The sequence below is a fragment of the Solibacillus sp. FSL K6-1523 genome (assembly GCF_038005225.1).
Lineage (GTDB): Bacteria > Bacillota > Bacilli > Bacillales_A > Planococcaceae > Solibacillus.
Genome location: NZ_JBBOSU010000001.1, coordinates 2762889 through 2820559, shown reverse-complemented (window position 1 = coordinate 2820559; position 57671 = coordinate 2762889). Strand labels below are relative to the sequence as shown.

59 protein-coding genes, 2 pseudogenes and 2 riboswitches (2 of these 63 cut by a window edge) are annotated in these 57671 nt (G+C 36.3%); of the genes and pseudogenes, 47 read left to right on the top strand and 14 right to left on the bottom strand.

Annotated features, from left to right (window positions below; translation table 11 throughout):
* The 9 genes from comGB to gcvPB form a co-directional block, all read left to right on the top strand.
* A protein-coding gene (gene comGB / locus MHI10_RS13590) for a competence type IV pilus assembly protein ComGB (RefSeq protein ID WP_340786210.1) crosses the window boundary here: on the top strand, window positions 1-7 show its end. 1070 nt of this gene lie to the left of the window's left edge; the window shows 7 of its 1077 coding nt (coding positions 1071-1077); the start codon falls outside the window, past its left edge; its stop codon occupies window positions 5-7.
* 13 nt (window positions 8-20) lie between these two features.
* A complete protein-coding gene (gene comGC, locus MHI10_RS13585) occupies window positions 21-341 on the top strand; it encodes a competence type IV pilus major pilin ComGC (RefSeq protein WP_340786208.1) in 321 nt (106 codons plus the stop codon).
* On the top strand, window positions 331-780 hold the full coding sequence (comGD, locus tag MHI10_RS13580) for a competence type IV pilus minor pilin ComGD (protein WP_340786206.1): 450 nt from the start codon (window positions 331-333) through the stop codon (window positions 778-780). Before comGC ends, comGD begins: the two co-directional genes overlap by 11 nt.
* Window positions 773-1066 (top strand): type II secretion system protein, encoded by a 294-nt coding sequence (locus tag MHI10_RS13575; protein ID WP_340786203.1) that lies wholly within the window; start codon window positions 773-775, stop codon window positions 1064-1066. Before comGD ends, MHI10_RS13575 begins: the two co-directional genes overlap by 8 nt.
* Window positions 1057-1518 carry a competence type IV pilus minor pilin ComGF gene (comGF, locus tag MHI10_RS13570; RefSeq protein WP_340786201.1) on the top strand — a complete coding sequence of 154 codons (462 nt, stop codon included), beginning with the start codon at window positions 1057-1059 and terminating at the stop codon, window positions 1516-1518. Before MHI10_RS13575 ends, comGF begins: the two co-directional genes overlap by 10 nt.
* A gap of 202 nt (window positions 1519-1720) precedes the next feature.
* Window positions 1721-2236: a shikimate kinase gene (locus MHI10_RS13565; RefSeq protein ID WP_340786199.1), complete on the top strand. Its 516-nt coding sequence runs from the start codon at window positions 1721-1723 to the stop codon at window positions 2234-2236.
* Window positions 2237-2549: 313 nt separating this feature from the next.
* Window positions 2550-2642, top strand: a riboswitch (glycine riboswitch).
* A 3-nt stretch (window positions 2643-2645) separates the two neighbouring features.
* Window positions 2646-2752: riboswitch (glycine riboswitch) on the top strand.
* Window positions 2753-2887: 135 nt separating this feature from the next.
* A complete protein-coding gene (gene gcvT, locus MHI10_RS13560) occupies window positions 2888-3991 on the top strand; it encodes a glycine cleavage system aminomethyltransferase GcvT (protein ID WP_340786197.1) in 1104 nt (367 codons plus the stop codon).
* Between the two features lie 21 nt (window positions 3992-4012).
* A complete protein-coding gene (gcvPA, locus tag MHI10_RS13555) occupies window positions 4013-5359 on the top strand; it encodes an aminomethyl-transferring glycine dehydrogenase subunit GcvPA (RefSeq protein WP_340786193.1) in 1347 nt (448 codons plus the stop codon).
* A complete protein-coding gene (gene gcvPB, locus MHI10_RS13550; RefSeq protein ID WP_340786190.1) occupies window positions 5352-6818 on the top strand; it encodes an aminomethyl-transferring glycine dehydrogenase subunit GcvPB in 1467 nt (488 codons plus the stop codon). Before gcvPA ends, gcvPB begins: the two co-directional genes overlap by 8 nt.
* Window positions 6819-7018: 200 nt before the next feature.
* On the opposite strand, the gene MHI10_RS13545 is transcribed toward gcvPB, so the two are convergent.
* From MHI10_RS13545 to MHI10_RS13535, 3 genes are all read right to left on the bottom strand, one after another.
* Window positions 7019-7780, bottom strand: a complete 762-nt coding sequence (locus MHI10_RS13545) for a MerR family transcriptional regulator (protein WP_340786187.1) — start codon at window positions 7778-7780, stop codon at window positions 7019-7021.
* 19 nt (window positions 7781-7799) lie between these two features.
* Complete coding sequence (locus tag MHI10_RS13540; protein ID WP_340786185.1) at window positions 7800-8132, bottom strand: DUF4870 domain-containing protein; 333 nt, start codon at window positions 8130-8132, stop codon at window positions 7800-7802.
* Window positions 8133-8260: 128 nt separating this feature from the next.
* On the bottom strand, window positions 8261-8464 hold the full coding sequence (locus MHI10_RS13535) for a hypothetical protein (RefSeq protein ID WP_340786183.1): 204 nt from the start codon (window positions 8462-8464) through the stop codon (window positions 8261-8263).
* A 141-nt stretch (window positions 8465-8605) separates the two neighbouring features.
* On the opposite strand from MHI10_RS13535, the gene MHI10_RS13530 reads away from it, so the two are divergent.
* From MHI10_RS13530 to MHI10_RS13505, 6 genes are all read left to right on the top strand, one after another.
* Window positions 8606-9022, top strand: a complete 417-nt coding sequence (locus MHI10_RS13530) for a hypothetical protein (protein ID WP_340786181.1) — start codon at window positions 8606-8608, stop codon at window positions 9020-9022.
* A 374-nt stretch (window positions 9023-9396) separates the two neighbouring features.
* Window positions 9397-9936 (top strand): RNA polymerase sigma factor, encoded by a 540-nt coding sequence (locus tag MHI10_RS13525; RefSeq protein WP_340786178.1) that lies wholly within the window; start codon window positions 9397-9399, stop codon window positions 9934-9936.
* The gene (spoIIP, locus tag MHI10_RS13520; RefSeq protein ID WP_340786175.1) at window positions 9926-10822 is read left to right on the top strand and encodes a stage II sporulation protein P; all 897 of its coding nucleotides are present in this window, start codon (window positions 9926-9928) and stop codon (window positions 10820-10822) included. The genes MHI10_RS13525 and spoIIP overlap by 11 nt, the downstream gene beginning before the upstream one ends.
* A 326-nt stretch (window positions 10823-11148) precedes the next feature.
* Window positions 11149-11670, top strand: a complete 522-nt coding sequence (locus tag MHI10_RS13515) for a GNAT family N-acetyltransferase (protein WP_340786172.1) — start codon at window positions 11149-11151, stop codon at window positions 11668-11670.
* Between the two features lie 404 nt (window positions 11671-12074).
* Window positions 12075-12617 (top strand): RNA polymerase sigma factor, encoded by a 543-nt coding sequence (locus tag MHI10_RS13510; protein WP_340786170.1) that lies wholly within the window; start codon window positions 12075-12077, stop codon window positions 12615-12617.
* Window positions 12607-13773 carry a zf-HC2 domain-containing protein gene (locus MHI10_RS13505; protein ID WP_340786168.1) on the top strand — a complete coding sequence of 389 codons (1167 nt, stop codon included), beginning with the start codon at window positions 12607-12609 and terminating at the stop codon, window positions 13771-13773. The genes MHI10_RS13510 and MHI10_RS13505 overlap by 11 nt, the downstream gene beginning before the upstream one ends.
* A 55-nt stretch (window positions 13774-13828) precedes the next feature.
* Here the strand turns inward: MHI10_RS13505 and MHI10_RS13500 are convergent, their stop codons facing one another.
* Both MHI10_RS13500 and MHI10_RS13495 read right to left on the bottom strand, forming a co-directional pair.
* Complete coding sequence (locus tag MHI10_RS13500) at window positions 13829-14146, bottom strand: hypothetical protein (protein ID WP_340786167.1); 318 nt, start codon at window positions 14144-14146, stop codon at window positions 13829-13831.
* A gap of 108 nt (window positions 14147-14254) precedes the next feature.
* Window positions 14255-14962: a DNA alkylation repair protein gene (locus MHI10_RS13495; RefSeq protein ID WP_340786166.1), complete on the bottom strand. Its 708-nt coding sequence runs from the start codon at window positions 14960-14962 to the stop codon at window positions 14255-14257.
* 141 nt (window positions 14963-15103) lie between these two features.
* Between MHI10_RS13495 and MHI10_RS13490 the strand changes: the two genes are divergently transcribed.
* From MHI10_RS13490 to MHI10_RS13480, 3 genes are all read left to right on the top strand, one after another.
* Window positions 15104-15568, top strand: coding sequence for a CotD family spore coat protein (locus tag MHI10_RS13490; protein WP_340786164.1), 465 nt, complete (start codon window positions 15104-15106; stop codon window positions 15566-15568).
* Window positions 15569-16035: 467 nt separating this feature from the next.
* Entirely contained in the window at window positions 16036-17118 is a 1083-nt protein-coding gene (locus tag MHI10_RS13485) for a type III polyketide synthase (protein WP_340786159.1), read from the top strand.
* Between the two features lies 1 nt (window position 17119).
* The gene (locus MHI10_RS13480) at window positions 17120-17632 is read left to right on the top strand and encodes an isoprenylcysteine carboxyl methyltransferase family protein (protein WP_340786157.1); all 513 of its coding nucleotides are present in this window, start codon (window positions 17120-17122) and stop codon (window positions 17630-17632) included.
* A 42-nt stretch (window positions 17633-17674) separates the two neighbouring features.
* On the opposite strand, the gene MHI10_RS13475 is transcribed toward MHI10_RS13480, so the two are convergent.
* Together MHI10_RS13475 and MHI10_RS13470 are read right to left on the bottom strand one after the other, a co-directional pair.
* The gene (locus MHI10_RS13475; RefSeq protein WP_340786155.1) at window positions 17675-18310 is read right to left on the bottom strand and encodes a pentapeptide repeat-containing protein; all 636 of its coding nucleotides are present in this window, start codon (window positions 18308-18310) and stop codon (window positions 17675-17677) included.
* A 176-nt stretch (window positions 18311-18486) separates the two neighbouring features.
* Window positions 18487-18867, bottom strand: a complete 381-nt coding sequence (locus MHI10_RS13470; RefSeq protein ID WP_340786153.1) for a rhodanese-like domain-containing protein — start codon at window positions 18865-18867, stop codon at window positions 18487-18489.
* A gap of 152 nt (window positions 18868-19019) precedes the next feature.
* Here MHI10_RS13470 and MHI10_RS13465 point away from each other — a divergent pair, with 152 nt between their 5' ends.
* From MHI10_RS13465 to MHI10_RS13440, 6 genes and pseudogenes are all read left to right on the top strand, one after another.
* A complete protein-coding gene (locus tag MHI10_RS13465) occupies window positions 19020-19799 on the top strand; it encodes a lipoate--protein ligase family protein (protein ID WP_340789240.1) in 780 nt (259 codons plus the stop codon).
* A 253-nt stretch (window positions 19800-20052) separates the two neighbouring features.
* A pseudogene (locus MHI10_RS13460) lies at window positions 20053-21483 on the top strand (vitamin B12-dependent ribonucleotide reductase); the annotation flags it as partial.
* A gap of 207 nt (window positions 21484-21690) precedes the next feature.
* The gene (locus tag MHI10_RS13455) at window positions 21691-22626 is read left to right on the top strand and encodes a restriction endonuclease (protein ID WP_340786150.1); all 936 of its coding nucleotides are present in this window, start codon (window positions 21691-21693) and stop codon (window positions 22624-22626) included.
* A gap of 63 nt (window positions 22627-22689) precedes the next feature.
* A pseudogene (locus tag MHI10_RS13450) lies at window positions 22690-23826 on the top strand (hypothetical protein); the annotation flags it as partial.
* 350 nt (window positions 23827-24176) lie between these two features.
* Window positions 24177-24926, top strand: a complete 750-nt coding sequence (locus MHI10_RS13445; protein WP_340786148.1) for a phosphotransferase family protein — start codon at window positions 24177-24179, stop codon at window positions 24924-24926.
* A 635-nt stretch (window positions 24927-25561) separates the two neighbouring features.
* Window positions 25562-25969: a GNAT family N-acetyltransferase gene (locus MHI10_RS13440; protein WP_340786145.1), complete on the top strand. Its 408-nt coding sequence runs from the start codon at window positions 25562-25564 to the stop codon at window positions 25967-25969.
* Between the two features lie 1253 nt (window positions 25970-27222).
* Here the strand turns inward: MHI10_RS13440 and MHI10_RS13435 are convergent.
* A complete protein-coding gene (locus MHI10_RS13435; protein WP_340786142.1) occupies window positions 27223-27768 on the bottom strand; it encodes a multicopper oxidase domain-containing protein in 546 nt (181 codons plus the stop codon).
* On the bottom strand, window positions 27717-28118 hold the full coding sequence (locus MHI10_RS13430) for a multicopper oxidase domain-containing protein (protein WP_340786139.1): 402 nt from the start codon (window positions 28116-28118) through the stop codon (window positions 27717-27719). The genes MHI10_RS13435 and MHI10_RS13430 overlap by 52 nt, the downstream gene beginning before the upstream one ends.
* Before the next feature lie 319 nt (window positions 28119-28437).
* Between MHI10_RS13430 and MHI10_RS13425 the strand changes: the two genes are divergently transcribed.
* The gene (locus tag MHI10_RS13425; protein ID WP_340786137.1) at window positions 28438-29187 is read left to right on the top strand and encodes a hypothetical protein; all 750 of its coding nucleotides are present in this window, start codon (window positions 28438-28440) and stop codon (window positions 29185-29187) included.
* 161 nt (window positions 29188-29348) lie between these two features.
* Here MHI10_RS13425 and MHI10_RS13420 read toward each other — a convergent pair whose 3' ends face one another.
* Complete coding sequence (locus tag MHI10_RS13420) at window positions 29349-29987, bottom strand: hypothetical protein (protein ID WP_340786135.1); 639 nt, start codon at window positions 29985-29987, stop codon at window positions 29349-29351.
* A 195-nt stretch (window positions 29988-30182) separates the two neighbouring features.
* On the opposite strand from MHI10_RS13420, the gene trhO reads away from it, so the two are divergent.
* The 4 genes from trhO (at window position 30183) to MHI10_RS13400 (ending at window position 33155) form a co-directional block, all read left to right on the top strand.
* On the top strand, window positions 30183-31124 hold the full coding sequence (trhO, locus tag MHI10_RS13415) for an oxygen-dependent tRNA uridine(34) hydroxylase TrhO (protein WP_340786133.1): 942 nt from the start codon (window positions 30183-30185) through the stop codon (window positions 31122-31124).
* Window positions 31125-31474: 350 nt separating this feature from the next.
* Window positions 31475-31669, top strand: coding sequence for a hypothetical protein (locus MHI10_RS13410; RefSeq protein ID WP_340786130.1), 195 nt, complete (start codon window positions 31475-31477; stop codon window positions 31667-31669).
* A 135-nt stretch (window positions 31670-31804) separates the two neighbouring features.
* Entirely contained in the window at window positions 31805-32281 is a 477-nt protein-coding gene (locus MHI10_RS13405; protein WP_340786128.1) for an RNA polymerase sigma factor, read from the top strand.
* On the top strand, window positions 32274-33155 hold the full coding sequence (locus MHI10_RS13400) for a hypothetical protein (protein WP_340786126.1): 882 nt from the start codon (window positions 32274-32276) through the stop codon (window positions 33153-33155). The genes MHI10_RS13405 and MHI10_RS13400 overlap by 8 nt, the downstream gene beginning before the upstream one ends.
* Before the next feature lie 67 nt (window positions 33156-33222).
* Here the strand turns inward: MHI10_RS13400 and MHI10_RS13395 are convergent, their stop codons facing one another.
* A complete protein-coding gene (locus MHI10_RS13395) occupies window positions 33223-33477 on the bottom strand; it encodes a hypothetical protein (protein WP_340786122.1) in 255 nt (84 codons plus the stop codon).
* Between the two features lie 203 nt (window positions 33478-33680).
* Here MHI10_RS13395 and MHI10_RS13390 point away from each other — a divergent pair, with 203 nt between their 5' ends.
* The 5 genes from MHI10_RS13390 (at window position 33681) to MHI10_RS13370 (ending at window position 38321) form a co-directional block, all read left to right on the top strand.
* Entirely contained in the window at window positions 33681-33893 is a 213-nt protein-coding gene (locus MHI10_RS13390) for a DUF6366 family protein (protein WP_340786119.1), read from the top strand.
* 474 nt (window positions 33894-34367) lie between these two features.
* Window positions 34368-35075, top strand: a complete 708-nt coding sequence (locus MHI10_RS13385; RefSeq protein ID WP_340786115.1) for a hypothetical protein — start codon at window positions 34368-34370, stop codon at window positions 35073-35075.
* Between the two features lie 290 nt (window positions 35076-35365).
* A complete protein-coding gene (locus tag MHI10_RS13380) occupies window positions 35366-36394 on the top strand; it encodes an ABC transporter substrate-binding protein (protein ID WP_340786112.1) in 1029 nt (342 codons plus the stop codon).
* Window positions 36394-37476 carry a FecCD family ABC transporter permease gene (locus MHI10_RS13375; RefSeq protein WP_340786110.1) on the top strand — a complete coding sequence of 361 codons (1083 nt, stop codon included), beginning with the start codon at window positions 36394-36396 and terminating at the stop codon, window positions 37474-37476. The genes MHI10_RS13380 and MHI10_RS13375 overlap by 1 nt, the downstream gene beginning before the upstream one ends.
* Window positions 37476-38321 (top strand): ABC transporter ATP-binding protein, encoded by an 846-nt coding sequence (locus MHI10_RS13370; RefSeq protein WP_340786108.1) that lies wholly within the window; start codon window positions 37476-37478, stop codon window positions 38319-38321. The genes MHI10_RS13375 and MHI10_RS13370 overlap by 1 nt, the downstream gene beginning before the upstream one ends.
* 73 nt (window positions 38322-38394) lie before the next feature.
* On the opposite strand, the gene MHI10_RS13365 is transcribed toward MHI10_RS13370, so the two are convergent.
* The 3 genes from MHI10_RS13365 to MHI10_RS13355 are packed head-to-tail and all read right to left on the bottom strand — an operon-like array spanning window position 38395 to window position 41866.
* Window positions 38395-39423 carry a sensor histidine kinase gene (locus MHI10_RS13365; RefSeq protein WP_340786105.1) on the bottom strand — a complete coding sequence of 343 codons (1029 nt, stop codon included), beginning with the start codon at window positions 39421-39423 and terminating at the stop codon, window positions 38395-38397.
* Window positions 39420-40097, bottom strand: coding sequence for a response regulator transcription factor (locus MHI10_RS13360; RefSeq protein ID WP_340786102.1), 678 nt, complete (start codon window positions 40095-40097; stop codon window positions 39420-39422). The genes MHI10_RS13365 and MHI10_RS13360 overlap by 4 nt, the downstream gene beginning before the upstream one ends.
* Before the next feature lie 23 nt (window positions 40098-40120).
* On the bottom strand, window positions 40121-41866 hold the full coding sequence (locus MHI10_RS13355; protein ID WP_340786099.1) for an ABC transporter ATP-binding protein: 1746 nt from the start codon (window positions 41864-41866) through the stop codon (window positions 40121-40123).
* Between the two features lie 586 nt (window positions 41867-42452).
* Here MHI10_RS13355 and MHI10_RS13350 point away from each other — a divergent pair.
* From MHI10_RS13350 to helD, 13 genes are all read left to right on the top strand, one after another.
* Window positions 42453-43223, top strand: a complete 771-nt coding sequence (locus MHI10_RS13350) for an IclR family transcriptional regulator (protein WP_340786097.1) — start codon at window positions 42453-42455, stop codon at window positions 43221-43223.
* Window positions 43224-43292: 69 nt separating this feature from the next.
* The gene (locus tag MHI10_RS13345) at window positions 43293-43763 is read left to right on the top strand and encodes a MaoC/PaaZ C-terminal domain-containing protein (RefSeq protein WP_340786095.1); all 471 of its coding nucleotides are present in this window, start codon (window positions 43293-43295) and stop codon (window positions 43761-43763) included.
* Window positions 43764-43791: 28 nt separating this feature from the next.
* On the top strand, window positions 43792-44991 hold the full coding sequence (locus MHI10_RS13340) for a CaiB/BaiF CoA transferase family protein (protein ID WP_340786094.1): 1200 nt from the start codon (window positions 43792-43794) through the stop codon (window positions 44989-44991).
* Window positions 44992-45042: 51 nt separating this feature from the next.
* Complete coding sequence (locus MHI10_RS13335; protein WP_340786092.1) at window positions 45043-45825, top strand: enoyl-CoA hydratase/isomerase family protein; 783 nt, start codon at window positions 45043-45045, stop codon at window positions 45823-45825.
* A 77-nt stretch (window positions 45826-45902) separates the two neighbouring features.
* Window positions 45903-47078 carry an acyl-CoA dehydrogenase family protein gene (locus tag MHI10_RS13330; protein ID WP_340786090.1) on the top strand — a complete coding sequence of 392 codons (1176 nt, stop codon included), beginning with the start codon at window positions 45903-45905 and terminating at the stop codon, window positions 47076-47078.
* A 14-nt stretch (window positions 47079-47092) separates the two neighbouring features.
* Window positions 47093-47953 carry a hydroxymethylglutaryl-CoA lyase gene (locus tag MHI10_RS13325; protein ID WP_340786088.1) on the top strand — a complete coding sequence of 287 codons (861 nt, stop codon included), beginning with the start codon at window positions 47093-47095 and terminating at the stop codon, window positions 47951-47953.
* 23 nt (window positions 47954-47976) lie between these two features.
* Window positions 47977-49170: a thiolase family protein gene (locus MHI10_RS13320; protein ID WP_340786085.1), complete on the top strand. Its 1194-nt coding sequence runs from the start codon at window positions 47977-47979 to the stop codon at window positions 49168-49170.
* Between the two features lie 27 nt (window positions 49171-49197).
* Window positions 49198-50466, top strand: coding sequence for an acetyl-CoA hydrolase/transferase family protein (locus tag MHI10_RS13315; RefSeq protein ID WP_340786083.1), 1269 nt, complete (start codon window positions 49198-49200; stop codon window positions 50464-50466).
* Window positions 50467-50487: 21 nt separating this feature from the next.
* Window positions 50488-51672: a CaiB/BaiF CoA transferase family protein gene (locus MHI10_RS13310; RefSeq protein WP_340786080.1), complete on the top strand. Its 1185-nt coding sequence runs from the start codon at window positions 50488-50490 to the stop codon at window positions 51670-51672.
* A 200-nt stretch (window positions 51673-51872) separates the two neighbouring features.
* On the top strand, window positions 51873-53165 hold the full coding sequence (locus tag MHI10_RS13305; RefSeq protein ID WP_340786079.1) for an MFS transporter: 1293 nt from the start codon (window positions 51873-51875) through the stop codon (window positions 53163-53165).
* 54 nt (window positions 53166-53219) lie between these two features.
* Complete coding sequence (locus MHI10_RS13300) at window positions 53220-54131, top strand: SDR family NAD(P)-dependent oxidoreductase (protein WP_340786076.1); 912 nt, start codon at window positions 53220-53222, stop codon at window positions 54129-54131.
* 28 nt (window positions 54132-54159) lie between these two features.
* Window positions 54160-55332 carry an acyl-CoA dehydrogenase family protein gene (locus MHI10_RS13295; protein WP_340786073.1) on the top strand — a complete coding sequence of 391 codons (1173 nt, stop codon included), beginning with the start codon at window positions 54160-54162 and terminating at the stop codon, window positions 55330-55332.
* 253 nt (window positions 55333-55585) lie between these two features.
* On the top strand, window positions 55586-57671 hold the 5' portion of the coding sequence (gene helD / locus MHI10_RS13290; RefSeq protein ID WP_340786070.1) for an RNA polymerase recycling motor HelD. Its footprint extends 251 nt past the window's final position; 2086 of the gene's 2337 nt are visible here — the first part of the coding sequence; the start codon lies at window positions 55586-55588; the stop codon falls past the right edge of the window.

The window sequence follows — 57671 nt, the reverse complement described above, 5'->3', positions numbered from 1 at the left end:
TATTTGAGAGGGGAAAAAACATGAAAAATGAACGTGGTTTTACTTTGGTGGAAATGCTAGTTGTTCTTTTAATTATCTCGATTTTAATTCTAATTACGATACCCAATGTATCCAAACATTTCGCATCTATTGATGAAAAGGGGTGTGATGCCTACGTTGTGATGATACAAGGACAAGTCGAGGCCTATAAGTTGGAAAATAAAAGCTTTCCAACGTCGATGGATGATTTAGTGACGGCAGGCTATGTGCCAGAAACGAATAAAGAATGTCCAAATGGGGAGCAAGTAACGATTGACGCAGAGGGGAAGGTTGAATCAGCCGCACAAGTGAGTGGAGATTAAACGATACCTTCGCAACGAACGTGGTTTTACTTTATTGGAAATGTTAATCGTACTAGCCATTATGGTAATTTTATGTTCATCCATATTTTATTTTTCAAATAGTAAACTTAATCGGCTCACCGTATTAAAAACGATGGACGAAGTGGAATTATTAATTCGCATGGCACAAATGACAGCGATTGAAGAACAAAAGGCTATCGTAATGGATGTGTATGATAATACAAAATTAGTTATTAGGTATTATGTAGGCGCGGAAGTGATTGATACGATGCAACTTCCAGAAGGGATGGAATTCCATGTATCCACACCGAATCCGAGGTTACATTTTCGAGTCAATGGCAATTTGCAATCGTTCGGAAGCATGGCTTTTTATTATGAGGAGGAAATGTATGGCTACAAAATTAACATAGGGAAAGGAAGGTTAACAAGGGATGACTGAACAAGGCTTTTCGTTTGTCGAGGCATTGTTAGCTGTTGTGATTTTATTTTTTCTAAGTGCGAGCCTCGTTCCGCTAACTTTCCATATGAAACAGCAGTTGGAGGGACAAAAACGGCAAACACATGCGGCTGAAGTGGCTTTCAATGGCGCATTACTGCAGCAAAGATATGGCGAATGGAGTGGCGTGCAAGAGATTGAAGGTATTTCATACTTTTGGAATTTTGATTTAGGTTCAGTTTGTGTCAAGTATGATGCCGATTTAGAGGAATATGAACTATGCGTGTAAAGAATGGGTATTTGCGAAATGAACAGGGCTTTACATTTTTGGAAAGTATTTTTCAACTCATGATTTTTATTTTATTTGCCAATATAAGCTTACTCTTAATTTTTTGGTTTCGAGATATTATTAACCTGGACAAAATGAAGGATGAAGTCAATTGGGAGTTATTTATTTATGATTTAAATCAGTACAATGCACGTTCGGTAACCGGGATGCTGAATTCTAGCTCTAGTTTACAAATGGAGTTACTTGATGCGGAAGATGGGAAGTATTTTGTTTTTGATCGTTCTGAATTGCATATTCGTAAACGCTCCAATTTAGGTGGGAATGAAATCCTCTTACCTTATGTGGGATCGTGGAATTTACTAGTCGATAATAATGAAATATTAGTGAAAGTTGTGATGCGTGATGGGACGAGGAGGGAAAGGCGTATGGTTTTGCCAGTTGCTAAAGAATGAACGGGGAATTATTTTTCCATGTGCAATTATTTTATTATTTATTGTGACAGGGGCTGTATTACTATATACAAATGCCTATTTTGCACAATTAAAAACATATAATTCATTGGAATCTATTTACGTTCGTGCTACGATAAATATACTAAGTACTTTGAATGAATAATGAATTGAAGTAGCACGTTTATAGAAGAAGGTGATTTGCATGCGAAAAATATATTTAGTTGGCTTTATGGGATGTGGAAAAAGTGCGATCGGAAGGCGCTTAAGTTATTATCTTAAAATGCCTTACTATGATATGGACCATGAAATTGTAAGGCAACAAGGGATGACAATACCCGAGATATTTGAAAAATATGGAGAATCGCGCTTTCGAGAGATTGAAACTGAGTTTTTACGCTCTTTCCGAGATGAAGCTTGCATTATTGCGACAGGCGGTGGCGTTGCGATTCGTGAAGAAAATCGTAGAATTATGCGACGGACAGGCTTGGTATTTTTCTTAGATGCACTTTTTGATGATATTTATATGCGTATTCGAAATGATAAAAATCGTCCAATCGTTCAAACATCCACAGAGCAAGAATTGAAAGAACTGTATTTGTACAGAAGGAAAATTTACCGGGAAGCAGGTCATATTCAAGTATTGACAGCCAATCGTTCGTTAAGGCAAATAGTTGAGTATATAGGCTTTCAAGTGAATCGCCTAAAGTCGAACAATTGATGTGGAATTGTTGTTTAGGTTCGTGTTTTATCTATTATTAAAAAAAGATTGCGTTCTCATTACATTCAATGTTAGGATATGGCTAAGAGTTATCTTAATTGACTTGATTCAACCGGGGTTCAAACCTCGGTTGAATCAAGTCAAGCCCCGGCGGATGTCACAGATTTTTAAGAGAAGAAGGAAGTCAGCCTAAAAACGTCACATCGTGTGACAACTGCTGACTGACCCACGTCCTGTGGGCCCTCGAAAAATCTGGACGCAATTACGCCGAGGCATAATTGATATAGATTAACTTAGCTATATAGTAATGCGGATGAAGATACGGGGAGAGAACGTGAAGTCACGTCGCCGAAGGAGCAAATAGAGGGTCTATGAATCTCTCAGGCAAAAAGACTCGTATTGGACGCAACTCTGGAGAGAGCTGTGATGTTGTACTATTACAGCCACCAAAGGGGAAAGCCTAAAATGTGAAGGGAATTTCAATTTTAGGTGTAACTTTCAGGTGCAAGGACAGAGAATCTCATTAAAAGGGATTCGTCTGTCTATTTTTTTGCCCTTTTATGGTTTTAAGCTTCTTTATTCCTATAAAAGGACAAAATCAAAGCGAACCATGCAACTAAAAGTGATTACATAATTTAAGGAGGACTATACATGATAAATGAATTAAAACGAACACCGCTTTTTGATGAATATGCAAAATACGGTGGGAAAACAATTGATTTTGGTGGTTGGGATTTACCGGTACAATTCTCTTCAATTAAGGAAGAACACGATGCAGTTCGTAACCGTGCAGGCCTATTTGATGTTTCACATATGGGTGAAATTTTCGTGGAAGGTCCGGATGCTTTACCATACTTACAAAAATTACTATCAAATGACATTTCTAAAATTGCGATTGGCGGCGCACAATATAGCGCATTATGCTATGAAAACGGCGGTGTAGTCGACGATTTATTAACATATCGTTTAGAAGAAAACCGTTATTTACTATGTGTGAATGCATCTAATACAGATAAAGACTTCGCTTGGATGAACGAACATTTAGAAGGCGATGTGACAATTACAAATGCCTCGGATGAATTTGCTCAAATTGCCCTACAAGGACCGCTTTCCGAAGAAGTATTACAAACGTTAACAGATACAGACTTAACGACTATTAAGTACTTCAAATTCCAAGATAATGTGAATGTCGCGGGTCATTCTGTAATAGTTTCACGCAGTGGGTACACAGGTGAGGACGGTTTCGAAATTTACGGAGCTCCAGCTGCGATTGTTGATTTATGGAATAAAATTTTAGATGCTGGTAAAGAGCAAGGTGTTATTGCGGCTGGTTTAGGTGCACGTGATACGTTACGTTTTGAAGCTTGCTTACCATTATATGGTCAAGAACTTTCACAAGACATTACGCCATTAGAAGCTGGAATTGGCTTTGCCGTAAAACTTCAAAAAGAAACGAAATTCATCGGACAAGAAGCGTTAATCGCTCAAAAAGAAGCGGGTTTAACACGTAAATCTGTTGGCATTGAGATGATTGATAAAGGCATTCCACGTCACGGCTATAAAGTATTTAAAGATGGTCAAGAAATCGGTGAAGTAACAACGGGTACACAATCACCAATGACTAAACGCAATATTGGAATGGCTTTAATTGACGCAACATTTGCAGAAGTTGGAATAGAATTGGAAATCGAAATTCGCAATAAATTCGCAAAAGCGGTTATTGTTGAAAAACCATTTTATAAACGCATTAAATAAAATTCGAAAAGAGGGTTACGTATGAAACATCGTTATTTACCAATGACGGAACAAGACAAGCAAGAAATGTTAGAGCGTATTGGAGTTTCTAGTGTGGATGAGCTATTTGAGGACATACCTGAACAAGTACGCTTTAAAGGTTTATATAATATTAAAGCAGCGAAATCAGAAGCGGCCTTATCGAAAGAATTGGCACAACTAGCAGCGAAAAATAAAGATACAGCAACGAACGTATCGTTTTTAGGCGCGGGTGTTTACAATCACTATAAACCAGTTATCGTAGACCACGTTATTTCACGTTCAGAGTTTTATACAGCATACACACCATACCAACCTGAAATTTCTCAAGGGGAATTACAAGCAATCTTTGAATACCAAACGATGATTGCTGAACTTACGGGCATGGATTTAGCGAACTCTTCTATGTATGATGGCGGTACATCACTAGCTGAAGCAGGTATGTTAGCAGCAGGTCATACACGTCGTAAAAAATTATTCGTATCGGGTGCAGTACATCCAGAATATCAAGATGTTGTTGCTACTTATGCATATGGTCAATCAATCGAAGTTGTTACGATTCCAACGAAAGATGGCGTAACAGACGTTGAAGCATTAAAAGAATTAATAGATGATCAAACAGCAGGTGTCATCGTTCAATATCCAAATTTCTTCGGTCAAGTAGAAAATTTACAAGCAATGGCGGATATTGCGCATGATGCAAAAGGATTATTCATCGTTTCAGCAAACCCATTAGCACTTGGCGTATTAACACCTCCAGGTAAATTAGGTGCGGACATTACAGTTGGTGATGCACAAGTATTTGGTATTGCAGAAGGTTACGGTGGTCCTCACTGTGGTTATTTCGCAGTAACAACGAAATTAATGCGTAAAGTACCAGGTCGTTTAGTTGGTGAAACAGTTGACCAAGATGGCCGTCGTGGTTACGTATTAACATTACAAGCACGTGAACAGCATATCCGTCGTGATAAAGCGACTTCTAACATCTGTTCAAACCAAGCATTACTTGCACTTGCAGCATCAGTTGCAATGACAGCACTTGGCAAACAAGGTATGCAAGAAATGGCGAAGCAAAACATCGTGAAGACGCGCTATGCGAAAAATGCTTTCGAAGCAGCTGGATTTACAGTGCTTTATCAAGGTGCGCACTTCAATGAAATCGTAGTAAAAACGAATAAATCAGTAACTGAAATTAATAAAGCTTTAATTGAAAAAGGCATTATCGGTGGATTTGACTTAGGTCGTGTTTACCCAGAATTAGAAAATCACGCATTAATCGCAGTAACAGAAATTCGCACAAAAGAAGAAATTGATGCGCTTGTTGCGGAAATGGGGGCTCACAATGCATAACGAAAACCAATCACTCATTTTTGAAATTACGAAAGAAGGTCGCGTAGGCTATAACTTAGAGCCATTAGACGTACCAGATTTCGACCTGACAGATTTATTACCAGCTGAGCTTGTTCGTGAGGAAGCAGCAGATCTTCCAGAAGTATCTGAGCTTGATATTATGCGTCACTATACAGCATTATCTCGTCGTAACCACGGCGTAGATTCAGGATTCTACCCACTTGGTTCTTGTACAATGAAGTACAATCCAAAAATTAATGAATCAGTTGCACGTTTTTCTGGTTTTGCTAACGTTCACCCATTACAAGATGAGTCAACGGTGCAAGGTGCAATGGAATTATTATATGATTTACAAACTTCATTAGAAGAAATTACAGGTATGGATGAAGTAACATTACAACCAGCTGCAGGTGCACATGGTGAGTGGACAGCATTAATGATGATCCGCGCTTTCCATGAAGCAAACGGAGAAGGGCACCGTAATAAAGTCATCGTTCCTGACTCAGCACACGGTACAAACCCAGCTTCTGCAACAGTAGCAGGATTTGAAACAATTACAATCAAATCAGGTGAAGACGGCTTGGTTGACCTTGAAGATTTACGTCGTGTTGTTGGTCCAGATACAGCGGCACTAATGTTAACAAACCCGAATACACTTGGTCTATTTGAAGAAAATATTTTAGATATGGCGGCGATTATTCATGAAGTAGGCGGTAAAGTGTACTATGATGGTGCAAACTTAAACGCGGTTATGAGTAAAGCACGTCCTGGCGATATGGGCTTTGACTGCGTACACTTAAACTTACACAAAACATTTACAGGTCCACACGGTGGCGGTGGTCCAGGTTCAGGTCCAGTAGGGGTAAAGGCAGACTTAATTCCATACTTACCAAAGCCAGTATTAGTGAAAAAAGAAGATGGTACGTTCCACTTCGATTACAACCGTCCACAATCAATCGGACGTGTAAAACCATACTACGGTAACTTCGGTATTAACGTTCGTGCCTATACGTATATCCGTACAATGGGTCCAGACGGCTTAAAAGCAGTAACAGAATATGCCGTATTAAATGCAAACTACATGATGCGTCGCTTACAAGAGCATTTCGATTTACCTTTTGATCGTCATTGTAAACATGAGTTTGTATTATCAGGTCGTCGTCAAAAGAAATTAGGTGTACGTACACTTGATATCGCAAAACGCCTGTTAGACTTTGGCTACCATCCACCAACAACGTACTTCCCATTAAATGTGGAAGAGGCGTTAATGATCGAGCCAACTGAAACAGAATCAAAAGAAACATTAGATGCATTCTGTGACACAATGATTCAAATCGCTAAAGAAACGATGGAAAACCCTTCAATCGTTCAAGAAGCACCACATACAACAGTTATTAATCGTTTAGACGAAACGCGTGCAGCACGTACGCCGATTTTACGTTATACGAAAGAAGTTTAACTGCTAAATATTACAATAGCCTATCAAATCCTCGTGATTTTGATAGGCTGTTGTTTTTTTGTGGATAGCTAGGAGGGGCTTGGTTCGGAATTTGGATAATAGCCAATTCATGTCCTTTAATAGCCAAATTTACTTTGATTATAGCCAAAATTCGGGTGTTAATAGACAAAAAACATCGGATAATAGCCAAAAAAGGGCAGTCAAATAGGTTTTTTATCTCGGCGATACGCAATAGCTTGTTTTATGAACTTTTGCTCATCTTCGGTAAAAGGACTAGGGAATGCCAATGATTGTGCTGATGGTAAATTTTCTTTAATCGAATTTAATTTTCCCTTTGCCGTTTCATCCATTAATTTTAGTAATAATTCGATTGTTTCTTGAGCTTCTTTTGAGGAAGGATTGGCGTTAGTAGAAACTAACCGTTTAATTTTAGTCAGTATGTTATTCCACTTTTTATCTAAATCGATTTCCTCTTGTTTAGTAATTTCCAATAATGAATCAGTAATATCCTTAGAAAAATGCTCTTGAAGCCATCTTTCATTATCTTCTTTAAATATTAACTTTTGTAGCATTGAGCAAAACACATTTACATTAATGATTTCCTCATTTTCTGTTATATTAATGAGGTGATTTAAATTAGTTACAATTTGGTTAATCTCAAGTTTTTTCGCTTCAAATAAATCCTTTTGAAAAGTTAAAGATTTAATAAAAACTTCACTTTCAACATTAGGTTCTTCTAATATATCTTTAATCTCTTTGAGTGGGAAACCTATAAACTTTAAAGCTTTAATTTTTTGTAATAAAGTTAAATCTTCCTTTGAATATAATCTATGTCCACCCTCTGTATAATCACTTGGTTTCAGCAACTCTAAACTGTCATAATATCGAAGAGTTCTGATATTTACACCAGATTTTTGAACTAATTCTCCAATAGTAAATAGATTTTTATCCAATATTATCACCTCGTAGAACATCTTCATTTTATACTTTAAAATATTTAATCACCGGGTAAGAGAACTTTTTCCCCTTTAATGTATAAATCGTAGCAACTAATATTAATATAGTTTCCAAAATAATAAGTGAAAAAGATAGAACAGAAACCACACTTATTTTTTTAGATACAAAAGATAATATTAGGAAAACCGGAAAGAAAGTGAAATGAAGATTCATCCCTTCTTTTGCGTGATTAGTAAAATAATCATTTCTACCCTTTGATAAGAAATATACTAATATCGGTAAAATGAAAGTTAATAAAAGTGAAAACAAATGCATTAAACATGCTAATACCCTGTTTAATAAACTTTCCTTTTTCATAAAATTCCCCTCCAGTTGAATAAATTATTTGGTAACTAAATTCATTATAAAAGGTGACGTGACTGGAGGTTCAAGTATAAAAGTAAAAGTTTATATGTGGAATTTTTAATCTTAGCTTTTGTATTCACCTACTCCTTCGATTGAAAATCACTTTCTAACTCTTTCTCAATTTCATCATCACTTACCGGAATGATTACCTTTTGCGTTTCCTCACGCATTATTAAAGATTGTCCAATCACTGATTTATCAATTGCGTGTTTAACAGCGAAATAAATAACGAAATATAGGATGATGAAAATTACAGCCATACTTCTTATTTGTTCAGAATCCATGAATAGTACCCCTCTCCCTTCTGATGACTTGTTGGATTTTACATTACATACCAATTTTAACAAAGTCCAGTTATAATGAAAGTATTAAAAATTCAATATGGTTTTATGTAGGGTACTAACTACTAAAGAGGTGACTTGAAAATGAAGTTGAGAGTGTTATTTGATATTTTTCTTATACTTACTTTGACAGCTTGTTCATCAATGAAACAAACCTATATTGCGGATGAGGTGATCTTCTACGGCGAGGGAACATATTGGAATGTCAAATATATATACAATCCTGAACTGTATGAGGATAAAAGAGTAAATTGGGTTGAAATGGAATTGAAAGATTTAGAACTATCACAAGATGAACTGTCTACTATTGACATTGAATTTGAAGGTAGAGACGGGGTAATAACAGGGAATGTTGGGGATATGATAACAAAAATTAATGAGAATGTTATCACATTTTTAGTTGGTACTGTTAATACTGAAACATATAAAGAGGATGAATATAAAATCACGATAAAATTTAAAAATCAACAAGATGTTATAAGAATGCGGTTATTGCACTAACGTATAGAGGGAAATCCCGTCGCAAAAGATTATAGAAATTATGGGGACCTGAAAAATGGACTGAACAAATAATTACGACAAAAAGGAACTTTATTACGGATGTTTTTTATAAAACAGGAGAAGAGTAAAGTTGTTCAACTGTGTGAAAGCGTGCTGAAACCATATGGTGGACGACTATTTGAAGGGTTTTCTTTAGGGGAAAGTAATACTTAATCCTATGGAGTTATGATGGAACGAGAAATATTAGTGTGGATATTTGAATTCGCTTAAAAAGTAGAGTAATAGTTACTCTGCTTTTTTAAATGTAAAGTTTTGTAACCTTTGAAGCGCTTCAAACGAATAATAAGTGAATGCAAAAAGGAGAGGAGAGAAATATGGTTGATTTAGATAACTTAGAAGACAGTATCAGTCAAATTTACAATCGATACTATTTGGATGTGTATAGGTTTCTTATTTGTTTTTCGGGAAATCCAAATGATGCTGAGGATTATACGCAAGAAGTGTTTATTCGTGTTCTGAATAATTTATCTAAATTTAATGGAAGTAAGAATTTGAAAACTTGGATTTTTTCCATCGCAAAACACGTTGCTGTTGACCATTATCGAAAAAAGAAATTTATAACCTTTTTTAAAGATAGCTTTTTTCAACAAATGGCATCAATTGATCAAGAGCCACATGAACTAATCGAACATATTGAGATGAAAAGAGATATTCATGAGGCAATTTCAAAATTGAAGCCACATTATAGAGCCGTTGTAATATTAAGAGGGATCAATGAGTTTTCAATAAAAGAAACGTCCGAAGTGCTTCAATGTAGTGAATCAAAAGTTAAAGTAGATTATCATCGCGCTTTAAAAGAACTTAGAAAAAGATTAAATAGAGACTTAGGGGAGGTTGAAAGAAGTGCATTCTGATGAGGAAATTATTGAACTTATTAAAGAAAACTATCCTTTAAAACCTCGTGAAGAATTTGTTATTCGTGCAGAAGAAAAATTAAAGCAGAAAGCAAGGGGGAAAAATAGAAGAATGAAGGTTAAACAATCATCATTTGCTTTCATCGGATTGCTATTATGCGCTTTTGCTATATCATCGATTTTCTTTATAAGCAGTAAAGAGGTAGACGTTATGAATGTTACTTCTTTTGGAGAAGGAAATAAACCCGCTTTAATTAATGAAGAAGCAACCTTGGTTTATATATACCATACACATAATGAGGAAACATTCGTTCCAAACAATAATCTAAATGAACCTTTTGAAGCATTTCACAATACTGAAAACATTAGTCTTATAGGTGAGAGGCTGGCTCAAGAATTAATGGATAGAAATATTAACACGATTCATGATAAAAGCGATATTAGTGGAATAGTGAGGAAACGTGGTCTTTCTTTTAATCAATCATATACGGTCTCAAGAGAATTTCTAAATGATGCTTTGGAAAAAAAACCAAACATTAAAATGGCATTGGATATACACAGAGATTCAGCTAAAAAAGATGTTACAACCTTGAATCTAAAAGGGGAAAATTATGCGAAGGTTGCATTTATCGTATCAGATTCAAGTTCTAACTTTATAGAAAATCAGAAATTTGCACAACTTCTTCACAAAAAAATGGAAGAGAAATATCCAGGTTTATCAAGAGGAGTAGTAGTTAAAACGACGGGTAATTCCTACAATCAAGATATTCTAGAAGAGTCCGTATTATTGAATATTGGTGGAGTTGATAATAAGTGGGAAGAAGCATATAAGTCAGTAGAAGCGCTTGCTGAAGTAATTCAAGAGATCATTGAAATGGAAAATTAACTGAGTAATGTAGGGGAGATTCTTTCAAATGAATTTAATATTTAAAAACGCTAATAATAGGTATTACACGTTCGTGTTGTAATGCCTTTTTCTAATTAAACTAACGTAACAGGTTAGCAGAAAATTATCGTTCTAATATTGGGATAATTTACATTATGTTAATGGGATGATAAACTTTAGTAACCATTTAATATTGGATTGCAAATTATGATGCTTCCTTTATTTTGGATTAAATGTAATAGGAGTAGCTGCCAATAACATATACCTATTTTTAAATTTGTTTTTGTCTATAAAATGACGTACAAAATTATGATAGGAGTGTACGAATGATCGAATTAAACACAGAAAGACTTAGATTAATTCCACTGAGTGCAGAAAATCTAAGATTATTAATTGATAATCCAAAGCAAATGGAACTAAGGTTATCTATACTTGAATCAGGTAGATTTCTTAGTACCGAACTTAAACAAGCTATGGAAGTAAGACTTTCAAAGTTGTTAGATGATGAAGGAAATTATATATGGTATACCAATTGGTTAATCGTCTCAAAAGATAAAAACTGTAGTGTTGGGGGAATAATGTTAAAAGGTCTTCCAAATGAAAATGGAGAAGTAGTAATAGGTTACTATACTCACCCTGAATATCAAGGAAACGGCTACATGACGGAAACTATTAATAGTATGAAAAACTGGTTGTTAAATCAGCCCGGTGTTATGTATGTTATTGCTGATACGGATAAAGATAATATTCCATCGCACAGGGTTTTAGAAAAAACAGGTGCGGAGATGTATAAAAAAACAAATGAATTATACTTTTGGAAATTTGTCAGAAATGAACTCCGTGAATAAATAAAAAATAGGGGCTGCCACCAAAAGTCATTTCAATAATTCTTGGTGGCAGCCCCTTCATAAAATATCACCTTTAACTAACCAGAGCTTGAATAGAATAGTTGTATTCAAGAATAATCAAATTTTACTTTATAGGTAAATAACGATAGACATGTAAAACCTCGTATTTTGAACAGCCATTGTTCATAATAATACGAGGTTTGTTTTTATATTGAAAAGGAGGATTGCTGGAGAATTTCAACATCTGCTGAATTAAGTTAGATCGTCTACGTGTTATAGGATGTTGGCAGTTTAGCTATTAATTGAGGGAAATGGGCTATTAAAACGGAAGATTTAAAATAAATTTAATAATGTTTGAGAGGAAATTAAATTTTATTCGTTATAGTAGTAGGGAGGTGAATCCGATGGAGATGGATGAAGTGATTACACGAGTAAAGAACGGTGAAAATCATTACTTTGCTCATATTATTAATTATTATGAGCAGAAGGTTTTTACAACTGTTATCAGAATTATACGTAATCATGCTGCTGCAGAAGATATTGTACAAGATATTTTTATAAAAGTATTTTATAGCCTACATAAATATGAAAAAACAGGTTCATTTAATGCTTGGCTTTATCGAATTGTGGTCAATTATTGTTTCGATTATTTACGAAAACATAAGCATCAAACGATAGAGATTGAGAGTGAGATAACAGATAGTCGTTATCCTGAAAAAATATTGTTGTTACGTGAAAGAAATGAGGAACTAGAACAACTTCTTCAACAGCTAGATAAAGCGGATTACATGGTATTGCTACTGAAATATGTTAATGGACTAAGTTACGATGAGATAAGTGAGGTACTTCAAATTACTTTAAATGATGTTCGTAACAAGTTACATCGTAGTAAAAGAAAATTAAGGTCAATCGCAATGACAAAAGGGGGTTACTTTAATGAAATGTGATTTGAACGTGTTGGAAGATTATGTAGAAGGTTTTTTAGAAGCAAAGGAGCAACAAAAAATAGAGAATCATTTACGTTACTGTAAAAATTGTCAAAATGAATATAAGCAACTAGTAAATGAACAAAAGAATTTATTTGCGCAGCTCAATACACCAATGCTGACACATAGTCAATCGGATGCTATTATGCAACGTATTCAAATGGATACAAAGCGTAAAAAGACTTGGCATACTTTAAAAATTTCTGTAATTAGTGCAGCTGTTATTATGTTAAGTTTCACTCTTTATTATTGGAATCAAACACCGAATGAAATGACACAGCCGATTGAGGAACCAATAGCATTAGGAGAAACGAATAGTAGTACACAAGTAAAGCAAGCAGTAGAAGAACCAATTTTAAATTATAGCGAACCATTCTTAGATGTTGCTATTGATGAGGTTGTCGAAAATGGGGAAAATATCGATATTCATTATCGAGTTAAATTTAAAGAACCATACCAGCAAGATCAAGATAACTTATATAAGCATCTTTTAAATAAATACCAATATATAGAAGTGGCGAATATACCTAGAGTTGTTGAAGCGCAAGATGATTTTTTCGGTAAAGTAAGGTCAAAAGTTCAATTTGCAATTCGAGATGAAACAGGAAATCTAATTTTAGCTACTTTCAAAACTAAAGAAGGTGAACAACCAATGATTCCAGAGTACTCCTCTAGTGGTGGGGGTACAGATATATTGGGCGAAATGATTTACACGACATCCGTCCCAAAGTATACGAAACCTGCAACGTTTGAAGTACTTCAAATGGAAGCTTCTATATTCGATTTATTTGAGGTGGAAGTCAATCCAACACAGTTACAGCCATTTCAATTTCATAACGTAACTTATACAATTGATTCATTAGAAATCAAACAAGATATATTCCATATAACAATTTCTACAGAGGGTAAGCCAGAAGTACTGGTTTCTAATTGGAATATGGAGTGGGATAATCGTTTGATTGGTTTTAATAATGCGACGAAAAATTATATTAATAATCGCACAGTTTATAAATTGGAATTTGAAAATTTCACAGAAGTTCCAGATAGTTTTAAATTAATTCCAACAACTATAAAGGTAAAAAATCGAGTTAATCCAATTGTATTGAAGTTAGATTGATTAGACGACTCTCACCGCAATGTTCACAAGGTGAGAGTTTTTTTGCACCAGTTATTTAAACTGAGGATTCATGTTGCCTCCACCTTTTATAATTATAGAAAAATTGAATGCTAAATCCGATAACCGTCATGAGCAGTAAGAATAGCAAATAACGAAAACTTAAAAGTGAAGCGGCATATAAACTGACGAATGCCACGATTAAAATGGGGAAAGTGTAAAGCGTTCGAATCATTTTCCTACGATAGGAGAGTCCGAAATAATTAAAAGTAAAACCACGATCAACCTTTTCCTTATTTTTATAAATGTTCGTAAAAATAAATGTTACGATGAGCGCAACGACAATTGGCATAATGGTCAATTGGATGATATCCATTTAATCCCTCCCTTATTTTTATTCTATCATAATTTATTCTCCAACTATCCCTAAAAAACTCCAGTAAAAAGCATGTTGAATTTCACCTATTCAACATGCTCTTTGACGTTAACATCTTACATATTTCCGCTTAAAACCAATCCGCCCTCTATCTATCTCTTTCTGAATATTTTCATAGGCATGTACAAAATTACTTTTTTTATTGTCCTTTTTAATTTCAACGGGACCAACAGCCTGTGCGATTTCCATTGCCTTTTCATGAAGAGGTAAGAACGAAACACTTGTTGTATAGAGGAAATTATTCATCGCAGATTTCGTACGCTCTGGCGCATTATGAATCGAATTTTGAACGGTTTCAAGCATACCTAACAGTTTTTGCTCTGAAAATTCATGGTCTTTGCGGTTCCCTAACAGCCAGCAGTAGCAACTCCAACCAGCAGACATTTTTAATTCATCACCGCTTGCAATCCATTCATCCGCGATTTCTTGTGCAAGATCTGATTCAGCTAATGTTACAGCAACGACATAATCCGATAGCATATAAAAATAGGCACCGTTAATCCAACGCTCAAAATCATCCTTTGTCATAGCTTTGGCGTCCGCAATAACTCCTGCAAAGTACATCGCATCATAATTGCCCGTAGCATAAAGTTCTTCCGCTAGGGCTTGATTTTTTTTGAGCGGTTTAGCGAGCGGTTTCATCGCACCCGTCGCAACGCCAAAAAGTGGTTCAGATGCGCCGTTCGATTGGTACATTTTTTTCGAGCGCTCCTTACCTAAAGCCTCTAATTCTTGCATAACTGTTTGTAAATTCATCTGTTGCCACATCCTATTCTTCTCAAAAATTCATCCTTCAACAAATCGTACCATCAAACGTATAGGCATACAAATAGTTCACTTGTTTTCAATTTCATATATTAATAATGTAACAAAACTCATGAAGAAGGAGGGCGTTAAATGAATAATGGTAATTGGTTCAATCAATTTGATATGATGAATGAACAATTCTCTCAAAATTTCCCGCAACAACAAATGCAGATGGGGATGCCGATGCAAATGGGAATGCCGATGCCGATGCAAATGGGGATGCCAATGGAAATGGGAATGCAGATGCCAATGCCATCACAACAACCAATGATGCTTCCAACACAATCGGGTCCTACTCAGTTCGCGGATCCGCGCATAGCACCAACTCAACAATATGAACAAATTAATATGACAACTGAGGTAGTTCCGCATGTTTTACCATCACATTTGACTACTATTAACAGACATATGATCAATCATCAATATCATTTCCCACATACTGAATCTTGCGTGAATGAATGCTGTGAAACGCATACAATGTGCGGGACACCATTTAGACCGCAAATGCAAATGCATACATGTAATTGCAAATGCGGAAAATCAAGAGGTTGCTAATAATCAAATAAAGCATTCATCAATGGGCATTTCTTGTCTGTTGATGCGAGATAAATAAAGCAAACAAACCCTCTAGCTATTCCATATCGGAATGGTTAGGGGGATTTTGATTGCAAATGGATTGAATTCACTTCATCAAGAACATTTAGGGAAGCGTTATATTTTTCACGTGCATTTAATATATTGGTAGAAATGCAGTATATCAATTACGCCTCGGCTAAATTAAATCCAGATTTTTTTCGAGGGCCCACAGGACGTGGGTCAGTCAGCCGTTGTCACACGATGTGACGTCTTTAGGCTGACTTCCTTTTTAAAACTCCTCTAAAAAATCTGTGACATCCGCCTGGGCATTAACTTGATTCAGCTGGGGGTAAAACTCCACTAAATTAAGGTGATACTTGGAATTCATCCTGCACTCATATAGAAGTAGGGATTACTGCTGAATAAAGTTAAAAGGGGACATGACCTTGCCAAAAATAGCTTCTGTCGGTACATATACACCGCCTTTTTCATTGGCACAATCGAATATTCAACAATTAACGAAAGAGCTCTTTCAACAGCAAATGCCTAAAATTGATCGGTTGCTTAATGTTTTTGTGAACGGTGAAATTGAAACGCGTCAATTTTGTGTGCCACCTGAATGGTATCGGGAAGAGCATACATTTGAGGACCGCAATGAACGATATATCGAACTAGCCGTTGCATATAGCGTGGAAGTCATTCAAAAATGTTTGACGAATCCAGCATTTTTACAAACTGCGATTGCTACGGAGGATATTGATGCCGTCATTTTTGTTAGTAGTACAGGTATTTCAACGCCAAGTATTGATGCGCGTGTCATGAACATCCTACCGTTTTCAGATGAAGTCGTGCGCTTGCCGATTTGGGGACTTGGCTGTGCTGGGGGAGCCGCGGGGGTGAGTCGTGCCTTTGATTATTGCAAAGCGTATCCAAAAGCGAAAGTACTTGTCGTTTGTATTGAGTTATGTAGTTTAACTTTCCAAAAAGATGATTATTCAAAAAGTAATATCGTCGGGGCATCCTTGTTTGCAGACGGCGCGGCTTGTGTTCTCATTTGTGGAGATAGGGTCGAACTAGAACAGGACAAGTCAGTACCGCATATTATTGGTCGAAAATCAAAATGGATGCCAAATTCAGAGGATGTCATGGGCTGGGAAGTGAAAGAAGGGGGCTTGCATGTCGTATTTGCAAAAAGCATTCCGGATATTATTTCTACATGGCTTGGTCCGTTTATTCATCGATTTTTAAGTGATTATGACATTCAACCAGAACAAATTGATCATTTTGTTGCACATCCTGGCGGTAAAAAAGTGCTGCATGCATATGAGGAGGCATTGCAGTTAGACAGCATACACACTGCCATTTCCCGAAATATTTTAAAACATCACGGCAATATGTCGTCGCCAACCGTCTTATATGTGCTCGAACAATTTATGTTAAATGAAAAAGCAGCAAACACACTCGGATTATTAGTTGCACTAGGTCCGGGCTTTAGCGGTGAGGCGGTTTTACTGGAATGGAGGGATTGATGTGGTATTTGCAATCATTGTTACATTCGTCATCTTGCAAAGGTTAGTGGAACTTGTTGTGGCGAAACGCAATGAAAAAACGATGCTGGCAAAAGGAGCGTATGAAGTAGGGGCTTCCCATTATCCTTACATGATTTTATTGCATAGTAGTTTTTTTGTCTGTCTCATTATCGAAGTGATGTATAGTAACGCGTTATGGACGCCAAATTACTTGTTGCTAGGTGTTTTCCTATTTTTACAGCTTATGAGAATTTGGTGCCTTACATCATTAAAGTCGTTCTGGAATACGAAAATCATCATTTTACCTGGGGCAATGCTTGTCAAAAAAGGTCCATATGCATTTATACCGCATCCTAATTACGCTGTCGTCTGTCTTGAAATTTTAGTGCTGCCACTCATGTTCCAAGCGTATTTTACCGTCGTTTGTTTCACATTATTAAATTTTGTTATGCTTGCTGTGCGGATTCCGGTAGAGGAAAAAGCTTTAAAGGAAGCGACGAAAATAAAAATATAAAAGAAGCCGATTGGAGTGGTAAGTACTCCAATCGGCTTCCTTTTAGTGTTTAACAATCAACCCCATAAGTGAGGCGAGTAGTGCTGCTTGCTGTGCAGAAACGGTGCAACCTTTTAATGAATTGAGGCCAACCGTTAACGTTTCAAATGTGCATGAACTTAAATCAACTTTCGCAAGTTTCGTTTCTTCGAGATTTGCTTCGTTAATATTGCATTGTTCAAATTCAATGCTTTTAAAGGTACAATCATAAAAATCAGTTTGTTTAAGCTCGCATTCGACAAATCGGACTTTATCGAATTTGGACTGTGAAAAAACAGATAAGTTGCCGATACACTGTTCAAATGTTACATTGCCAAAGCGGACATCTGTAAAGTTGACGCCAAGTAATTTACAATTTTTGAAGTGGACACGATGTATATTAGAGCCGTCCAAGTGAACGTTTGATAAGTCGCAGTTTTCAAACGTAACATCCAGAAAATCTGCTTTTGAAAAGCTCGATCCGATTAAATTTGAATTTTTAATATGGGCAGTGGAAATACGTATGTGATCCAGTTGTTCACTTTCGAATTCATCGTCAATTATTTGGCAATCATATAGCTCCAACTCTTCTTCCAATTGCACATCATGGAAGGAATGCTTTGGTAAGTTATTTGCGGTTTTTGGCGCGGCGATTTTCATGTAATTAACCATCCTTTATCTTTAATTTTGTCCAACTTTACTAGAAGTTAGTTGTTCGACCTTTAACGGCGGCCTTTATATAGAAGAAACTCCAATTTAGGGGGTGTTCATGGAATTGTCATAAAACAAGTTAAGAAGAAAGCCCCCTATAAAAATAGGGAGCTGGATTTTCGAATTTATTTTGCTTTTACTTTACCTGTCCAAGTTTTGAAGCCGCCTTGTAATTGATAAATTTGAGTGTAGCCCTTTTTCTTTAAAGACAACGCTGCACGCGCGCTACGGCCTGAATTTTGGCAGTATAGGTAGACCGGTAAATCTGGACGAATTTCTTTATGGCGTGTCCCAAACTGTGTTGTCGGAATGTTACGGGCACCTAAAATATGTCCTGCCTCGAATTCTTTCGGCTCACGTAAGTCGATTAATTGTGCTTTTCGATAGCCTTTAATAAATTCTTCTTGTGTTAAATTTGTTACAGCTTTTTTTAAGCGATATGAATTGATTACTACATAAATAATAATTATCGCTAAAACGGCTAAAATGGAATAAAGTATTGTCACTGCTATATTGCCCCTTTCGTTCTCTATGTCTATTATAAGAGATGTATTTCAGTTAGTCGAGTCAGTTTGCAAAATATATGAATTGAAGGTGAAAGATTTTGAAAAAACAATGGAGTTTTATCAATTCAGGTCCGTGCAGTCCGAGTTTTAATATGGCATTAGATGAAGCGTTATTAGATTGGCATAGTGAGGGAAGTATGCCACCAATCATCCGTTTTTATGAATGGAACCCTGCGACTTTATCGATCGGTTATTTTCAACAAGCAGAACGTGATATTAATTTGCAGGCAGTGAAGGAACAAAATTTAGGTTTTGTTCGTCGGCCAACAGGTGGACGAGCTGTTTTACATGATCAAGAACTTACATATTCCATTATTGTTTCTGAAAATTATCCGAATATGCCTGAAACGGTTACAGAAGCGTATCGCGTATTAAGTGAGGGGTTACTACTTGGATTTAGAAAATTAGGTTTAGACGCTTATTTTAGTATTCCAGAGACGCAAGAAGGCTTAGCAGATTTAAAAAAACCAAAAAGTGCGGTTTGTTTTGATGCGCCAAGTTGGTATGAATTGGTTGTCGAAGGGAAAAAAGTTGCTGGGAGTGCGCAAACTCGCCAAAAGGATGTTATACTTCAACATGGTGCAATTTTAATAGAGCTTGATGAAGAATTATTGTTATCACTATTTAATTTTACATCGCCTGAAGCAAAAGAAAAAATGCGTTTGAAATTGCCCGAGAAGGCGGTTGCGATGAATCGATTAGCAACAACACCTTTTACAATTGAACAGTGTGTGAACGCGTTCTCAGAAGGGTTTGAAGAGGCGCTGGACATTGAATTAGTTCCATATGAATTAACGACGGAGCAACTTCAATATGTCAAACAATTAGAGCAATCTAAATACTTGACAGATGAATGGAACTTTAAAAAATAGGTTGCGAACACTTGTTTTATTTTTTGTAAAATTATTTTTAACGCGGGAAACGTTGATATTATTGAGGTTTAAGAAATTTTAAAAAATCAACCCCTTGATTGAAATAAATTTATATTGTAATCTTTTTTAAGGAAATAAAAGAAAATCAACATATAGATTCCGAACGAAGAATCAAACACAATATATTGTGTTTGATTTTGATTTTTGTTGGGAATAAATAATTTAGAGTAATTTTCAAAAGGAGGCTTCATTGATGGCAAGTGTACTAGAGCAAACCATCCAAATTAATCAGCTAAATCAAGATATCGAACAATTCCCCCAGGTGCATCCAATTACATCTGATATGCATATTACGCATAAAGGGGTATCACGTCTTGTCATGATTGACCGTTATTCTTTTAAAGATACGGAAAAGAAAACGTTAAAAGCAGGAGATTTTGTCGTATTAACGGTAAAACAAGATCCGAAATTCCCTGCACGTGGCCTTGGGATTATACAATCGATTGACCATGAAAACAAGACAGCCTCGATTATGATTGAAGCCGATTATCGCCATGTATTGGATGAGAGCGAGCAAGCAACGGGTATCATTGTACGTTCATTAGATATTATCGAAAAGCCTTTAGAAATCTACTACGAGCAAATTGCAAAACGTAATGCAACAGGTTTAGCATCTGTAGAAAAGACAGAAGAGAAACGTCAAGAATGGTTTGAAAAATTTTATGAGCAGCTTGTAAGCCTAAAATTTATTCCAGCTGGACGTGTTATTTATGGAGCAGGTTCTGAAACAGAAGTAACATTCTTTAACTGTTATGTAATGCCATTTGTAGCGGATTCCCGTGAAGGCATTAGTGATCACCGTAAGCAAGTAATGGAAATTATGAGTCGCGGTGGCGGTGTTGGTACGAACGGTTCAACGCTTCGTCCACGCAACACATTAGCGCGCGGTGTAAATGGTAAATCATCTGGTTCAGTTAGCTGGTTAGATGATATTGCTAAGTTGACTCATCTTGTAGAACAAGGTGGAAGTCGCCGTGGAGCTCAAATGATTATGTTAGCCGATTGGCACCCAGATATCGTGGAATTTATTATTTCAAAAATGCAAAACCCACGTATTTTACGTTATTTAATTGAAAATACAGCGGATGAATCCATTATCCGTTTAGCAAAAGAAAAGCTGAAATTCAAGCCATTAACGCAGCAAGAAGATGCAATGTACCAAGGAATTGTCAACTTTAAAAATATCGAAGGATTCGGTGGCTTTAACGCGGCAATTATCCGTGATGCAGAATCAAAATTACGCGATGGTGGTACGTATACTGTACACAATCCAGAGTTTTTAACAGGTGCGAATATTTCGGTGACATTAACGAAAGAATTTATGGCCGCAGTTGAAAATGATGAAGATTTCCCATTACGCTTCCCGGATGTGGCAAATTACACACCAGAGCAAATGAAAGATTACAATGAGAAATGGCATGAAGTAGGCGATGTTCGTGAATGGGAGAAGCTCGGCTATCCTGTTCGTACGGACCGCACAATTAAAGCAAAAGAACTTTGGAACTTAGTAAATGTATGTGCGACATATGCTGCTGAGCCAGGTATTTTCTTCATCGACAATGCGAATGATATGACCAATGCACGAAGCTACGGTCAACAAGTAGTTGCAACGAATCCGTGTGGTGGAGTTCGCCTCACGTTAAAGATCGCGGGATAAAGCGGGGAAGCTGAGATGCCAATCCGAACCGAAGACAAATTGTAAAGTTTTTGTCAGGGGCAACGCATAGATAGTGAACCTCACCATTTGAGACTATAACCTATCCACGAGACCGCGACATTACACAACCATATTTAAAGCTTATAACAAATTCATTCTAAAGAGGTGAATAGTTTGGGTAATAGAGGCTATGCAGGTTACTATAGGGATATTTATTTAAGAAGCTCATATGAGTACGCATATGCAATATACCTTGATTATTTCGAAATAGAATGGCGATATGAAGTTATGGTTTTAGATATTGGATATAAATTGTATAAACCTGATTTTTTTCTAATTAATCCAGACCGCACAATTAAAAAGATAATAGAAGTTAAATCCAGAAATCTTCAAGCAATTAAAAATGCAGAAAAAGACTTACAAGTAGTCGAAGATAAATTTGGCTATGAATGGGAAATTGTTTCTTATAAAGAATTAATGTACCTTTACAAAGAATTACCATTTTCACTTAATTCAGTGATTACAAAATGGATAAATTCTGATAAAACTACGATTAATAAAGCTGCCTTTGGAAATAAAAATGGACATTTTAATATGAAACACAGTGATGAAACTAAAATAAGAATTGGTAAGCATACAAAAAAACTGTGGCAAACAGATAGTCCATCTAGGCGAAGCATGATCGAAGGTTTAAAGAAAAGTGGAATAAAGAAAGGTTATATACGGGTTCACCGAGAAACTAGAACTTGTATTCTTTGTAAAAGCTCATTCATTACATTAGCTACATCGACGAAACAATATTGTAGTCGAAAATGCTCTGGGAAAGTAGCCATAAAAAGTGCTACCGAATCGTATGTTAGCAAACGGTCTGCATTGCATGAAGAAGTAAAAAAGTTAGTGATTGCATGGTCAGTAAATAATAAAGAAATATTATTGAATGCTCCATACAATCGAGTTAAAACTACTATTGCTCCATTGATACATGAAATTGAAATGAACTATGGTATTAAAGATTTTAGGGTCATTTCGAAGGCGGTTTTCGGAAAAGATTGTGGTAGAAAAGAATTATTAAGGTTTATGAAAAAAGTGTGTAATGAAAATGTATGCTGAACTTGCACGAATTGAAGTGTAAGAACTAGGGGATAAAAAGCCTCTAGGATAACAAAAATTTTGGAACAACCATTAGCACCATATTCAGTTTGTAACTTAGCTGCGGTAAATTTAGCGCAGTTTGCAAATAAAGAAACAAAAACAGTTGATTATGAAGCGTTACGTCAAACGGTTAAAGTCGGCGTGCGCATGCAAGATAACGTAATTGACGCAACACCGTACTTCTTAGAAGATAATAAAAAGCAAGCACTTGGTGAACGCCGTGTAGGTCTTGGTGTTATGGGACTTGCCGATTTACTTATTTACTGTGAAAAAGAATACGGTTCAGATGAGGGCAATGCACTTGTCGACGAAATCTTTAAAACAATTGCAATTGCTGCATATGAACAATCGATTGAGCTTGGAAAAGAGCGCGGTAGCTTCCCATTCTTGCAAGGCGCAACGGATGCAGAAACAGCTCGTTTACGCGAAGCCTTTACAAACACAGGCTTCATGAAAAAAATGCCGGAGCACATTCGTGAAGGCGTGATCGCAAATGGTATCCGTAACTCACACTTATTAACAGTTGCTCCTACGGGGTCTACTGGGACAATGGTCGGAGTTGCAACAGGATTAGAGCCTTACTTCAGTTTCACTTACTACCGTTCAGGTCGCTTAGGTAAGTTTATCGAAGTAAAAGCGGAAATCGTGAAAGAATATTTAGAAGCAAACCCAGGTGTAGATGAAAATAATTTACCAAACTGGTTTAAAGCTTCAATGGAATTATCAGCAGAAGCACATGCCGATGTTCAATGTATTATCCAAAACTGGATTGACTCATCAATTTCGAAAACGGTGAATGCGCCAAAAGGTTATACAGTAGAGCAAGTGCAAAATGTGTACGAGCGCTTATATAAAGGTGGAGCAAAAGGTGGTACAGTTTACGTGGACGGTTCACGTGATTCACAAGTACTAACGTTAAAAGCCGAAGAAGCGAACTCGGATGAGCAAATGGAATTTGAAGAGTTAAAGCAAGAAGAAGTAGTAGTAAAGCGTCAAGTTGTATTAGTAGATACAATTAAACCACTGGCAGATACAGATGTAACAATCGGTTCTGAAGTAGGAAACACATGTCCAGTATGCCGTCAAGGTACGGTAGAGGAAATGGGCGGCTGTAACACATGTACAAACTGTGGTGCGCAGCTGAAATGTGGATTATAAAATAAATTCGCAACGTTTATAAAAAATGTGATGAGACACCCTTTTAGATGAACTTTATCTAAAAGGGTGTTTTTTTGACCAAAAGAGCAAGAAGATGGCTAAATTTAGAAAGATGAATCAATAACATTAAAGCTTTTATTCCCAATGTAGCTTGTAATAAAGATTGATTATTTATAATAAAGAACGATAATTTGTAATAAAGTTTGATTAAAATCATCAAGCCCCTGTAAATTTCTTAGATAATTGTCGATTCTTTATTGGATATTTATGTTAATGTAACTATAACGATTGTGAAGAAATGCACTTAAACTAACAGGGTAGTTTATTTAAAAATGTAGGGAGAGAAGCCAATGATTTTAGGTAATCCAATAGCAAGAGGAAATACTGCGAAAATTTATCTTTCCGATAACAAAATAGTAAAAGTTTATAACGATTTTTTGCCAGATACAGAATCTATAAATGAAGCAAAAAAACAAAAATATGCCTACTCATGTGGACTTTCTGTACCCAAGATTTTAGAGGTTACTAAGATAAACGGAGAACAAGCAATCATAATGGAATATGTTAAGGGAGAAACATTAGGAGATTTAATGTTGAAAGATAAAGAAAAGGCAGAATACTACATGGATATTTCAGTCGAAATGCAACTTGAAATTCATAGCATTATTCCAGATTCAATCGAACTAATGTATGAAAAATTACACCGTCAAATTGAAACTGCGAATAAATTAAATAAAAGACAAAAATCTTATTTATTAAAGAAATTGGATTCATTTACATACGAGAATAGGCTCTGTCATGGTGACTTTCATTTATTTAATTTGATTATGACAGATAACAAAGTGGTAGTTATAGATTGGGTTGATTCGAGTGCAGGTGATATTCGTGCTGATATATATCGGACCTATCTTTTATATTCTCAATTTTCGTCCGAATTAGCTGATATGTATTTGCGACTTTATTGTGAAAAGAGTGGACTTGTAAGGTCTGAGGTTTTTCATTGGGCTCCTATCATTGCAGGTGCAAGATTATCTGAGAGTGTCTCATCGGAGAATTCAGAACGACTTATGGAGATTATAAATCGCTACTTCCCATTATAGTATGACAACACTATGTGCGTAATATCACTTAAACGAACGGGAGTTTTAGTGAAAGATCGTTGAGTTGCTTACGCAGTTGACCTAAAGGGGGTAGTGTATTTTGACAAGGCTATAATGAATAGTGAAGTTAACGCCCTGTAATTTATGGTGTAGTTTTCACTATTAACCGTATTAGATAAAAGAAGTATGGAGGGGAAAAAATGCTGTTGTATTGGTATGTCGTGTTATGGTTATGGGTTTTATTAGCTTTATCAATTGTATTTACGGGGTATGCTTTAAAAAAGGTCTCGTGGAAATTAATGATTGCTGCTGTTATTTGCTCTATTCCCAATACATTTTTCGTCTTATTTGTTGAATTAGAAAAAATAATGTACCTATTGTTGGTCTGGTTTATTGTTCAATTGGTATTATTGTATTCTCTCTATAAAAAGCGTTTTTAATTAAAGAATAGGGCGCTATTGTTTAATAAGCACCTCTTTGTTCTTGTTGAACTAGCGGAGTGCTTTAGCAAAATATGGCCATCATTTTGATGGTCAATTTATTATGTTCAAAACATTAAGTTGATCTCAGATATGCATTGTGAAATGTTACACTTAAACTAAGTGGGCAGTTTAATACAAGAGGGGACGTATTTTATGAAAGAAATTAAATCGATATCTATTCAACCTAATATAAGGGAACTTTTATCCTTCGCAACCTCTGAAAAGAATGTCGAGAAAGAATATGAATTATATATGCAATCTCCAGTAAGAGAGTTATATGGATATGACCTTGAAACTGAGTTTGCTGGTTGTATTGGTATAGAATTTTTTAGTCCAAAGAGTTGTGAAATAAAACATATCGCAGTATCTCCAAATCATAGAGGAATGGGTATTGGGAGTAAAATGATTAGCTATATTTTGGGGAAATATTCTTTGTCTTTTATGTTTGCTGAAACCGATAAAGATGCTGTGAATTTTTATGAAAATTATGGATTTGAGATAACGAGTTTAGGTGAAAAATATCCAGGTGTGGAACGATTTCGATGTATTTTAAATATTTAATAGGATTAAGTCATCTTTCCCCCCATGAAAGAACGTAATAATCTTTCATTTTCTGTGGTGAAGCGGTGAATTATGCGTTTCATGGATGGCTAACGCGGGTTTTAATTGAATATTCGCATCCCGAAATAATCAAACATCTTTATAAAAACCAAACTATATATGTTGAACATATGAAACCAGCATCCTATTAAAATGAAAATCTGACTAAGAATACGTCGCCTCCCACGGCAGCGACGCACTCGATTGAGGAAGATTTTTTAGAACGGAAAACTTTATACCGGGCTGGCCTTGCACAAAGCACACAGATGAGTCGTACAGATTTGTGTAACAAAGCTGTGCGCCTCATGTGCTTAGCCAGCCTAATCTAGCAAATACTTTATTAGAAGTTTTATTGAAATATTTACATTATAAGGATAGAATCTTTTGTTTAACTTATATAAATAAAGAAACCAACTGTTTTGATCAAACTTTGTTTCAAAATAGTGGGTTTCTTTCTGCATAAAATCAGAGCGTTTGCAACTTACTTTTAATCGAACTGTATTAAAAAGCTACACTTAAATGAGTAATTTTATAGAAAGGTTAATGAATTTTGTACAACTACAAATTTGGTAGTTGTTGTATAATTATGGGTGTTATTCTCTTTAGCGGTCACTACCGTTTCATATTTTACTAGGGGATTTTGTAAGTGAAATGAAGAGTAACAGAAGGGGTGTTTCATGAAAATATTCGAGGCAAGTCAACGAACCCCCACTGAGGTAAAGCATTTCAGTAGGGGCTTGAAAACGCCAGTTCAGGTCTTTCCGTCTGAGAGACGAGTGACGCTCTGAGTGACGATTTTCAAATCACTGTTTTTGGTCGGCACTTAACGTACCACTTGCACCACCCTAAGAAGAGCTGTACAAGCCCCGACAAGTCGAGTACACAAGGGATGGTTGACGCACCCACTAGACCGTGCCTAAGCAACGGTTTTACATGTTTTTCACAGGTGCTTGGATATTTTACGTGACAAAGCTTTTTCTTGTCACAACCCCCTCTATCCAGTTATCAAGGAACAACGTATCGTATTATTTTAACACAGAACAAACGTTTCGGCTAACGCCAACCGACATTCATCTCCACCTGAATCGTTGGGCTTTATCCGCAACACGAATCAGGTGGAGTCTTCTGTCGGAGAAAGATAAATTTGATTTTAGAAATCAATAATAAGTTTGTAAACTGGCGTCATGATTCCTTCAAAAGCAACGACATATCATTTAACAATAATCAACCGTCATAAACATTCCCCCTACGCCAGGTGCACCATTATTTGTGACATGGTGTGGCATATGACAATGGAATGGCCAAATCCCGGGATTATTCGCGAGGAAGCTTATATCCCATGTTTCCCCCGAAGCAACAAGAATTGTATTTTTACAAATTTGATTATGCTCAGCAATCGGAAAGCCATCTGCACCAACAACCCGAAACTGATGACCATGTAAATGCATCGGATGGTGGTGCATTTGAATATTGCCAAAACGTACGCGAACGGTATCACCGTATGCTACAAGTAAAGGTTTCGTAAAAGGATAGCATTTTCCGTTGATTGTAAAAAAGTTTGATTCGGGTTTTATAAAAGTAAGGTTATATATTCCTTTTGTTAAATCGCCCCAAGGAAGCGCATCAACAGCCCATTCTTGCAATAAACAAAGATAATCTCGAGTTTTCGGGATGTTTTGCATGTTTGGATCTTCAACAATAAAGCCCCCTAATAGCCCCGCATTATCTTGGACAGCAACGTTGACATGAGAATGATACATATACGTACCGGGGGATTGATAATAGTGTAATGATAATCAAAATAATGCCCTGGTTCAATAAATGGGGAAGGTTCGATTGGAGGGACACCATCCATATTATTAGGTACGATTAAACCGTGCCAATGAACGCTCGTTTTTTCAGGTAAACGATTAATAACGCGAATGCATACATGATCTCCAGGAAAAACCCGAATCGTAGGACCAGGTGTAGAACCGTTATAACCCCATGCTTTAACAAAAATACCATCCACAAGCTCCCACGTTATTTCTTCAGCAATCAAAGTGAAAAATTTTGTTCCATTGTCTTGCGTAATATAAGGTAAATCCTCAATCCCCGGTGTTACTACCATATAAATCCTCCCTCTGTAAAATGATTATTCATGTAACAAATAGAAGAGCTTATTTTCATATTTGACTTGTAACGACACGCAACTGCATTTTACCTACCCCATAATAAACGGAAAACAGACTTATAAATTGTATGTACAGTGAGGGGGTTTATGCTTTGAAGAACTATTGGGGTTTGTTTTGAAAATCAAAGAATTGCTTTTTAGAATCATCCACTAATCAAACACTATTCCATCTGCAAGGTTTGTTTTATTAAAGGTGTAATGGCATTATTAAAATAATTAAGTTCGCTCGACTACTAATATATGAGGGGGATGAATGATGAAATTTGATCATCTAGTATTAAATGTTGATAAAAACTATCAAATGGAAGGGCAATTTGCGCAAAGTATTAGGGAGGCTGGTTTACCTTACAAACCTAAAAAGGGGAAAGGAACAAAAGGTTTTAAAGCGTCTAATATTTGGATTGGTCAAGAGTATTTTGAGATGATTTCTATAAAAAATCAAGACGGTGGGGGATGGAAGAAAGAATGGGTTGAAGCTTACAATAATGGCGAGAGAGGCTTAATTTGTTTAATGCTTGATGTAAAAGATTTGAATCAATTGGTGCAAAAAATTCAATCTAAAAAAATCCCGATATCTCAGCCTGAAAGTATAAAAATTGAATTCTTCTTCAAATTAATTTCAAAAACGATGCCTTGGAGCAATAGTTATTTAGATTTTTTTCAAAATGTACCGATGCAAATCGGCTTTCAACAAATGAATAATGAAAAAACGAGATTAAAATTAGAAAAATATATGGTTCCAAATTCAACAGAAAATAATATAACAGGTATAAGAAGGATTCAAATCTCGGGTCAGTTCACAAAAGTAGATTTTGAAATGTTAATGCTGGTTTTTGATGATATTTTAGTGGAAGAAGGACGATTAACTATTCATTTAGAACATAGCCAAGTGCTAGTCTTTGAACAAGCAACAGAGTTTAATATTCAGGTTGTGTTAAAGAGTGAACAATCGAATTTGCAAAACAAAGATTGCTGGATTGAAAACACACACATTATTAATGGATAAATCAAAATTAAAAATAGCTTGAATAATAACCGTAGTAGGAAAGAAGTTAACTTGGAAAACAACCATGCACAAACAAATAAAAGGGCGATTTTTTTAAGAGTTATTCGCTAAATAATGAAGAAATATTCCGCAATATTATAAAAGAAGTAAAATAGCAATACTTAATCAGAAGTCGCCCAATAGCTGTGTAAGTCAGCTTTCTTATGCAATTCCAGAAGCTCTGTTTGGTTAATGCGAAACTGTCCATTTTTAAACCAAATACTAAAATCATTAATCGGAATTTCTTGCTGCTTGATTGCCACTAAAATTTGATAGATTTTCGTATTTACTTCTTCCTTTGATGTAATGGGATTTTCTTGTAAATCAATAGTAATATCTAACAGATTATACTTTTCATATGCATATAAGTCAGCATCATCGGTAGGTGGTGATGGATTATAAAGATTGACAAAAATATTTTTTGCCCCGTAGTAAGGAGCAACTATGGCTGTTACATCACGATGGCCTTCATATCGCCAGGATTCCCAAAAATAATTGTCTTGAATGCCTTCTTCACCTTGTTCGGTTCCAACAATAAAAATTAAATCGGGTCTTGCAACTGGAGACGCTTCTGCATGAAAGTTTCCATCCATTATCCAAAATAAAGGTGTCTTCAAATGGAATGGCTCATCATACTTATTTTCTAAAAAAGAAGTAAATTCTCTTTTGGCTTGTATATTTCCCCACGGTGTCCCATAAAATATTATAAATACGAAACTAACTATTAAAAAAATCAACCCGATACCGATAAATTTTCGCATATTTATTCTCCTGTTTTATGTAATAGTAATTCAAATGTATATTTTACCTAAATATACCATGCAAACGAGTCCATAATCACCCAAAAAATTCAGCCTTATTACTGATGGAAATTATCGTGCAAAACCTTTATACTTATCAAGTAGTTTTAGACTATCAGGTATATCCTGCAAATATATGAATGATAGGTGGAAAATATGAATTATCAAGTATTATTGTATTATCATTACACAACGATTGTAGATCCAGCAGCTTTTTCAGCAGCTCATTTACAAGCGTGTAAAGAAATTGGTTTAAAAGGTCGTATTTTAGTGGCGACAGAAGGTATTAATGGCACGGTATCAGGGACAAAAGAGCAGACAGCTGCTTACATGGACATGATGAAGGCTGATCCATTATTTGATGGGATTGTTTTTAAAATCGACGAGGCAGAAGGGCATGCTTTCAAAAAAATGCATGTACGTCCGCGCCCTGAATTAGTACATTTAGGGTTAGAAGCAGATGTCAATCCGCATGAATTAACAGGTCGATATTTATCACCTGAGCAATTTTTGGAAGAAATGCAAGATGAAAATACAGTTGTTTTAGATGTGCGCAATACGTATGAATATGATGTTGGTCATTTCCGTGGTGCGATTCGTCCAGACGTTGAAAATTTCCGTGATACACCAGAATGGGTACGTGAAAACAAAGAACTTTTTGAAGGTAAAAATGTTTTAACGTATTGTACAGGTGGGATTCGTTGTGAAAAATTCTCAGGGTGGATGAAGCGTGAAGGATTCGGAGATGTCGGTCAATTACATGGTGGCGTTGCAACTTACGGGAAAGACCCAGTTGCAAAAGGGCAGCTATGGGATGGTCAAATGTATGTATTTGATGAGCGTTTAACGGTGCCAATTAATCAGGTGGAGCATGTCGTAGTTGGGCGTGATCACTATGACGGGGAGCCATGTGAGCGCTACGTTAATTGTGCGAACCCAGAGTGTAATAAGCAAATTATTGCCTCTGAGGAAAACGAAGCCAAGCATCTTGGTGGCTGTACACCTGAATGTACAACACATGAGCGCAATCGTTACATCGTGCGCCATAATTTAACGGAAGAGCAAGTGCAACAAGCGCTTCAATTATTAGAAGTATAAACGATATAATCAAACGCATTCTCGAACAAAATCGGGGATGCGTTTTTACGATTTGTAGGGGTTGTTATCGTTTTTGTAGTATAATAAGTAGTCTTGTCAATGGATGTAACGATCTAAACGGACTGAAAGAATCATTTGCATTTACAACAAATGGTCATTTACAATAAAAGTTAAGGTAGTTCTGTAATGAATTACGCCTTGGCGTAATTGCGTCCAGATTTTTTTGAGCGAGCTCAAAAAACTCCCCTAAAAAATCTGTGACATCTGCCGGGGCAATAACTTGATTCAGCTGGGTTTGAACCCGCTGAAGCAAGTTATAGAACATCTATTATCAAAAGGAGGAAAACAACATGACTGAAAATAATCAATCAGAAGCACCGAAAAAGAAATTAAGTTTACAGGAGCTAGTAAAGCAGCAGCTTGAAAATAAAAAAAACCAATCGGCATCAGGTAAGGGAAGCGCAAAAGGTGATACTTCTACGAAAAAAATGAAGAGCCAGCAAACGAAAAAAACGAGCAACACGCGCAGAAAAATGGGCGTTTAATCTTGCTTAATTGAATTAAAAAAGCCCGAACGGATTTGATTCGTTCGGGCAATTTTTTTGTGCCTGAAAAAATAATTGATAAAAAGTGATTCCAATGAAAGCGTCGTTCGTCTTTAAGGGAGAGGGGGGAAATGGATGCGACGTGAGCTTTTTGATGCCCATTATGAGGCAGTTTATAAATACATACGATATTTAACGAATGATGCAGATTTAGCGCATGATTTTTTGCAGGAAACGTTTTACCGCTATTATCAAAAAAATTATACCGAGCACGAACGAACTTATTTATTAAAAATTGCCCGCAATATTGTATATGACCATTATCGTAGGAAAAAGATTTTATCGTTTTTTCATTTGAAAACAGAGCCTGAAGCGCAGGGGGAATTACCTGAGGAAGTCATAATTCAAAATGATGAGCTTGAAAAGTTATATACCGCGTTGCAACGCATTAAATGGAATTACCGTGAAGTTGTTGTACTGCGCTATATTGAGGAATATTCGGTAAAGGAAACGGCTGAAATATTAAATTGTAGTGAAGTGAAAGTGAAAAATAATACAGCGCGAGGTTTAAAAGCATTGCGAATATTGTTAGGAGGTGCGGAGGATGAATGAAGAAAAACGATTGCAGCAATTAAAGGAAATTCAAGTAGATACGGCGAAAAAAGAGCGCGACTTTCAACAAATCGCAGTACGCACTAACCGAAAAAAATTCCATTGGCAAGTGCCAGCAGCGGTCATAGGTGTTCTTTGCATCATTGTCTTTCTCGTCGCCTCCATGCCAAAGCAACAAATGCTTACGAGTGAAAATGATGAAGAACCACAGCTTGTAGCGATTTATCAGCTTTACGGGGAAGGGAATCCGAAATCGAAATGGCAAATGAGTGTCGATGAATTTACTGATCAAGATGAGCTCATACGGATGGAAGAGTTTTTGAGCAAGCTAACTTTAGTGGAGAAATCTATTCGAGAATATGAGGTTATTCGATATACGTATCGGCTAAACTATCATGATGGGACATCTCGAATTCTCATTGAATACTCAGGTCAAACGGGTCCTTATTATTATGATAAAACGAATGACCTTATTTATTCGGTAGGGGAAGATGTTGTAGCAGGTAAGATATGGCTATCGAATAAAACGAACTTGGCAAGCAGTATTGTATTTATTTTTATCGTAATAATTGTAGCGGTGTTTGGTTGGTTCATTGATCGAAAAATGCGTGATCCAAATGACAAAAAACGAAGCATTCCAAGACATTCAACTATTAAACAATCGATTGTAACGATTGTGTTGTTACTTTGCACAGGTTTGATAATGTTTATCGTTCCGCATATTCATTACTTTTATGTTGTATGTATGTTATTTTTCCTAGCAGCAATCAATATTATATTGGAAACATTTCACGACAATAATGATTGGAGAAAAATGAGCTTTGTCGTTCAAATGTTATGGCAAGCTATTTTTGCTTATATGATTTTCTGGTAGGAAATATTGTGAGAAGGTGTACAGCTGTTCTTCGGTTGTGCGCCTTTTTGATATGCAAAGATATGTGTCACATAGCAACAACAATCCAAAATATACTAATGCCAAAAGTGAGTGTGATTCCGGCGAAAATCCAACCCATCATATATTTTCTTAATTTGAAATTATTTATGCTCAACATCAAAAAGCAAATCGTCATCAAAATTTGTATCCAAATCGGTCGATCAAAGCTTTCCTTATACCAAATGAAGGAATAAAGGACTGTAATAACGAGAAGGGTAAGTGAGGCTAAAGCAATTTTTCTTAATGCACTATATTTCAGCAAACGCAAAACCTCCTAAAGCGGCTATGTATGAAAGGCTTTTTATTCAGTATATGAAAATTGTATGATTTCGTTTTCCAATATTTCAAGTAATTGTTCTTTCTTAGAACGCCTCATTATAAGGACTATACAAGACGCACAAATAATAAAGGTTTTTGGGGTAAGTATATAGAAATAGTAATATAACAATGTATGGAGGTGCTTTGATGAATTCAAACAAAGAAACACCAGAAAAACAAAGGGAACATTTAACCCAGGAAGAGCATAAAAAGAATCCAGCTGGTAATTTCAATGATCATCTGAACCGTACACAAGCGGGGATGCCTAATACTTCTGGCATGAGCGTTAAAGAAATAGGCGTATTAATTTTGATTGTTGTCGTTCTTTTTGTTGGATATAGCGTTTATAAAATGTTTTGAATTATTCCGAAATGAATTGATGGGAAGTTTTTCGAGCGAGCTCGAAAAAATCTGGACGCAATTACGCCGAGGCGTAATTGATCATAGCTTTTGATCATCCTTGGAATGTTTTGTGGTGGGCTAATAACAGTCGCTGTTTTCAATAATTTTACGGAGTCCAGCTATATAAATGTAATTCTGATAGTGTTGGGTGGGATTATTAGTTGGTTATTATTTAGTGTAATTTCAAAATTTAAAAATAGAAGAATGTAATACGATTTCAATAGCGCAAAATAAGATGATTTTTAAAAATAAAGTATATGCATTGAACGATTCAGATTACGATACCCTTACTTCTCTAACTAAGCAGTAATATAAAACTTTTTATTTTCCATGGAATTAATGTCCCTCATACAAAACGCTGAAGCCTCTGCTACTATTTGTAAGCGCGCAATCATAAAATAACCATATCTTTTGATAAAGGAGATATGTTTAATGACTGTCGCGTTAAACGTAAAGGGCAAGAATTCCATCATCATGGCAATTGATAGTAGGGCATCATGGAAGAATAGTGCGGTTCATAATGACCAATGTCAAAAAATATTCATCTTACCGAATAAAGTGACAATCTCTTTTTCGGGTAGCTTAACGCGCTTTATTTTCAATAAGGAAACGAATGAAGTTATTTCGAGATATATGGATATTAATGATTTAGTTTATGGATTGGCACATTATCCCGACAGTGAAAAGATGACAATAAACGATACGATTGAATATATCATCGGAAAGTTTTGTAGCTATTTCGCGGGATTTACGACGCAAATTCACCTCGGTGGATCTGAAGGTGGGAAATTATTTTTAGTGCTAATGGAATTTATTGATGGAAAACATATACAAAATCATCCTATCCCAATTGATAAATACGGTTACATATACAATGGCAGTGATCAAGCGCAAATTTTTAGTAGCATGATTAAAATTAGTGAACAGTATCCATCCATAAATGAGTATGAATTGGCTACGATAATTGGACAGAAAAATGATAAAGAGCTCATTGAATTTGCATATAATGTGATTGCGGAAGTGATGAAAGAAAACTTGAAGAAAAGCAAGGAGCAGCAAACGGTTGGTGGGAATATTGATATTGTGCAGATTACCAAGGATGATACAGTTTGGATAAGGAAAGACGGGAAATATGTATAAATGTATTTTACGTTATGTGCACAAACTAAGTTTTGGAAGTTAAGCTGTTTAAATTGTATCTCCCTCTGTAGTCAACTCAACAGAAGATCCCATGTCTTCGTCAAAAAGCACTCAGATTTGCATGGGGAAAATAATATAGCCGTATATCTGATGCAAAATCAATGATATACGGCTATTCGTGATGCGTAGCAAAAAGCTCCGTCTAATTTTTGTAATTCAGGCTTATGTTATAGTACAATATTATAAAGAAAAGTATGTATTTATATTTTTTATAGCTTAAGGAGAATATTATGATAAAGAGTAGAGGCTTAAAAAGATTTTTAACAGCAATTTCAATCGTGGGGTTGTCATTAAGTGTTGCAGGATGTTCAGCAAATGTTGATAAAAATAGTGAAAAACCAGAAACTAAACCAGAAGTGAGTAATTTTAAACCAGTTGAGTTTACTTATTCAGATGGGGCACAAGATTACAAAGTAACAGTTGAAACGCCAAGAGAAAGAGCCGTAACATTATCACAATTTATGACTGAAATGTTACTTGCATTAGACTTAGGAGATAAAATGATTGGAACAGCTCTTTTAGATAACCCAATCCTGCCTGAGTTTGAAGAGGCCTATAATAAAATACCTGAACTTAAAATTGGAGAAGGACATTCGGTAGCAAAAGAAGGATTTATGGCTACGGGTGCAGATTTTGTAAGTGGATGGGATTCATCGATCAGTGAACAAACGACAGGATCTCCAGATGAACTTATTGAAAAAGGTATCATTCCTTTTATGGCGAAATCATACAATCCAAGTGCTACGGTTGAAACGGTATATGAAGATTTTGAATTGCTAGGAAAGATATTTGGCGTTGAAGATAAAGCAACAGAAGTAATCAATAAAATGAAAAGTGATATAAAAGCTGTCACGGACAAATTGGGCGATATAAAAGCAGAAGAAAGAATCAAAATGATGGTATATGATTCAGGCGAAAATGATGCGATGGTAGTTGGGTCTGGGTTAGCTAATAATCTAATCGATTTAGCAGGTGGCAATAATATATTTGGGAAAGATGCAACGAAGCCTTATATCAATGTATCTTGGGAAAGTATAGTAGCAAAAGATCCTGAAGTTATATTAATAACAGATTTTATGGCAGGACAACCAGTACAAGAAAAAATTAACTTTTTAAAATCACATCCAGCACTTAAGGATGTTTCAGCGATTAAAAATAATAAACTTTATGTTGTAGGATTAGCTGACTTATCTCCAGGTATTAGAAATCCAAAAATTATAGAGCAAATGTATGGATACTTCTATGGAGAAAATAAGTAGTGGAGTCTTCAGTACAAGAACAAAGAAGCCTTTCTAAAAAGAAAGGTTTCTTATTTTGGGTTATAGCTTTAACTATAATTTTGGCAGGAACCATCATTGGAGCTATAGCGATTGGTAGTACTTATATAGAACCTGGAGAAGTTTATAAAGTATTGCTTAATAAATTATCTAATGGAATATTATTTGAAAATGCTGGCACTGTTATGACACAGAATATAATATGGGAAATACGATTACCTCGTGTATTATTAGGGGCATTATGTGGTGCTGGACTTGCCCTTTGTGGAATACTAATGCAATCTATCACTAAAAATCCAATCGCAGAACCATATATACTTGGTATTTCGTCAGGGGCATCTTGTGGAGCTGTGGCTGTCATTGTTTTAGGTGGGGTATCAGCGATAGGCATTAATAGTATTAGTGCGGGTGCATTTGTTGGGTCAATAATATCAGGAATACTAGTATTTGTTATAGGAACTCAAATGGGAAAAACGACTTCTACTACAAGGCTAGTTCTTACAGGAATGGCTATATCAACAATATTTGCAGCACTGACAAACTTGCTGATCTATTCAGCGGATAATTCAAACCAAGCTAAAAGTGCGTTGTTTTGGACTGTTGGTAGTTTAGGTGGAGCTAAGTGGGATGTATTATTATTTCCATTTATTACACTCGTAATCGTTATGGTTGTTGCATTTATTATGTCAAAATCATTAGATATATTACTTTTAGGTGATGATAGTGCCATCATACTTGGTATAAATGTAAAAATGATCAAATCCATCATATTACTATTAGCCACGTTACTTACCGCATCATTAGTTGCAATAACAGGTGCTATAGGATTTATAGGTCTGATTGTTCCTCACATTTGTAGAACGATCGCAGGAAGTGACCATAAAAAATTAATCGTTCTTTCTGCGTTAGTTGGCTCAATCTTTTTAATACTATCAGATATATTTGCAAGAGGACTTTTCCCACCAATAGAAATCCCTATAGGAATTATTACTTCATTAGTTGGAGGACCGTTTTTCTTATACTTAATTTCTAAGAAAAATTATACTTTTGGAGGGAAAGACTAATGAAGAAGCTACAAGTTAAAAATTTAAGATTCAGTATAGATAAAAAAGAAATACTGAAAGATGTATCTTTTGATGTGCCAACAGGCAGTTTTGTAGGCATTATTGGTCCGAATGGTTCGGGAAAATCAACGTTATTAAAAAATATATACAGATTATATAAACCTGCTAGCGGCGAAATACTTTTAGATAGTAAAGAATTATCTAAAATGAAAAATAAAGACTGTGCAAAAGAAATCGCCGTACTTGCACAGGAAGGAAATTCGCAGTTTGACTTTACTGTAGAGCAAATTGTTAAAATGGGAAGATATCCTTATAAATCTGCATTTGAAGATTACTCAAAAGAAGATTTGAAAATGGTTTCAGACATGTTGAAAAAAGTAGGGCTAGATAATTATAGTGATAGAAGTTTTTCGAATTTGTCAGGTGGAGAAAAACAACGGACATTAATTGCGAGAGCCTTAGTTCAAAATACAGATTTTTTAATATTAGATGAGCCGACAAATCACTTAGATATTGGATATCAAATTCAACTGATGGATTTAGTAAAGAGTCTTCATATTACGACATTATCGGCAATACATGATATGAACATTGCATCCATGTACTGTGATTATTTAATCGTCATGAAAGATGGACAAATAAAAGACTTTGGCACTGTTGAAGAAGTAATCACTTCACAAATGTTAAAAGAAATATTTGGTGTGAATGCTCATGTGGGGGTTAATCCAATCAATAAAAAATTGTTAGTATCATTTATGCATACCCACGTCCATATAGACGGGGTAGGGCATGATCATGTTCATGAAGATGGTTTCACAGGAGAACATACACATAACCAACATTAAAAATGGCCATCTATCAAAAAACGGATAGATGGCCATTCGTCATATATACCGAAAAGGTGCGCCTAATATTACATTATTCGGGTAATGTAATAATAAATGTCGTACCTTTCCCTAATTCACTTTGAACAATAATTGTTCCATTGTGTATATCGATAATTTTTTTTACAATCGATAAACCTAAGCCACTTCCACTATTCGAACGGACTCTTGCTTCATCCGCTTTATAAAATCGCTCGAAAATGTGTAGCTGATTCGCCTTTGAAATGCCGATCCCCGTATCTGAAATTGTAACAATCACTTGATTTTCCTTTTTTACTAAATGAATCGTTATTTTACCGTAATCAGGTGTGAATTTAATGCAATTATGAATGAGGTTAATCCATACTTGACTCATTAAATCTTCGTCTGCTAATAGAATTATTTTTTCTAAATGCAAATCGAATTCTATATTTTTTTGAATCCAATTCGGCTCACTAGCTAAAATGATTGTGCGCAATTGTTGATCAAGGGCGTAATTTTCTTTCTCAACTAAGTGGTTTTCAGCTTCAAGTGATGTGAGCTTCAATAAATTATCACTTAGTTTTGATAATCGGCGGCTTTCCGTTTCGATAATCGTTAAATAGTGCTGCTGTTGCTCTACTGAAAGCTGCTTGTGTTGCAATGCTTGTGCGAAACCGACAATGGATGTTAGGGGGGATTGAATTTCATGAGAAACATTTGAAATAAATTCCTGGCGCATATCCTCCATTTGTTGTAATTGCTTTGCCATATGGTTAAATTGATCGACCAGTTCTGTGAAATCATTTCGGTCATTCATTTTAAAATCCAAATAGACATTAAAATCACCACTCGCAATTTTACGTAGTGCTGAAACGACTTCTAAATAGTAGTTCCGGCGCTTATTCGGTAAGAAATAGTGCATCATAATACCGATGGATGTCATGATTAAAATACCTAAGATTATTGTAAAGAAAAAGCGAATATAGCCCGATGTTGGAATCGGGCTATATTCTATTAAAAAGTATGCGGCAGAAAAACAACTAACGATATACAGTGTGAAAAATAACGTACCTAGTATTGGCTTCACAATCTGTTTCGTCATCGCTCATTCAGCTCCAAACGATAGCCTAATCCCCAAATCGTTTTTATACGAAATGCACATGTATCTTCTGGAAATCTTTCGCGCAATCGTTTAATATGAACATCGACTGTTCTTTCGTCACCTTCATAGTCATATCCCCAAATATCTTCAATCAACTGTTCACGTGAAAAAGTTTTACCAGGATAGTTGCCAAGTTTAAATAATAATTCAAATTCTTTTAATGGAATCGTATATTCTAAATCGTTCAAAACAATTTCATAAGTTTTGCGATTCATTTTTAGTTCTCCAATATAAAGGGTATGTGATAGTGCGATGTTGTACCGTTTTAGCAATGCTTTTACACGGACCACTAATTCGATTGGCTCGAACGGTTTAACGAGATAATCGTCTGCACCAAGGTTGAAACCTTTTACTTTTTGAGAAGTTTCGCCTCTAGCAGTCAACATTAAAATGGGAATATCGCTGAAATGGCGAATTTCTTGACAAAGCTGCCAGCCATTCATATTCGGCATCATAATATCGATAATTGCTAAATCTATTTTCACTTTTTCTAATACAGCCATTGCTTCAACTCCATCAGATGCTTCAAAAAGATCGAAGCCCTCTTGATTCAAAAAGAGCTGTATTAGCTCTCGAATATGTGAATCATCATCAACAATTAATAGTTTTGTCATGCAACATCATTCCTTTTCATGAATTACGCGATTTCAAGTGTGTGTAGTTGCTGATCGGCAAACTCACGGTATAATGCATGTGATTTGTATAGCTCTGAATGACGGCCGCTTCCTGTAATGCTTCCTTTCTCAAGGAAAATAATTTGATCTGAATCAATGATAGTAGATAAGCGGTGTGCAATGACAATTGTTGTGCGGCCTTTCATTAAATCATTTAATGCTTGTTGGACCACTTTTTCGGATTTACTATCAAGACTAGATGTGGCTTCATCCAACATTAATATTTGAGGATTTCTTAAAAATGCACGAGCAATTGCAATTCGTTGTCGTTGTCCACCTGAAAGTTTCATCCCTCTTTCACCGACTTCCGTATGATAACCATTTGGAAGATCCGCGATAAACTGATCGGCATACGCCATTTTTGCAACGTTATTTATTTCTTCATCCGTTACATCACGTTCTAAACCGTACGTAATATTATCGCGAATAGAGCCTGAAACAATAGGACTTTCTTGTGACACATAACCAATTTGATTTCGCCATGAATGTAATGAAAAATCGTTGATGGATTTGCCGCCAATTGAAATAATACCGTCAGTTGGCGTGTAGTAACGTTCGAAAAGGGAGAATAATGTTGTTTTCCCACTACCACTTGGTCCAACAATCGCCGTTACTTTACCAGCTTCTACATTGAAGGAAATGTCCTTTAAAATTTGTTTTTCATCATTGTAGCTATAATTGACGTGTTCGACTTTAATCGTTTCATTCGAATTTTGAATTACCTCCGTTGCATCTTGTTCTACCGGGGTTTCTAAAATGCTAATAATGCGTTCTGTTGCGCCAGTTGCCTTTTGGAAATGTGTAAAGAAAGTAGCCATTTGCGCCATTGGCATCATAATTTGGAATAAATACATAATGAAAGCAACTAATGCACCAGTCGTTAATGCACCTGAAGAAACGCGCATACCACCATAACCTAATAATAGAACAAGTAGCGTCATCATGACTAGGCTAATGATTGGACCAAGCACCGATTGGATTTTTGCTTCTTTTAGGCCGAAATGAAACAAATTCATAATTTTTTGTTTCCCGTTTTGATATTCAATTTTTTCTGCATTTGAAGATTTCATAAGGCGGATTTCAGATAATACTTGTTGAAGCACCGCGGTGAATGTAGCGGTCTCATCTTGCATACCTTTTGAAATTTTGTGCATTGCTTTCCCAAGTGGGATTAAAATGAGCGCAGCAATCGGAAACGCAATAAACATGATGGTTGTCATTTTCCAATCAAGAATGAATAAGACAATGATAGAACCAATAATAGAAATCGTACCAGCAATAAAGTTTGCTAAATGCTCAGAGATTAATGCCTTTACAATGGATGTATCATTTGTCATCCGACTAACGGTTTCGCCTGAAGGATGTTCGTCAAAATAGCTAACAGGCAAGACAAGTAGCTTCTTCCAAAGCCTTTCCCGAATACCTGCCACAACAGATTGGCCGATGCGATTTAATAAGTAAATGGAAAAACCACTTGCTACAGCTTGTGCAAGAATCGCGATAATTACAATTGTAATATTGCCTGCATTTAATGAGCTAATTGAAAAGTCATTAATAAGGTTTGCGGTGAAGAGCGGGACTAACAAGCCAACACCAGTTGTTGTTAAACTAAGTAATAACGCAATGAAAATCATGACTTTAGAAGGTTTTGTTTCCATAATTAATCGGAAAAACTGACCTAATCCTTTTTGTTTTTTTACTTCATTCATGTATATACTTCCTTTCGAGTTATGTTTACAAATGAAGTATATAAAAAAGTTGTGAACTGAATATGAACTGCTGAACGATATGTAAAAATAAAAAATCAGATTGAAGAGTTATTAATATAAAAGGGAATGGTTTTGTGCGAATTTTCGTTTCAATAAGGGATGCTAACTATGTAAGCTTTCTTTTTTGTTTTGGAGGATAGCTTTACAAGGTGATGTCATTCAGGCATGAAATATAAATTCTGTTCCTTTGGGAAGAATGAAAATACCTAAATAACTATTGAAAAAATTGGTACAGTTAAAGGTATTAGATCTCCCAAACGGTTGGTAGAAATATTGATATTGTGCAAATTACGAAAAATGATACATTTTGAACGTTCTTAATTCAAAACGATAGCTTTTACTATGTATTAAAATAGATAGCTTCACATAATGGTATTACGATCTATTCAGTAACAAAATCGTTTTGTATTAATTAAAAAATGAATGGATAATGGATTCTTTCGTTTAGTTTAATGAATATTCAGAAATTTCGTTGACAAAAAAAATTTTCACCTGTAAAATCCTTGATTAGGAAGGGGGGATTAAAGTGGAAACGAAAGAACGAAAAAAATATTCAGTTCCTGCATTAGAAAATGCTGTTCAAATTTTAAAGCTCTTAAGTCGAAATCGATTTAAAGAAAGTACCGTGACAGAAATAGCAAATGCCTTAGCTTTGAACCCAGCTACCTGTTATCGAATATTACAAAGTCTTGAAGAATTTTCATTTGTTCGTTACGAAAGGGTTAATAAAAGGTATACATTAGGTCCATATTTAGTTGTTTTAGGAGAACGTGCAAAAGAGCATCTTAACTATTTAGCAATCATTAAGCCATATCTCGAACAATTAACGCAGCAAACGGGTTTAACTTCTATGCTAGTAAATAAAGTGAGTGACGATAAAGTAGCGATTTTATCTAAGGTAGAAGGTAATGACTTTGGTATTCATGTATCAATTGGAAGACATTTTTCCATTACGGATGGTGCATTTGGTATGTGCTTCCTTGCTTTCTTAGAGAAAGAAGAAAGAGATTATCATTTAAAGCAAGATGGTGGTTTAAAAACATTCGATGAAGCAGAAATCGATTCGATAGAAGAAAGTATCCAAAAGGTTCGAGAAGAGGGCTATTATGTTACTTTTGGGGAATATCTTAAAGGAATATGTTGTGTAGCAGCTCCGATTTTTGCTGATGGAAATAAAGTAGACTTATCAATTGCCTTAGTCGGCTTAACTGCTCAAATCGATAAATCTGAGTTAAGTGAAAAGGGAGAATTAATGAAAAAGGCTGCGAATGAAATTACGAATAAAATTACGAGATAAAAAATTTGTGAGATTTTGCCGGAATGGCTTTTCAAATAGATGACGAAAAATTAAAAGTGGGGGGATTAGATGGGCGTTTTATTTTTTGAAGATTTTGAAGTAGGTAGTGTATTAGAAACACCGGCACGTACGATTACAGAAAGTGATGTATTAGCGTTTGCTGGTTTATCTGGTGATTATAATGCGCTTCACACAGACATTGAAACATGTAAAAATACAAAGTTTGGACAAAGAATTGCTCACGGTTTATTAGGGATTTCCATTGCAACAGGTTTAACAAGTAGATTAGGAATTTTTGAAGGGTCCGCTGTTGCCCTGTTAGGTATTAATAATTGGAAGTTTTTAAATCCAATATTTTTTGGAGATACAATTCATGTTCGTTTAACGATTACAGATAAACGCCTGTCAAAATCTAATCCGGATACGGGTGTGCTTTCGAGGTCCTACGAAATTGTAAATCAAAGAGGCGAAGTTGTTCAAAAAGGTGAAATGCCGGTAATGATTCGAACGAAAAATTCAGTGACAAGTGGAGCAATTTGATTAATTAGCAAAAAAAGGAGGACTCTTTGTGGGTGCATTAACAGGTGTAAAAGTTTTGGATTTATCTCGACTGCTACCGGGTCCATATTGCTCTTTAATGATGGCGGACTATGGGGCAGAAGTAATTAAAATAGAAGAGCCGGGCCAAGGGGATTATATAAGATGGCGTAAACCCGCGATTGAAAGCATAGGAGCGCGGCATTTAACAGTAAATAGAAATAAAAAAAGTATCGAAATAAATTTAAAAACGGACGAAGGAAAAGAGATATTTAAACAGCTCGCTGTAGATGCTGATGTCATATTGGAAAGCTTTCGTCCAGGGGTAATGGATCGACTTGGGATTGGTTATGAAGAAATATCCAAAATTAACAAAGGCATCGTTTATTGTTCTTTAACGGGATATGGTCAGACGGGTCCTTATCGAAATACGCCTGGTCACGATATTAATTATATTGGATATAGTGGGGTTTTAGGTCTTATTGGAGAAAAAGATGGTAAGCCGATCGTTCCGGGTGTTCAAATTGCTGATCTTGGCGGTGGTGCATTAATGGCTTTGTCAGGTATTATGATGGCTCTTTTCCATAAAGAAAAAACAGGTGATGGGCAATATATCGACGTTTCCATGCTAGACGGAGCAGTAACATGGCTATATGCTTCTTTATCGGATTACTTCGCTTCTGGACAAATTCCGGAAAGAGGAAGCAATCGTTTGGATGGTCACTTTGCCTTTTACAATATTTATGAAACAAAGGATCACAAATATTTAGCAATTGGCGCGGCTGAGCTGAAGTTCTGGACGAAAATTTGTGAAATTATCGAAAAACCTGAATGGATTGAGCTTCATGAAGGGGCAGAGGAAGTGCAAGATTATTTAAAGAAAGAATTAAGTACGCTCTTTATCCAAAAGAATCAAAAGGATTGGCTTGATATGCTCGAAACAGAAGAGACATGTGTTGGTCCAGTATATAGCGTTGATGAAATGATGAATGATCCACAAATAATGGATCGAAAATTATTGACTGAAATGGAGCATCCAACAGCGGGAATCATTAAACAAATTGGCTTCCCAATCAAATTTTCACATACGCCAGGTGAGATTTATACGCATGCCCCTCTATTAGGTGAGCATACGGATGAAATATTACTAGGGTTAGGTTTTTCTACAAATCGGATTGAAGAACTTAAAAATCGTGGCGTGATTGGTAGTCAAACGTCCAATGCGATTTGACTAATTAGTTTCGCATTAGTGACATGAAACGTTAGTGAGAGGAGAAAGAGAATGGCATTCGTTGAATATAATCGAATTGGTGAAGATGGTACAATCGCAGAAATTATACTTAATCGTCCAGAAAGTAGAAATGCTTTTAACTCAGAAATGGCAACACAAATTCTTGAGATCTTTCAAAATATAGCTAGTAGTGATGTAAGGGTCGTGCTCTTAACATCTTCTAATTCCAAATCATTTTGTTCGGGAGCAGATTTAAAAGAAAGAAACAATATGACAGAAACTGAATGGAAAGAACAACATAAGCTTTTTCAAACGATGTTTAACACGATCAAAGAGTTAAAGCAACCTGTAATCGCAGTAGTGGATGGGTATGCATTAGCTGGGGGATTCGAAATGATCTTAAATTGCGACATGATCGTGGCGGCTAAAACGGCTACTTTTGGATTACCAGAAGTAACACGTGGCATCATGCCAGGTGGTGGTGGCACGCGATTATTAGCAAAAGGAATTGGTATTCAAAAAGCAAAAGAATGGGTTTGTACGGGTAAGCTTGTGACAGCTGAAGAAGCAGACCGAGCTGGATTACTCAACTATCTTGTAGAATCAGATGAAATAAGAGAGATTGCTATAGTACTAGCTGAGAGGATTGCGAATAACGCTCCTTTAGCAGTTCAAAATTGTAAAGTGGCAGTTGAGGAAATGTTTGGGATGCCAGATCATGATGCTCGGAAAATAGAAATAGAATTATATAATCGCTGTATCAATACAGAAGATCGTTTAGAGGGCGTACTTGCATTTGTAGAAAAAAGAACACCACAATTTTCAGGGAAGTAAGATTTTCTATTTTATTTTTAACTTAAATTAACTGAATATTTTTTATTATCTAAATATAATATTTGGAGGTTTATCGTATGATTAGTACAAGTGTAAAAGAGAAGGCGCAATTTCATGATGAATTAAGACAAAGTGTGCGCATGGTTTGCAGTAAATTCCCGGATTCCTACTGGAGAGAGCTTGATGCGAAATTAGCATATCCAGAAGAATTTGTTCAAGAGATTACTAAAAATGGCTTTTTAGCAGCTCTTATTCCTGAACAATATGGTGGTTCGGGGCTTGGCATTACAGAAGCTTCTATTATATTAGAAGAAATTAATCGTTCAGGTGGAAATGCAGGTGCATGTCACGCTCAAATGTATACGATGGGCACATTACTTCGACATGGTAGCGAAAAGCAAAAATCAGAATACTTACCGAAAATTGCAGATGGCTCGCTTCGTCTACAGGCTTTTGGTGTAACGGAACCGAATACAGGAACAGACACGACACAATTAACAACGTTTGCTGAGCGAAAAGGCGACAAATATATCGTCAATGGTCAGAAGGTATTTATTTCACGAGTAGCGCATTCTGATCTAATGATTTTATTAGTTCGTACAACGCCAATTGAACAGGTGAAGAAAAAAACGGAAGGTCTCTCTGTTTTATTAGTAGATTTGAGAGAAGCAATTGATAACGGCATTTCAGTTCGCCCGATTCGAACAATGATGAATCATGCAACGACTGAATTGTTTATTGAAAATTTAGAAGTGCCTGTTGAAAATTTAATCGGTGAAGAAGGAAAGGGCTTTAAATATATTTTAGATGGTATGAATGCTGAACGTGTTTTAATCGCTGCTGAATGTATAGGGGACGGTCGTTGGTTTATTGAACGTGCGTCAAATTATGCGAAGGATAGAGTTGTTTTTAATCGACCAATTGGCCAAAATCAAGGGGTTCAATTTCCGATTGCACGAGCGCATGTCAATATAGAGGCGGCTGATTTGATGCGATTTAAAGCGGCGGAGCTATTTGATACAGGGCAAAAATGTGGAGCAGAAGCAAATATGTCTAAATTGCTAGCGGCAGATGCATCTTGGGAAGCGGCCAATGTTGCGCTACAAACGCATGGTGGATTTGGTTTTGCAGAAGAGTATGACATTGAAAGAAAGTTCAAAGAAACACGTTTATATCAAGTAGCGCCTATTTCAACGAACTTAATTTTGTCATTTGTTTCGGAGCATGTTTTAGGATTACCAAGATCTTATTAAGAGGAGGGATCGGTTTGATTTTTCCAAAGGAAATTGAAATTATCGAAGTGGGACCTCGGGACGGTTTGCAAAATGAACCGAAGCAAATTTCTACGGAACAAAAAAAGCAGTTAATTTCTCAATTATATGCAGCGGGGATAGAAAGAATGGAAACCGTCTCATTTGTCAATCCAAAATTGGTCCCGCAAATGGCTGATAGTGCGGAAATAGCGCAATTTTGTAATGATCTCGGGCTTCAATATATTGCATTAACGCCGAACGTGAAAGCGATTGACCGAGCGATTGAGGCAAAGGTTCCGCAAATTGCTGTTTTCGTCGGAGCGAGCTCAACATTTAATCAAAAAAATATTAATAAAACGACATCCGAATCACTTATTGAATGTAAGCCTATATTTGAAAAAGCGAAAAAAGAAGATATTTTTATTCGTGCCTATGTTTCGATGGCCTTTACTTGTCCGTACGAAGGGCATGTCAGCTTTTCAGATGTAGTGGATGTGTGTAAGCATTTTATTGAACTAGGTGCCGATGAAATTGACATCGGTGATACGAATGGGAAGGCAAATCCGAAAATGGTTTATGAGCGTTTTTCGAGATTAAAAGATTTGTTTCCTGAGACGACGTTTGTTGGTCATTTTCATGATACTCAAAAGATGGCGTTAGAGAATGTGCTTGCTGCTATGCAAGCGGGTGTCACAAAATTTGATAGTTCGATCGGTGGATTAGGAGGGTGTCCATTTTCTCCAGGAGCTACCGGAAATGTTTCAACAGAAGAGTTAGTGAGGATGCTAACAGAAATGGGCTGTCAAACAAATTTGGATGTCGATCAGTTACTCAAAATCAGTCCATATGCTAAAAGTCTTTCAAGCCGAATCTAAAAATAAAAAATAGGGGTGTTACGATGAAACATGCTGTGATTATCGATTCAGTTCGTACTGCGGTTGGCAGAATGGGTGAAACATTAAAAAATGTTGAGGTGGATCATTTAGCTGCTAAAGTTCTCGATGAAATTACGGTTCGTACTCAAATAGAAAAAAGTATGGTGGATGAGGTGATTTTGGGACAGGCAAAACAAAGCACGGATTCTCCTAACTTAGCTCGATTAGCATTGCTTCGTGCGGAATTTCCAATTGAAGTGCCAGGCTATACAGTGCACCGTCAATGCGGCTCGGGCATTCAAGCGATGAATAGTGGTGCACAACAAATTATGTGTGGATTAGCGGATATTATTATTGCTGGTGGTGCAGAAAGTATGAGTACAGCACCTTATTATTTAAGAAATGCTCGTTACGGGTTTCAAGTAGGGAATGCTGAAATTTTAGATTCAAATACTGAAAGTCAACCGCGTGCCCAGCCTATTGAAACGTATGGACATTTAACGATGGGGATGACTGCTGAAAACTTGGCGGTAAAATATTCGATTTCACGCACAGAGCAAGATGAATTTGCTTTGCGTAGTCAAGAAAATGCCAAGAGAGCGATTGATTCAGGCTATTTCTTAGATCAAATTGTGCCATTTGAAGTGAAGACAAAAAAGGAAATAATTGAATTTAAAGTGGATGAACATCCAAGAGAGACGAGTATGGAAAAACTTTCAAAGTTACAACCGGTATTTAAAAAGAATGGTACGGTTACGGCTGGTAATACAAGTGGACGGAATGATGGTGCAGGAGTTGTCTTATTAATGTCTGAAGATGCTGCTGCTCGCCATGGTAAAAAACCGAAGGCAAGAATTATCGCGCAAGCAGCGGCTGGTGTTTCGCCAGAAATTATGGGGATCGGTCCTGCACCTTCGACTCGTAAAGCATTACAGCAAGCAGGTTTATCATTGAATGATATCGGCTTAATCGAATTAAATGAAGCATTTGCTGCTCAAGCTTTGGCGGTTATTAAAGAATTGGACTTAAACATGGATCGGGTAAACGTCAACGGTGGTGCGATCGCTTTAGGGCATCCGCTTGGTGGTACAGGGGGCGTCTTAATGACAAAGCTGCTTCATGAAATGGAAAGACGTGGCGAGAAATACGGCTTAGTGACGTTCTGTATCGGTGGCGGCTTAGGGATTACAACAATCGTTGAAAACCTACAAGTTTAGTAACTTAAAAGTAGTGAGGTAAACATGATGAATGATTGGTTAACTCTTTATCGAGAGAAAAAAGTGAGTCTAGAAACAGCGGTCGCTACGATACAATCTGAGCATAACATTTTTCTAGCACCATTTTGTAATGAACCACAAACGTTAGTAAGTGAGTTAATCCAGCAAAGAGAGCGTTTAAAGGGTGCTACGCTTTACAATGTGATCGTTGGTAGTCCGAGTTTGTATGCTGTTTCGGATAATTATAAATATTTTAAAATCCGTAGTTTTCTGAGTTCCTCTAAATTAAAAAAAGCATTTCTTGAAGGGGACTGTGATTATATTCCATTAAATTTATCAGAAATTCCTGAATGGATTAGCCACGGGAAAATGGATGTAGCAATGATTCAAGTCACACCTCCGAATAAAGCTGGTTTTTGTAATCTAGGAATTTCAGTAGATGTCGTTCCATCACTAGTAAAACATGCAACCGTTGTCATTGCAGAAGTAAACGAGGATCTTCCTTGGACGAATGGTGAAACGCAAATTCATGTATCCAATATCGATTATTTTGTAGAATCGAAGCAGCCATTGTTATCAATCCCTAATGAAAAACCTAATGATACAGAATTGAAGATTGGTCACTACGTTGCTGAATTAATACCCGATTATGCAACGATTCAATTGGGTGTCGGTAAAGTAGCCAATAGTATAATGCTCGCTTTAAAAGACAAAAGAGGGCTTGGCATTCATTCGGGTTCAATTATTGATGCTGTAATTGATTTGATCGAAATGGGAGTTATTACAAATGAGCGGAAGGAAATCGATACTTATCAAACAGTATGTACAGCATTAACCGGCTCTGATAAATTGTATCGTTATTGCCATGAAAATGAGGGAATTCAACTATTACCTGCGGATTATACGCATAATGCAGCAGTAATTTCAAAGATAAGTAATTTTTATGCGATTAATTCGTCGCTAGAGGTCGATATTTTTGGTCAAATCAATGCAGAGCAAGTAAGTAGTTACCCAGTTGCTGGAGTAGGGGGGCAAATGGATTTCATACAAGGCGCGAAGCTATCACAAGGTGGGAAGTCGATTATTGCGCTTCCTTCAACTGCTAAACAGGGATTGGAATCACGCATTAAAGCTAAAATTCCCTATGTAACGTCTGTTAAATCAGATATTGACTATGTTGTAACAGAGTATGGTATTGCGTCGTTACATGGAAAATCATTAAAGGAACGTGCAAAACAATTAATTGCGATCGCACATCCAGATTTTCGCGAGGAATTATCTGAATCCTTATTTTAACAATGAAGGAGGAGATTTTTGATGCATTCATTAGAAGGAATAAAAGTTTTAGACTTATCAAGAACGCTAGCTGGTCCTTTTTGCACAATGCTTTTAGGAGACCAAGGAGCCGAAGTAATTAAGATTGAACAGCCAATTGTAGGGGACGAAGCAAGACGCTTTACACCGCCCACTTTGGACGGGGAAAGCAGTTATTACTTGTCTGCCAATCGAAATAAAAAAAGTGTGACCGTTGATTTGAAAAGCGAGGAAGGAAAACAAATTATTTATAAACTCGCAAAAGAAGCAGATATTTTAGTAGAAAATTTTCGTACGGGCACACTTGAAGAACTTGGATTTGGTTATGAAACGTTAAAAGAAATCAATCCACGTTTAATTTATTGCTCGATTTCGGGATTTGGGAGAACTGGTCCGGAAAGTAAGCGAGCGGGCTATGATTTATTGCTACAAGGTTACGGTGGTTTAATGAGCATCACTGGTGAAGAAGATGGTCCACCCGTGAAGGCGGGGATGTCGATTGTTGATTTAACAACCGGAATGTTTGCTGTATATGGTATTTTAAGTGCATTATTTCATGCGCAAAGAACAGGAGAAGGACAATTTGTTGATGTCAGTTTACTCGATGGACAAATCACCCTTTTAAACTATATTGCGACCAGTTTTTGGGCTACAGGAAAAAATCCAGGTAGAATGGGATCCTCTCATCCGACGATTGCACCCTATCAATCATTTGAAGCCAAAGATATGACAATCATTTTAGCTGTCGCAAATGATAGTCTATGGCAGAAAATGTGCGATGTTCTGGAGTGGCAGGATATGAAAGACGATTTTCGCTTTGCTAAAAACATCGATCGTGTTACGAATCGAGAGGCTTTAATAGATATTCTTTCAAAACGAATCGCTACTATTGAAAGTGAAGAATTATTTACAAAATTAGATGCCGTGGGTGTTCCTTGTGGTCCTATTCATACGATTGAACAAGTATTAAATCACCCTCAAGTACTAGCAAGAGATATGATTCTCGAAATCGAGCATCCGACTGTTAACGGACTTAAAGTGCCAGGTTTTCCAGTCAAGTTTTCTGATACCCCATCATCGCTACGACATCATCCACCTCTTTTAGGAGAGCATACAGATAACGTTTTATCACAATTAGGCTATACAGAACTGGAAATCAACGAATTAAGAGAACGAGGGGCGATTTGATTTTTTTTTATAAATTAGGATTACTTTCCTATCTTTAGCCTGACTTTGTAGAATTCAACCATAATAAATATGATTTTGAAGTAAATGCAAATAGGATACACGTAAATATTAATTCTCGTTGCTGTGATCGGTCTCTTACTTTGTTCATTATAAGGAATTGTGAAACTTCTTAGACTTATTAAATAATAAAGGAGTTTTTAATGGAAAATACTCAACCAGATAAAAAGTGGAAACTTGTATTTGTTGTCTGTTTTATTGGCTTGGTTGTTGATGGTATGGATTTACAATTTTTATCATTAACTCTGCCGTCTTTAAGAGAGGAATTCGATATCTCAGCAACTCAAGCAGGTATTATTAGCACATGGTCCTTAATAGGGATGGCTATTGGAGGGATTGGTGGAGGCTGGCTATCTGACCGTTTTGGACGAGTCCGAATGGCAACGTATATGTTAGTTCTCTTTTGTTTAGGAACTGCCTCACTTGGTTTAGTACAATCTTATGAACAATTTATTGTTGTTCGTTTTTTATCTGCAATCGGGATTGGTGCTGAATATTCAATAGTCACAATGCTAATGGCAGAATATGTACCAACAAAAAAGAGAACAACTATTTTAGGAAGTTTACAAGCAGCTTATTCTGTAGGTTTTTTAATAGCAGCTTTATTAGCTGGATATATCATTCCAGAATTTGGTTGGAGACCGTTATATTTTGTATCTCTTTTCCCTGTAGTGTTAGCAATTGTTATGAGAAGAAATATTCCAGAGCCACAATCGTGGGTTAAATCACGAGAATTAGCAAAAAAATACCCTAAGCAAAAGAAAAAGAATGAATGGTCTATTATAATAAAGGATAAAAAAATCAGAAATATATTTATATTTTGGTTATTAACATCAACATTCTTACAGTTTGGATATTACGGAGTTGGAACATGGCTTCCATCGTACATTGTGGAAGATTTAGGTTTTAACTTTAAAACAATGACAAGCTATTTAATAGGAAGCTATACTGCGATGATATTAGGAAAAATTTTAGCAGGTTGGTTAGCAGACCGTTTTGGACGAAAAAATATTTATATAGGTGCTGCCATAGCAACAGCCTTATTTTTACCGATTATCTATATGTATAACACTCCTGGAAATATCATTATATTAATTACGTTGTTAGGTTTCTTCTATGGGGCACAATATGGAATTAATTCAACATATATGAGTGAAAGCTTTCCAACTGCAATCAGAGGTACAGCAGTAGGAGGGGCTTATAACGCGGGTAGATTCGGCGCAGCAATTTCTCCTGTTGTTATTGGAATGCTTGCTGAATTTCAATCAATTGGTTTCGGCTTAGCAATTCTTGGTATTGCATATGCTATTTCTGGTATCATTCCAGCATTGTTTATTAGGGAAAAAATGTATGACCCTTATAAAAATATTGCAACTGAAGTAGAAGAAGGTGTAAACACTGCTATTATTTCTACTAATGGAGTTATAAAGAAATAAGTTTACTAAAATAGAATTTAAAAAGATAAAGATTAGGAGAAGGGATGGATTTATATGGGAAATTTAAAAAATAAAGTTGCCATTGTTACTGGAGCAGGTCGAGGGATTGGTAGAGAAATCGCTTTGTTACTAGCAAAAGAAGGCGCAAAAGTGGTTGTCAATGATTTAGGTGGCGCGGCAGATGGAAATGGAAATGATACAAAAATAGCGGATGAGGTTGTGAATGAAATAAGGGAACTTGGCGGGGAAGCGATTGCGAACTATCAATCAGTATCTGATTTTGAAAGTGCTTCAAGCATTGTCGAAGCAGCTCTCAATCAATTCAATCGGTTAGACATTGTTGTGAATAACGCGGGTATTTTAAGAGATCGAATGATTTTTAAAATGAGTGAAGAAGAGTGGGATGCCGTTATATCTGTCCATTTGAAAGGGACATTTAATATGACGAGAGCAGCTGCACCAATTTTTAAAGAACAAAAAAGTGGCCGTTTTATTAATTTCACTTCTACTTCGGGGTTAATCGGTAACGTTGGACAAGCGAATTATGCCGCTGCTAAATTAGGTATTGCTGGTTTGACGAAAGCGACTGCACTTGATATGGCACGTTATCATGTTACAGCAAATGCTATTTCACCATTTGCATGGAGTCGGTTAATTGGCTCTATTCCAACAGAAAGTGATAGTGAAAAGGCTCGTGTTGACAATTTAAAAAAGATGTCACCTGCCCATATCGCACCATTAGTAGCTTTTTTAGCATCTGAAGAAGCAGCGGACGTGTCTGGACAAATTTTTGGGGTTAGAGGAAAAGAAATTATTGTATTTTCTCAACCGCGCCCAGTTCGTTCTGTGTATGATGCGGAAGGCTGGTCTGTTGACAAACTTAGCGCGATCAAATCTTCCTTACAATCAAGCTTTACACCACTAGAAGTGAGTGCAGATGTATTTCCATATCCACCATTAGTATAAAAAATAATTTTAGAAGGAGTGTTTTAATATGGATTTCACATTACCAAATGAATTAATAGAAATGAAAAAATCAATTCGAGATTTTATCGATAATACGGTTGATCCATTTGCCGATCAAATTGAAAAAGAAGACCAAATTCCAGAGCATATTATGAAAATGAGTAAAGAGATTGGATTGTTTGGCCTTAGTATTCCTGAAGAGTATGGTGGTATTGGTACAGATATGCTTGGAAAATGCGCCATTTATGAAGAAATTGGTCGTACATCTAACGGTTATACAACTGTAATCGGCGCACATACAGGAATCGGTTCTGTAGGTATTGTTGAAATGGGAAATGAGGATCAAAGGAGGAAATACTTACCAGTAATGGCGTCGGGTGAATATATTGGTGCATTTGCCTTAACAGAGCCAAGTGCAGGGTCTAATGCTGTTGCGCTTAAAACGAAAGCGGTCAAACAAGGGGATAAATATATTCTTAATGGGTCGAAGCATTATATTACAAATGCGCCAATCGCGGATGTTTTTACCGTGATGGCTGTAACTGATCCGAGTAAAGGTGCGAAAGGAATTACTTCATTTATTGTCGAAAAGGGAATGAAAGGATTTATTATCGGAAAAACGGAAGAAAAAATGGGGCTACGTGGCTCTCATTCAGCGGAACTCTTTTTTGATAACTGTGAAGTTCCAGTCGAAAATGTACTAGGTGTTGAGGGGTTAGGTTACGTGAATGCACTAAAAATTCTTGCAAATGGGCGGGTAGGTTTGGCTGCACGAAACCTCGGCTCATGTCAAAAGTTGCTTGAATTATCGATTAAATATGCCCATGAGCGTGAGCAGTTTGGAAAGCCTATTTTCGAACAGCAAATTATTCAGCATTATTTAGCTGAGATGGCGTTAGATGTTGAAACACTTCGATCTGTAACATACCGAGTAGCGTGGATGGTTGACCAAGACATGAATGTTATTAAAGAGGCTGCAATGGTGAAGCTTTTAGGCTCAGAAATTTATAACCGAATAGCAGATAAGGCGGTTCAAATTCACGGGGGTATTGGTTACATTAAAGATTTTCCGATTGAAAGATATTATCGAGACGCTCGTATTACAAAAATTTATGAGGGTACTTCCGAAATTCAAAAAAATATTATAGCAGCACAATTGCACAAGGATTACATGAAAAATAATTCAGTCGTTACGAGTTAAGTTTTTCGAATCTATTTTAAATATCATTTTGGGGGAATGCTGATTTGTATAGTATTCCTTTTTTATTTTTGAAGAATGTTATTTAAAACGCAAAAAAATCACGTCAAATGTATTGAAACAAACGTGAAATCATGATAACTTTATATAGTTAGACAATAAAAATTATATAAATGTATAATATCCCTACAATTATTATATAATATGATTTTTCATTAGTCAACCCCACATAAAGATTTTTTAAGGAGTGATTGCGATGAATTTACAATTTCAGCAGGAGCAAAAACGAGTGGACAATGTAATGGAGGTCATTACAGAGCAAATAAACCACTTAGAAAAGGAAACTTCTCAGCGCCGCAATGAAGTCATTCAGATTCGCAAACATTTCTGGGATGAAGTGAAAGTGAACACAGATACGTTTGACGATTTTTTAGAAACGATCATTAGCTTAAGACAAGAAACGCAAGCATTGTCTGTCAGTCAAAGTACGCATAAACACGCATCCAAAAGATTGGGTACGTTACATCGTATGCAGAAGGTTCCTTATTTTGGACGCATTGATTTCATGGAACAAGGGCAATCAACACAGGAACAAGTGTATATTGGTATTTCATCACTAATGGACAAAAGTGGTGAGGATTTCCTGATTTATGACTGGCGCGCACCGATTTCTAGTGTGTATTATGATTTTGAGCCGGGTGCTGCTCACTACGCAACGCCAGGTGGAATCGTCCATGGCCAATTGGAGAAAAAGTGGCAATATCTTGTGCGAGATGGCGTTTTGCAATCTATGTTCGATACGAGCCTTACGATTGGGGACGAAATTTTACAGCAAGTTTTGGGTAAAGGTACGGATAAACATATGAACAGTATCGTTGCAACGATTCAGCAGGAGCAAAACCGTATTATCCGTCATGATCATGGGAAATTGCTCGTTGTACATGGTGCAGCGGGGAGCGGCAAAACGTCGGCAGCTTTACAAAGAATTGCTTATTTACTATACAAATATCGTGCAACTTTAACTGCGGATCAAATTATTTTATTTTCACCAAATGCGATGTTTAACAGCTATGTATCCAATGTGCTACCGGAACTTGGCGAAGAAAATATGCAGCAAGTGACGTTTCAAGAATATTTGGATCACCGATTAAGTAAAGAACTTCAAATTGAAAATCCATATGATCAGTTGGAGTTTGTGTTAACTGGTACGAATACACCTGGGCATCAGTCGAGAGTTGCAGGTATACAGTTTAAGGCGTCTACTGTGTTTTTTGAGGTCATTAAAGCATATAGAGAGTCGCTTGAAGTTTCGGGCATGTTATTCGAAAATATTGATTTTAGAGGGCAACCGATTATTACTGCTAAACAAATCGCGCATCAATTTTATAGCAGTGACACGACGATCCACTTCCAAAATAGACTAGATAATTTGAAGGAATGGCTATTGAACATAATAAAAGAAGTAGGGAAAATTGAGCGGAAGAAGGACTGGGTGCAAGAGGAAATCGATTTGCTTAGTAATGAAGAGTACCATAAAGCATCTACGTATTTAGCAAAAAAGCGCGGCTTAGAACGCGAAAATTTGGCCGATTATGAGATGGAACCAGAAGAGCTTGAAAAATACATTGTGACACAAAAATTGCAGCCGTTGCGAAAAAAAATACGGTCATTTGAGTTCGTTGATATTCTTGGCATTTATAAGCAATTATTTGCCAATCCGTTGCAAATTAACGAATGGATAGAAGGGGAGACACCTACAGAGTGGGAGTCGATTTGCGCAGTGACACGAAAGACTTTAGATGAAAGTAAATTATTTTACGAAGATGCGACGCCGTTTTTATTTATGAAAGAGCTAATTCAAGGTTTTCAAACGAACCGCGCGATTAAGCACATATTGATTGATGAAGCGCAGGACTATTCACCATTTCAATTTGAGTTTATTAAGCGCTTATTCCCAGCGGCAAGAATGACGGTATTGGGTGATTTTAACCAAGCAATATTCGCACACGCCAGTGAAATGGTAGATTTCCATGTTCTTAGTAGCTTATATGGTAAAGATGAAACAGAAGTAATTAACATGACGCGCAGCTATCGATCGACTAAACCAATCATTGATTTCACGCGAAAACTTGTACCAAACGGTGAAAAAATTATTCCATTCGAACGTGAAGGCGCATTACCTGTACTGACACAAGTAAGCGATCATACAGAGCTACACCGCAGTATTTTATCTAAAGTGACGGCTTTACAGGGGGATGGTTATAATAGTATTGCAATTATATGTAAATCTGCGGAGGAAAGTAAACTTGCTTATGAAGCGTTGTCCAGCATTGAAGGCATCA

Excerpts from the sequence above, each read along its gene's own strand:
- MHI10_RS13530 (WP_340786181.1), top strand. The coding sequence starts at position 8,606 with ATGAAGTTGAGAGTGTTATTTGATATTTTTCTTATACTTACTTTGACA.
- MHI10_RS13505 (WP_340786168.1), top strand. The coding sequence starts at position 12,607 with ATGAAATGTGATTTGAACGTGTTGGAAGATTATGTAGAAGGTTTTTTA.
- MHI10_RS13300 (WP_340786076.1), top strand. The coding sequence starts at position 53,220 with ATGGGAAATTTAAAAAATAAAGTTGCCATTGTTACTGGAGCAGGTCGA.
- MHI10_RS13500 (WP_340786167.1), bottom strand. The coding sequence starts at position 14,146 with ATGGATATCATCCAATTGACCATTATGCCAATTGTCGTTGCGCTCATC.
- MHI10_RS13320 (WP_340786085.1), top strand. The coding sequence starts at position 47,977 with ATGAAACATGCTGTGATTATCGATTCAGTTCGTACTGCGGTTGGCAGA.
- MHI10_RS13420 (WP_340786135.1), bottom strand. The coding sequence starts at position 29,987 with ATGCGAAAATTTATCGGTATCGGGTTGATTTTTTTAATAGTTAGTTTC.
- trhO (WP_340786133.1), top strand. The coding sequence starts at position 30,183 with ATGAATTATCAAGTATTATTGTATTATCATTACACAACGATTGTAGAT.
- MHI10_RS13385 (WP_340786115.1), top strand. The coding sequence starts at position 34,368 with ATGACTGTCGCGTTAAACGTAAAGGGCAAGAATTCCATCATCATGGCA.
- MHI10_RS13475 (WP_340786155.1), bottom strand. The coding sequence starts at position 18,310 with ATGAAAATCGCCGCGCCAAAAACCGCAAATAACTTACCAAAGCATTCC.
- comGC (WP_340786208.1), top strand. The coding sequence starts at position 21 with ATGAAAAATGAACGTGGTTTTACTTTGGTGGAAATGCTAGTTGTTCTT.
- comGF (WP_340786201.1), top strand. The coding sequence starts at position 1,057 with ATGCGTGTAAAGAATGGGTATTTGCGAAATGAACAGGGCTTTACATTT.
- MHI10_RS13575 (WP_340786203.1), top strand. The coding sequence starts at position 773 with ATGACTGAACAAGGCTTTTCGTTTGTCGAGGCATTGTTAGCTGTTGTG.
- MHI10_RS13510 (WP_340786170.1), top strand. The coding sequence starts at position 12,075 with ATGGAGATGGATGAAGTGATTACACGAGTAAAGAACGGTGAAAATCAT.
- MHI10_RS13425 (WP_340786137.1), top strand. The coding sequence starts at position 28,438 with ATGAAATTTGATCATCTAGTATTAAATGTTGATAAAAACTATCAAATG.
- MHI10_RS13440 (WP_340786145.1), top strand. The coding sequence starts at position 25,562 with ATGAAAGAAATTAAATCGATATCTATTCAACCTAATATAAGGGAACTT.
- MHI10_RS13490 (WP_340786164.1), top strand. The coding sequence starts at position 15,104 with ATGAATAATGGTAATTGGTTCAATCAATTTGATATGATGAATGAACAA.
- MHI10_RS13370 (WP_340786108.1), top strand. The coding sequence starts at position 37,476 with ATGAAGAAGCTACAAGTTAAAAATTTAAGATTCAGTATAGATAAAAAA.
- MHI10_RS13410 (WP_340786130.1), top strand. The coding sequence starts at position 31,475 with ATGACTGAAAATAATCAATCAGAAGCACCGAAAAAGAAATTAAGTTTA.
- MHI10_RS13565 (WP_340786199.1), top strand. The coding sequence starts at position 1,721 with ATGCGAAAAATATATTTAGTTGGCTTTATGGGATGTGGAAAAAGTGCG.
- MHI10_RS13400 (WP_340786126.1), top strand. The coding sequence starts at position 32,274 with ATGAATGAAGAAAAACGATTGCAGCAATTAAAGGAAATTCAAGTAGAT.
- MHI10_RS13360 (WP_340786102.1), bottom strand. The coding sequence starts at position 40,097 with ATGACAAAACTATTAATTGTTGATGATGATTCACATATTCGAGAGCTA.
- MHI10_RS13495 (WP_340786166.1), bottom strand. The coding sequence starts at position 14,962 with ATGAATTTACAAACAGTTATGCAAGAATTAGAGGCTTTAGGTAAGGAG.
- MHI10_RS13295 (WP_340786073.1), top strand. The coding sequence starts at position 54,160 with ATGGATTTCACATTACCAAATGAATTAATAGAAATGAAAAAATCAATT.
- MHI10_RS13355 (WP_340786099.1), bottom strand. The coding sequence starts at position 41,866 with ATGAATGAAGTAAAAAAACAAAAAGGATTAGGTCAGTTTTTCCGATTA.
- MHI10_RS13540 (WP_340786185.1), bottom strand. The coding sequence starts at position 8,132 with ATGAAAAAGGAAAGTTTATTAAACAGGGTATTAGCATGTTTAATGCAT.
- MHI10_RS13430 (WP_340786139.1), bottom strand. The coding sequence starts at position 28,118 with ATGGTAGTAACACCGGGGATTGAGGATTTACCTTATATTACGCAAGAC.
- gcvPB (WP_340786190.1), top strand. The coding sequence starts at position 5,352 with ATGCATAACGAAAACCAATCACTCATTTTTGAAATTACGAAAGAAGGT.
- MHI10_RS13330 (WP_340786090.1), top strand. The coding sequence starts at position 45,903 with ATGATTAGTACAAGTGTAAAAGAGAAGGCGCAATTTCATGATGAATTA.
- MHI10_RS13405 (WP_340786128.1), top strand. The coding sequence starts at position 31,805 with ATGCGACGTGAGCTTTTTGATGCCCATTATGAGGCAGTTTATAAATAC.
- MHI10_RS13335 (WP_340786092.1), top strand. The coding sequence starts at position 45,043 with ATGGCATTCGTTGAATATAATCGAATTGGTGAAGATGGTACAATCGCA.
- MHI10_RS13515 (WP_340786172.1), top strand. The coding sequence starts at position 11,149 with ATGATCGAATTAAACACAGAAAGACTTAGATTAATTCCACTGAGTGCA.
- gcvPA (WP_340786193.1), top strand. The coding sequence starts at position 4,013 with ATGAAACATCGTTATTTACCAATGACGGAACAAGACAAGCAAGAAATG.
- MHI10_RS13305 (WP_340786079.1), top strand. The coding sequence starts at position 51,873 with ATGGAAAATACTCAACCAGATAAAAAGTGGAAACTTGTATTTGTTGTC.
- MHI10_RS13390 (WP_340786119.1), top strand. The coding sequence starts at position 33,681 with ATGAATTCAAACAAAGAAACACCAGAAAAACAAAGGGAACATTTAACC.
- MHI10_RS13315 (WP_340786083.1), top strand. The coding sequence starts at position 49,198 with ATGAATGATTGGTTAACTCTTTATCGAGAGAAAAAAGTGAGTCTAGAA.
- MHI10_RS13535 (WP_340786183.1), bottom strand. The coding sequence starts at position 8,464 with ATGGATTCTGAACAAATAAGAAGTATGGCTGTAATTTTCATCATCCTA.
- MHI10_RS13365 (WP_340786105.1), bottom strand. The coding sequence starts at position 39,423 with ATGACGAAACAGATTGTGAAGCCAATACTAGGTACGTTATTTTTCACA.
- gcvT (WP_340786197.1), top strand. The coding sequence starts at position 2,888 with ATGATAAATGAATTAAAACGAACACCGCTTTTTGATGAATATGCAAAA.
- MHI10_RS13435 (WP_340786142.1), bottom strand. The coding sequence starts at position 27,768 with ATGTATCATTCTCATGTCAACGTTGCTGTCCAAGATAATGCGGGGCTA.
- MHI10_RS13380 (WP_340786112.1), top strand. The coding sequence starts at position 35,366 with ATGATAAAGAGTAGAGGCTTAAAAAGATTTTTAACAGCAATTTCAATC.
- MHI10_RS13445 (WP_340786148.1), top strand. The coding sequence starts at position 24,177 with ATGATTTTAGGTAATCCAATAGCAAGAGGAAATACTGCGAAAATTTAT.
- MHI10_RS13465 (WP_340789240.1), top strand. The coding sequence starts at position 19,020 with ATGGCATTAGATGAAGCGTTATTAGATTGGCATAGTGAGGGAAGTATG.
- MHI10_RS13310 (WP_340786080.1), top strand. The coding sequence starts at position 50,488 with ATGCATTCATTAGAAGGAATAAAAGTTTTAGACTTATCAAGAACGCTA.
- MHI10_RS13525 (WP_340786178.1), top strand. The coding sequence starts at position 9,397 with ATGGTTGATTTAGATAACTTAGAAGACAGTATCAGTCAAATTTACAAT.
- MHI10_RS13345 (WP_340786095.1), top strand. The coding sequence starts at position 43,293 with ATGGGCGTTTTATTTTTTGAAGATTTTGAAGTAGGTAGTGTATTAGAA.